48 protein-coding genes are annotated in these 57,142 nt (G+C 75.1%); 22 read left to right on the plus strand and 26 right to left on the minus strand.

Annotated elements, in window-relative coordinates:
• Positions 1 to 184 precede the first annotated feature (184 nt).
• A complete protein-coding gene (locus tag ACIPYS_RS36070; protein WP_400754252.1) occupies positions 185 to 1,693 on the minus strand; it encodes a HEAT repeat domain-containing protein in 1,509 nt (502 codons plus the stop codon).
• A 368-nt stretch (positions 1,694 to 2,061) separates the two neighbouring features.
• Here ACIPYS_RS36070 and ACIPYS_RS36075 point away from each other — a divergent pair, with 368 nt between their 5' ends.
• On the plus strand, positions 2,062 to 2,421 hold the full coding sequence (locus tag ACIPYS_RS36075) for a PAS domain-containing protein (RefSeq protein WP_030396875.1): 360 nt from the start codon (positions 2,062 to 2,064) through the stop codon (positions 2,419 to 2,421).
• 157 nt (positions 2,422 to 2,578) lie between these two features.
• On the opposite strand, the gene ACIPYS_RS36080 is transcribed toward ACIPYS_RS36075, so the two are convergent.
• Positions 2,579 to 4,063 carry a hypothetical protein gene (locus ACIPYS_RS36080; protein WP_093859374.1) on the minus strand — a complete coding sequence of 495 codons (1,485 nt, stop codon included), beginning with the start codon at positions 4,061 to 4,063 and terminating at the stop codon, positions 2,579 to 2,581.
• Between the two features lie 476 nt (positions 4,064 to 4,539).
• On the opposite strand from ACIPYS_RS36080, the gene ACIPYS_RS36085 reads away from it, so the two are divergent.
• Complete coding sequence (locus ACIPYS_RS36085; RefSeq protein WP_231978392.1) at positions 4,540 to 5,760, plus strand: aminoglycoside phosphotransferase family protein; 1,221 nt, start codon at positions 4,540 to 4,542, stop codon at positions 5,758 to 5,760.
• A gap of 72 nt (positions 5,761 to 5,832) precedes the next feature.
• Here the strand turns inward: ACIPYS_RS36085 and ACIPYS_RS36090 are convergent, their stop codons facing one another.
• The 3 genes from ACIPYS_RS36090 to ACIPYS_RS36100 form a co-directional block, all read right to left on the minus strand.
• Positions 5,833 to 7,062 carry an acyl-CoA dehydrogenase family protein gene (locus tag ACIPYS_RS36090; RefSeq protein ID WP_093859375.1) on the minus strand — a complete coding sequence of 410 codons (1,230 nt, stop codon included), beginning with the start codon at positions 7,060 to 7,062 and terminating at the stop codon, positions 5,833 to 5,835.
• 619 nt (positions 7,063 to 7,681) lie between these two features.
• Positions 7,682 to 8,176, minus strand: a complete 495-nt coding sequence (locus ACIPYS_RS36095) for a hypothetical protein (RefSeq protein WP_030396879.1) — start codon at positions 8,174 to 8,176, stop codon at positions 7,682 to 7,684.
• Positions 8,177 to 8,991: 815 nt separating this feature from the next.
• Positions 8,992 to 9,228: a DUF397 domain-containing protein gene (locus ACIPYS_RS36100; protein WP_093864713.1), complete on the minus strand. Its 237-nt coding sequence runs from the start codon at positions 9,226 to 9,228 to the stop codon at positions 8,992 to 8,994.
• A 273-nt stretch (positions 9,229 to 9,501) separates the two neighbouring features.
• Between ACIPYS_RS36100 and ACIPYS_RS36105 the strand changes: the two genes are divergently transcribed.
• A complete protein-coding gene (locus tag ACIPYS_RS36105; protein ID WP_093859376.1) occupies positions 9,502 to 10,041 on the plus strand; it encodes a PTS-dependent dihydroxyacetone kinase phosphotransferase subunit DhaM in 540 nt (179 codons plus the stop codon).
• Positions 10,042 to 10,253: 212 nt separating this feature from the next.
• Positions 10,254 to 11,183 (plus strand): NAD-dependent epimerase/dehydratase family protein, encoded by a 930-nt coding sequence (locus tag ACIPYS_RS36110; RefSeq protein ID WP_093859377.1) that lies wholly within the window; start codon positions 10,254 to 10,256, stop codon positions 11,181 to 11,183.
• A gap of 4 nt (positions 11,184 to 11,187) precedes the next feature.
• Here the strand turns inward: ACIPYS_RS36110 and ACIPYS_RS36115 are convergent, their stop codons facing one another.
• The 6 genes from ACIPYS_RS36115 to ACIPYS_RS36140 form a co-directional block, all read right to left on the minus strand.
• Positions 11,188 to 11,676, minus strand: coding sequence for an NUDIX hydrolase (locus tag ACIPYS_RS36115; protein ID WP_400754261.1), 489 nt, complete (start codon positions 11,674 to 11,676; stop codon positions 11,188 to 11,190).
• Positions 11,677 to 11,794: 118 nt separating this feature from the next.
• Positions 11,795 to 12,421 carry a NeuD/PglB/VioB family sugar acetyltransferase gene (locus ACIPYS_RS36120; RefSeq protein ID WP_231978397.1) on the minus strand — a complete coding sequence of 209 codons (627 nt, stop codon included), beginning with the start codon at positions 12,419 to 12,421 and terminating at the stop codon, positions 11,795 to 11,797.
• Between the two features lie 26 nt (positions 12,422 to 12,447).
• Positions 12,448 to 13,215, minus strand: a complete 768-nt coding sequence (locus ACIPYS_RS36125) for a sugar transferase (RefSeq protein ID WP_400754265.1) — start codon at positions 13,213 to 13,215, stop codon at positions 12,448 to 12,450.
• Between the two features lie 43 nt (positions 13,216 to 13,258).
• Positions 13,259 to 14,443, minus strand: a complete 1,185-nt coding sequence (locus tag ACIPYS_RS36130; protein ID WP_400754268.1) for a glycosyltransferase family 4 protein — start codon at positions 14,441 to 14,443, stop codon at positions 13,259 to 13,261.
• Positions 14,436 to 15,278, minus strand: a complete 843-nt coding sequence (locus tag ACIPYS_RS36135; protein WP_400754271.1) for a polysaccharide deacetylase family protein — start codon at positions 15,276 to 15,278, stop codon at positions 14,436 to 14,438. The genes ACIPYS_RS36130 and ACIPYS_RS36135 overlap by 8 nt, the downstream gene beginning before the upstream one ends.
• Before the next feature lie 322 nt (positions 15,279 to 15,600).
• Entirely contained in the window at positions 15,601 to 15,873 is a 273-nt protein-coding gene (locus tag ACIPYS_RS36140) for a hypothetical protein (protein ID WP_400754274.1), read from the minus strand.
• 432 nt (positions 15,874 to 16,305) lie between these two features.
• Between ACIPYS_RS36140 and ACIPYS_RS36145 the strand changes: the two genes are divergently transcribed.
• Complete coding sequence (locus ACIPYS_RS36145; protein ID WP_400754277.1) at positions 16,306 to 17,604, plus strand: polysaccharide deacetylase family protein; 1,299 nt, start codon at positions 16,306 to 16,308, stop codon at positions 17,602 to 17,604.
• 1,950 nt (positions 17,605 to 19,554) lie between these two features.
• Here the strand turns inward: ACIPYS_RS36145 and ACIPYS_RS36150 are convergent.
• The gene (locus ACIPYS_RS36150) at positions 19,555 to 20,343 is read right to left on the minus strand and encodes a glutamate racemase (RefSeq protein ID WP_400754280.1); all 789 of its coding nucleotides are present in this window, start codon (positions 20,341 to 20,343) and stop codon (positions 19,555 to 19,557) included.
• An 18-nt stretch (positions 20,344 to 20,361) separates the two neighbouring features.
• On the opposite strand from ACIPYS_RS36150, the gene ACIPYS_RS36155 reads away from it, so the two are divergent.
• Entirely contained in the window at positions 20,362 to 21,543 is a 1,182-nt protein-coding gene (locus tag ACIPYS_RS36155) for a glycosyltransferase (RefSeq protein WP_400754283.1), read from the plus strand.
• Positions 21,544 to 21,609: 66 nt separating this feature from the next.
• Positions 21,610 to 22,356 (plus strand): SAM-dependent methyltransferase, encoded by a 747-nt coding sequence (locus ACIPYS_RS36160; RefSeq protein ID WP_400754286.1) that lies wholly within the window; start codon positions 21,610 to 21,612, stop codon positions 22,354 to 22,356.
• A gap of 20 nt (positions 22,357 to 22,376) precedes the next feature.
• On the opposite strand, the gene ACIPYS_RS36165 is transcribed toward ACIPYS_RS36160, so the two are convergent.
• The 6 genes from ACIPYS_RS36165 to ACIPYS_RS36190 form a co-directional block, all read right to left on the minus strand.
• Positions 22,377 to 23,252 (minus strand): alpha/beta fold hydrolase, encoded by an 876-nt coding sequence (locus tag ACIPYS_RS36165; protein ID WP_400754289.1) that lies wholly within the window; start codon positions 23,250 to 23,252, stop codon positions 22,377 to 22,379.
• A 152-nt stretch (positions 23,253 to 23,404) separates the two neighbouring features.
• Complete coding sequence (locus ACIPYS_RS36170) at positions 23,405 to 24,604, minus strand: glycosyltransferase family 4 protein (protein ID WP_093859387.1); 1,200 nt, start codon at positions 24,602 to 24,604, stop codon at positions 23,405 to 23,407.
• Between the two features lie 3 nt (positions 24,605 to 24,607).
• A complete protein-coding gene (locus ACIPYS_RS36175; protein ID WP_093859388.1) occupies positions 24,608 to 25,807 on the minus strand; it encodes a polysaccharide ABC transporter ATP-binding protein in 1,200 nt (399 codons plus the stop codon).
• Complete coding sequence (locus tag ACIPYS_RS36180) at positions 25,797 to 26,705, minus strand: ABC transporter permease (RefSeq protein ID WP_093864716.1); 909 nt, start codon at positions 26,703 to 26,705, stop codon at positions 25,797 to 25,799. Before ACIPYS_RS36180 ends, ACIPYS_RS36175 begins: the two co-directional genes overlap by 11 nt.
• Positions 26,706 to 26,930: 225 nt before the next feature.
• Complete coding sequence (locus ACIPYS_RS36185) at positions 26,931 to 27,617, minus strand: thiol:disulfide interchange protein DsbA/DsbL (RefSeq protein ID WP_400754294.1); 687 nt, start codon at positions 27,615 to 27,617, stop codon at positions 26,931 to 26,933.
• A gap of 104 nt (positions 27,618 to 27,721) precedes the next feature.
• Entirely contained in the window at positions 27,722 to 29,044 is a 1,323-nt protein-coding gene (locus ACIPYS_RS36190; protein WP_400754296.1) for a glycosyltransferase family 4 protein, read from the minus strand.
• A gap of 350 nt (positions 29,045 to 29,394) precedes the next feature.
• Between ACIPYS_RS36190 and ACIPYS_RS36195 the strand changes: the two genes are divergently transcribed.
• From ACIPYS_RS36195 to ACIPYS_RS36240, 10 genes are all read left to right on the plus strand, one after another.
• Complete coding sequence (locus ACIPYS_RS36195; protein WP_231978403.1) at positions 29,395 to 30,525, plus strand: glycosyltransferase family 4 protein; 1,131 nt, start codon at positions 29,395 to 29,397, stop codon at positions 30,523 to 30,525.
• Positions 30,526 to 31,046: 521 nt separating this feature from the next.
• Positions 31,047 to 32,978, plus strand: coding sequence for a hypothetical protein (locus ACIPYS_RS36200; RefSeq protein ID WP_400754300.1), 1,932 nt, complete (start codon positions 31,047 to 31,049; stop codon positions 32,976 to 32,978).
• Positions 32,975 to 34,258 (plus strand): glycosyltransferase, encoded by a 1,284-nt coding sequence (locus ACIPYS_RS36205; protein ID WP_400754303.1) that lies wholly within the window; start codon positions 32,975 to 32,977, stop codon positions 34,256 to 34,258. The genes ACIPYS_RS36200 and ACIPYS_RS36205 overlap by 4 nt, the downstream gene beginning before the upstream one ends.
• 100 nt (positions 34,259 to 34,358) lie before the next feature.
• The gene (locus ACIPYS_RS36210; RefSeq protein ID WP_231978405.1) at positions 34,359 to 35,432 is read left to right on the plus strand and encodes a GNAT family N-acetyltransferase; all 1,074 of its coding nucleotides are present in this window, start codon (positions 34,359 to 34,361) and stop codon (positions 35,430 to 35,432) included.
• Complete coding sequence (locus ACIPYS_RS36215; RefSeq protein WP_400754306.1) at positions 35,432 to 37,120, plus strand: hypothetical protein; 1,689 nt, start codon at positions 35,432 to 35,434, stop codon at positions 37,118 to 37,120. The genes ACIPYS_RS36210 and ACIPYS_RS36215 overlap by 1 nt, the downstream gene beginning before the upstream one ends.
• On the plus strand, positions 37,117 to 38,310 hold the full coding sequence (locus ACIPYS_RS36220) for a DegT/DnrJ/EryC1/StrS aminotransferase family protein (RefSeq protein ID WP_093864719.1): 1,194 nt from the start codon (positions 37,117 to 37,119) through the stop codon (positions 38,308 to 38,310). The genes ACIPYS_RS36215 and ACIPYS_RS36220 overlap by 4 nt, the downstream gene beginning before the upstream one ends.
• A 138-nt stretch (positions 38,311 to 38,448) precedes the next feature.
• Positions 38,449 to 38,910 (plus strand): large conductance mechanosensitive channel protein MscL, encoded by a 462-nt coding sequence (gene mscL, locus ACIPYS_RS36225; RefSeq protein WP_093864720.1) that lies wholly within the window; start codon positions 38,449 to 38,451, stop codon positions 38,908 to 38,910.
• Between the two features lie 559 nt (positions 38,911 to 39,469).
• The gene (locus tag ACIPYS_RS36230) at positions 39,470 to 40,273 is read left to right on the plus strand and encodes a DUF6643 family protein (protein WP_400754311.1); all 804 of its coding nucleotides are present in this window, start codon (positions 39,470 to 39,472) and stop codon (positions 40,271 to 40,273) included.
• A gap of 290 nt (positions 40,274 to 40,563) precedes the next feature.
• A complete protein-coding gene (locus ACIPYS_RS36235; RefSeq protein WP_093859394.1) occupies positions 40,564 to 41,442 on the plus strand; it encodes an MOSC domain-containing protein in 879 nt (292 codons plus the stop codon).
• A 406-nt stretch (positions 41,443 to 41,848) separates the two neighbouring features.
• On the plus strand, positions 41,849 to 44,248 hold the full coding sequence (locus ACIPYS_RS36240; RefSeq protein WP_093859395.1) for a right-handed parallel beta-helix repeat-containing protein: 2,400 nt from the start codon (positions 41,849 to 41,851) through the stop codon (positions 44,246 to 44,248).
• 144 nt (positions 44,249 to 44,392) lie between these two features.
• Here ACIPYS_RS36240 and ACIPYS_RS36245 read toward each other — a convergent pair whose 3' ends face one another.
• Complete coding sequence (locus ACIPYS_RS36245) at positions 44,393 to 45,499, minus strand: PLP-dependent cysteine synthase family protein (protein ID WP_400754316.1); 1,107 nt, start codon at positions 45,497 to 45,499, stop codon at positions 44,393 to 44,395.
• 146 nt (positions 45,500 to 45,645) lie between these two features.
• Complete coding sequence (locus ACIPYS_RS36250; protein WP_231978700.1) at positions 45,646 to 46,824, minus strand: ROK family protein; 1,179 nt, start codon at positions 46,822 to 46,824, stop codon at positions 45,646 to 45,648.
• Positions 46,825 to 46,940: 116 nt separating this feature from the next.
• Between ACIPYS_RS36250 and ACIPYS_RS36255 the strand changes: the two genes are divergently transcribed.
• Positions 46,941 to 48,218 carry an MFS transporter gene (locus tag ACIPYS_RS36255; protein WP_400754319.1) on the plus strand — a complete coding sequence of 426 codons (1,278 nt, stop codon included), beginning with the start codon at positions 46,941 to 46,943 and terminating at the stop codon, positions 48,216 to 48,218.
• A gap of 83 nt (positions 48,219 to 48,301) precedes the next feature.
• Positions 48,302 to 48,883: a HutD family protein gene (locus ACIPYS_RS36260; protein ID WP_093859398.1), complete on the plus strand. Its 582-nt coding sequence runs from the start codon at positions 48,302 to 48,304 to the stop codon at positions 48,881 to 48,883.
• A gap of 19 nt (positions 48,884 to 48,902) precedes the next feature.
• Here ACIPYS_RS36260 and ACIPYS_RS36265 read toward each other — a convergent pair whose 3' ends face one another.
• Together ACIPYS_RS36265 and ACIPYS_RS36270 are read right to left on the minus strand one after the other, a co-directional pair.
• Complete coding sequence (locus tag ACIPYS_RS36265) at positions 48,903 to 50,099, minus strand: hypothetical protein (protein ID WP_400754323.1); 1,197 nt, start codon at positions 50,097 to 50,099, stop codon at positions 48,903 to 48,905.
• A gap of 166 nt (positions 50,100 to 50,265) precedes the next feature.
• Complete coding sequence (locus ACIPYS_RS36270; protein WP_400754362.1) at positions 50,266 to 51,189, minus strand: esterase/lipase family protein; 924 nt, start codon at positions 51,187 to 51,189, stop codon at positions 50,266 to 50,268.
• A gap of 201 nt (positions 51,190 to 51,390) precedes the next feature.
• On the opposite strand from ACIPYS_RS36270, the gene ACIPYS_RS36275 reads away from it, so the two are divergent.
• Entirely contained in the window at positions 51,391 to 52,698 is a 1,308-nt protein-coding gene (locus ACIPYS_RS36275; RefSeq protein WP_400754326.1) for a PucR family transcriptional regulator, read from the plus strand.
• A gap of 32 nt (positions 52,699 to 52,730) precedes the next feature.
• Here ACIPYS_RS36275 and ACIPYS_RS36280 read toward each other — a convergent pair whose 3' ends face one another.
• Both ACIPYS_RS36280 and ACIPYS_RS36285 read right to left on the minus strand, forming a co-directional pair.
• Entirely contained in the window at positions 52,731 to 53,285 is a 555-nt protein-coding gene (locus ACIPYS_RS36280) for a GNAT family N-acetyltransferase (protein WP_400754329.1), read from the minus strand.
• A 54-nt stretch (positions 53,286 to 53,339) separates the two neighbouring features.
• Positions 53,340 to 54,098: a DapH/DapD/GlmU-related protein gene (locus ACIPYS_RS36285; RefSeq protein WP_093859403.1), complete on the minus strand. Its 759-nt coding sequence runs from the start codon at positions 54,096 to 54,098 to the stop codon at positions 53,340 to 53,342.
• Positions 54,099 to 54,324: 226 nt separating this feature from the next.
• Here ACIPYS_RS36285 and ACIPYS_RS36290 point away from each other — a divergent pair, with 226 nt between their 5' ends.
• On the plus strand, positions 54,325 to 55,083 hold the full coding sequence (locus tag ACIPYS_RS36290; RefSeq protein ID WP_400754333.1) for a maleylpyruvate isomerase family mycothiol-dependent enzyme: 759 nt from the start codon (positions 54,325 to 54,327) through the stop codon (positions 55,081 to 55,083).
• Positions 55,084 to 55,106: 23 nt separating this feature from the next.
• On the opposite strand, the gene ACIPYS_RS36295 is transcribed toward ACIPYS_RS36290, so the two are convergent.
• Both ACIPYS_RS36295 and ACIPYS_RS36300 read right to left on the minus strand, forming a co-directional pair.
• Entirely contained in the window at positions 55,107 to 55,880 is a 774-nt protein-coding gene (locus ACIPYS_RS36295; RefSeq protein WP_093859405.1) for an enoyl-CoA hydratase family protein, read from the minus strand.
• A gap of 141 nt (positions 55,881 to 56,021) precedes the next feature.
• A complete protein-coding gene (locus ACIPYS_RS36300; RefSeq protein ID WP_400754337.1) occupies positions 56,022 to 56,618 on the minus strand; it encodes a Uma2 family endonuclease in 597 nt (198 codons plus the stop codon).
• An 80-nt stretch (positions 56,619 to 56,698) separates the two neighbouring features.
• Between ACIPYS_RS36300 and ACIPYS_RS36305 the strand changes: the two genes are divergently transcribed.
• Entirely contained in the window at positions 56,699 to 57,121 is a 423-nt protein-coding gene (locus ACIPYS_RS36305) for a RidA family protein (protein ID WP_400754340.1), read from the plus strand.
• Positions 57,122 to 57,142: the final 21 nt, after the last annotated feature.

Genomic DNA, 57,142 nt, shown 5'->3' on the forward strand with positions numbered 1-57,142 from the left:
GCCCCCCCGGGCCCCGGCCCCCGGGGGTGCCGCCTTATAACAGCCCCCCCCCCCCCCGCGGGCGGGGCCCCCCCCGGGGGGGGGGCCCCCCGGGGGGGGGGCGGCCCCCCCCGGGGGGGGCCCCGCCCCGCTCCGTCGTTCCGCTGCTTGTTCGTCCCGGCTGCTCCGCGCGCGTCCGCGACGGCTACCTGCTGCGCTCGCGGGCGGAGGTGAGCCGGCCACGCACGGCGGCGTGCACCTCGGCCTCCTCGGCCGGATCGGCGGCGAGGCGGCGCAGGCGCTCCAGCACGCGGGCGTCACCGGTGGTGGCGACGTGCCTCGCGGCGAGCTCCCGGGTGGACTCCTCGCAGTCCCAGAGGCACTCGACGGCCGGCCCCTCCGGGAAGTGCACGTCGGTCGCGGCGAGCGCCCGGGCCGCGCGGCCGCGCAGCTCCGAGGAGACGGCCTCGCCGTAGATGTGGCGCAGGACCGGGACGGCCTCGGTGGCGGTCAGCCGCCCCGCGCCGTCGACCAGCGTCCCGAGCCCGGCGTCGGCGCCGGACACCCCGTGCAACAGCACCCAGCGGCGCAGCCCGCCCACCACCAGCGGCGCGTCGGTGGGCTCGCCCGCGTCGGCCAGCAGGCGCACGGCGGCCTCGCCGAGGGCGCTGTCGGCACCCCCGGTGGCCGGATCGGCCCAGCGGCGGGCATGGGCCAGCGCCTCCGGACCGCGCATCCGCCCGAGCAGTTCCAGGGCGAACCGGACCAGCCGGTCGTCGACCTCCGCCGCGGCGGCCTCGATCAGCCCGGCCGCGGCCGGGTCCTGCCGGTCGACGAGGTGGCGCAGGGCCGCCCGGCGGGCACCGGGGAGACCGGTGCGGGCCGCCTCCAGGACGGCGGGCCGGTCCTCCGGCCGCACCACGGCGGCCAGGCAGCGGGCGGCGGCGGCGGCGCGGCGGTCCACCGCGTCCGGACCCGGTCCGTCCTCCTGCGAGGAGCCGGCACGGGCCGGGCCGCCGGCGAAGGCCGCGGCACCGAGGCCGCCGAGCTCCCCCTGGTCGGCCCAGGCCAGGACATCGGCCGTGGACCAGCCCGGGGTCACACCGCTGCGGTTCAGCTGTCGCTGCCACACGTCGAAGGGGGCCTGCTCGGCGGCGGCCGCGACCCTCGGGTGGTAGGCGGCCCAGAGCCGCCAGGGCCTGGGCTCGTAAGCGCTCCGCACCATCTCGCGCAGCTCGGCGTCGCCCTCGGGGCCGGGGGCGAAACGGTCCAGCACGGCCGTCCCGAGCAGCAGCAGGCCCCGGTCGTCGTCGCGCAGCGCGAGCTCGTCCAGCGCCCAGGCCCAGCTGGTGCCGGTGGCGGCGTACTCGCGGAGCATCAGCAGCGCGTCCCGCCGGCCGTACGCGGCGAGGTGGCCCAGGACGGAGAGCGCGAGGCCGGTGCGGGCCTCGTCCTCGTCGAGGAGGTCCTCCGGGGAGTGGAGGTGGTCCTCGATCCCGTCGAGCGGCGCCTCCAGCTCCATGTAGAGGCGCGCGTAGTAGAGGGAACGGTTCTCGACCTGCCAGTCGGCTCGCGGATCCCTGGTGACGCACTCCTCCAGCGCGGCGATGGCCTCGGTGCGGTCGGCGGCCAGCGCATGGAGCTGCCCGTCACCGCGACCTCGCTGCAGGAGGCCGAGGAGGCTGGCACTGGGTGCTATCACTGGCTCGAACATGAGGTCAGCATCCGTTGCGGCGGTCGTAGTGGCAACGGGATTTCCGTCGCCGGGGTCTCTGGTGGGTACTGCGGTGGGCGCCCGGGCGCCGGAATCACCGAAGGTTACCGCCTCGGGCAGCCTGTCGCACACAGGGCGACCGGCCCTTTGTGCGCACTGGCATATGCCGGGGGAACTTTGACGGCGATCTGTCCAAATCGCCCACAAGGGTGAGAACGCTGTGCGACAGTCGATGCCACCACGCACCGGCCGCTCTCCACGAACGGACCACTGGACTCACCATGCCAAAGTCGCCCACGACCGGCCCACCACCCGTCGCGCCCCCGAGCGAGGGCACGACGGACGGCGAGGGGCCGGTGGGCGAGAGAGTGGACAGCGCCATCCGCACCTCGACCGGCGCGGCCGTGATCGGCTCCGCCGAGTGGGACCTCCTCACCGACGACGTCCGCTGGTCCGCCGAGGCCTACCGGCTGCTCGGCTGCGACCCCGGACACGGACCGCTCAGCCTCGACCGGCTGCCCGACCGCCTGAGCGAGGCGGACCGGCCGCAGCTGCGCCGGATGATGACCGACGCGCTGGTGCACGGACGGTACGCCTTCGGCACCCTCCAGGTCCGGCGGCCCGACGGCGGGCACGGCATGATCGAGTGCACCGGCGAACCCGTGCTGGGCACCGACGGCACCGTCACCGCGCTGCGCATGCTGCTGCGCCCCGCGAACCCCTCCTGACCGGCCCCGACCCACCGGCCGTCACGACCCACCAGTCGTCACGACCCCACCGGCCCTCTGAGCCCTTCACGCCACTCGAGCCACTCGGGCCCTTCGCGCCGCTCGAGCCCTCCGAGCCCTTCCGGCCCCGGGACCCGGCCGCCGCAGCCGGCCCCGGTCAGGCGCGCGCGGGCCGCTTCTTCGCGTCCGCCGCCCGCAGCTCCCGCCCCAACTGCTCCCGCAGCTCGTCCACCACCGGCACCCCCCGGTAGCGCGCGGTCAGCCGGTACATCTCCCGCAGCCGGTCCCAGGTGCGGTGCGAGGAGTTCTGGCCGATCAGGTTCAGCACCAGCTTGCACTGGGTGTCCGCCGCGTCGGGCTCCCCGGTGAGCCAGTGCACCGAGGCCAGCGTGATCCGGTCGAACAGCGCCGACCGCAGCTGCCCCGTCCCCTCCCGCAGCCGGATCACCCGCTCGGCGTGCCGACGGGCCTGGTCTGCGGCCGCCCGGTCGTGCTCGGCGAGCGTCCGCAGCACCAGCGCCTGCATGCCGCGCAGCTCCGCCTCGTCGAAGACCTGCATCCACGACGGCGGCGGACCGTCCGGGTCCTCGGCGAAGAGCTCCTCCGCCTCGCCCAGCAGCCGCCAGGTCGCCTGCGACTGCCCGATCGAGGCGTGCGCCCAGGCCTCGACCGTGTTCAGCATGGCGCGCGTCCTCGGCAGCATCCGGCCGCCGCTCGCCTTGGCCGCCGCCATCAGGCCGATCGCCTCGTCCGCCCGCCCCAGGTGCACCATCTGGCGCGCCGCCCGGGAGATCGCCTCACCGGCCCGGGGCCGGTCGCCGGCCTCCCGGGCGGAGTCCGCGGCCAGCATGAAGTACTTCTGCGCGGTCGGCTCCAGGCCCACGTCGTGCGACATCCAGCCCGCCAGCACCGCCAGGTTGGCCGCGACCAGCCACAACCGCTGGGTCACGGCCGGGCTGTGCCGGTGCGTCAGCAGACCGCCCACCTCGTTGAGCTGGCCGACCACCGCCTTGCGCTGCAGTCCGCCGCCGCGGGCCGCGTCCCAGGCCCGGAACACCTGCACCGAGCGCTCCAGCGCCTCCACCTCGTCGAGCCCGACCGGGCCCGGGTCGTACAGGTCCACCACCGGACGGGCACCGCCCTGGGTGAGCACCGGGCGCGGGCCGGGGGCCGACGCCGCGTAGGCGACCTCGGCCCCTCCCAGCCAGCCCTTCAGCGAGTCGGCGACGACCGCCCCCGCCGTGAGCGCGGCACCCGCGCCCACCAATCCACGTCGGTTCAGCATGAGGTCCATTCCCGTGAACTCGGTGAGGACCGCGGCCGTTCGATCCGGCTCCCATGGTGACGAGGTGGCGGACTGCGCCGCTCCGGTCCTGGTGGGCCGGTGTCGTTCCAGACCGAGGTCCTCAGTGGTGACGACACGGCCGAGCCGCTCCGTGAACACGGCTGCCAGTACCCTCGGCACCGGATCGCGCGGGATCTCCCCCTGCTCGATCCACCGCCGCACCCGCGAGGTGTCGGTGGACAGCTGCTGCTGTCCCATCGCGGCACCGCGCCTGTTGACCAGCCGCGCGAGCTCGCCCTTGGACCATCCGGTCAGGACGAACAGATCGGCGAGTCGGGTGTTGGGTCCCCTGCTCACGTGAAGCCCCCAGGTTCCTCGGCTGGTTCGAGGCTAGAGGCTCCGTCATGTGCCGGGCGAGCATTCGCCAGGCTTCGCCAGGGTCCGCCACATTACCAACCACCGGCATCCGGGTGTCATGTAGAGGTGCGCCACCTCGACCCCCGGGTCGGGCGGTGTCCCAGGCCGGTACGGGGTTCCCCCGCACGGGTCGCGGGGCGCCCCCGGTCCTCACCCGAGGGGGTGGCGCGGCCGGGTGGCGCGGGAGCGCCGGGCACGGCCACGGCAGTACCGGCCGACCGCATTCCCCAGGGTGCGGACGGCCGGTCCACCGCCGCAGCACGGGGCTCCGGCCCCGGCGTCCGTGCCCGGCGCCCGCACACCACCCGGCCGGGGCAGGACCGCCGTCGCGCCAGGAAGCACACGGCACCGGCCCACCCCGTGACCCCCCGCGGGGCCGCACCCGCAGACGGACAGGAAGGGACCACCCTCACCCCATGTACTCCTCAGCGACCTCCCCGACGCCGACCACGACCCGCACCGCGCTGCGCCCCCCCACCGCAGCCGTCGGCCGTCCCGGCCCGAAGCAGGTCCCGCCGCCGTCCCGGCCCGCCGCCCCGCGCGCCGCCGACGGCCGGTCCGGGGACGCGCGGGGCCAGGCCGCCCGGACCGCACTCGGACTGCGCCCGGCCGAGACCGCCGGCCCCCGCGTGCCCGGCGCCCGGATCCCCGCCGTCCGCCCCGGCGACGGCCGGCTGCTGCGGCCGCCGGCCCGGCCGGGCCAGCCCATGACGCAGGAGCGGATCGACCCCTCCGCGCTGCAGACCCCGGCCGTCCGGGCCGCCCTCGCCGGGGTCGCGCGGATATGCCCCGCCTTCACCCCGCGCCAGGTGCTGCGCGAGGGGAGCCGCCACATCCTGGTGGCGGGCACCATCGGCCGGGCGCCGGTGGTGGCCAAGTGCCTCGCCCCGCAGGCCGTGCGGAGCGAGTACTTCGAACAGCTGGTCGCCGACTTCCACCACGAGGTCGCGGTCTACCGGGCCTTCGTGCGGCACCGTCCGCCGGTCCGGCTGCCCCGGCTGGTGGCCGCCGACCACGACCGCTGCGTCCTGGTGATGGAGCGGGTCCCCGGCCGGCCGGCGGCCCGGGAGCGCCACCCGGTCAACGCCCCGACGCCCGGCGAGGTGCGCGCGCTGCTCACCGCCGTCCGGACGCTCAACCTGTGGCGCCCGCCGACCGACGTCTTCCAGCCCCGGCTGGACTACCAGCTGGAGATCGCCCGCTACCACTCGGTGGGCCAGCTCACCGACCGGGACGCCGGCGACCTGCGCGGTCTGCTGCACGGGCTCGGCCACGGTCCGCTCCAGCTCTGCCACGGCGACGCGCTGCTCAGCAACATGCTGCTGGCGCCGTCCGGTCCGGTGCTGGTCGACTGGGAGCAGGCCGGCTGGTACCTGCCCGGCTACGACCTGGCGGTGCTCTGGAGCGTCCTCTCCGGTGACACCGCGGCCCGTCGGCAGATCAGCCAGCTCGCGCAGAGCGGCGGCACGATGGCCCGGGACGCGTTCCTGGTGAACCTGGTGCTGGTGCTGATGCGGGAGATCCGGCTGTACGACGTGCCGGGCGCCGGCGAGGAGCAGCGGATCATGATCCGCCGGCTCTACGACGACGCCGCGCTGGCCCGCCGGGCCGTCCGGGCCGCCGTCGGGACCAGGTGAGGCCCGTCCGGGCCGGTACTGCCGGACGACGCTCCTCCGGAGGGGCCGGAGGGCGCCCCGGCCGAGGACCGGTCAGTGCCGCACGCCGCGCTCCAGGGCGGCCCGACCGGCGGCCTCCAGGACGACCTCGTCCGGGGCCAGATGGACCCGGCTGCTGAGCACGTCCCGCAGGTACCGCTCCAACGGGTGACGCCGGCTCAGCCCCGGGTTCCCGGTGAGCGAGACGGCCTGCTGGACGGCGGCCGTCGCCGCCCGGGTGGCCAGCAGGTGCGCCGGCCCCGTCCGGGCCACCGCCTCCGGCTCGGCCCGGTCCACCCGCGCGGCCAGCCCGTGCACGAGTTCCTCGGCGCCGATCAGCTGGGCCTCGATCTCGCCCAGCGCGCTGCGGTAGCGGGGCAGGCTGCCGAGCGGCTCGGTCAGATTGGCCGGAGTTCGCTGGTGCAGGAAGCGCACCAGCCAGTCCTGGGCCGAGCGGGCCACCCCGACGGCCACCGCCGAGAGCGCCAGATCGTGCCAGGCGCGGGCCAGTTCGGCCGCCGGGACGGCAGCGGCGGAAGCGGCGGCTCCCTTTCCGGCGCCGGCGGGCGGGTTCAGACCGAGGGCCAGTTCGGCCGGTACCCGCACCTGCTCGAGGACCACGTCGTGGCTGGCGCTGGCCCGCAGACCGAGCTGGTCCCAGGTCGGATCGACCTCCAGGCCCTCGCTCTCGCCGCGCACCAGGAAGGTGCCGGTCCGGGGTTCCGGTTCGTCGGTCCGGGCGGTCACCGCCATCCAGGCCAGCGCCTCGGCGCCGGTGCAGTACGTCTTCCGGCCCGTCAGCAGCCAGTCCTCGCCGTCCCGTCGCGCCACCGTGGCCGGCGGCTCGCCCTCGCGGCTCCCGGGTTCCGCCCGCAGGGTGTTGACCAGGGCCGGACCGCGCCGGGACTCGGTGAGCAACCGCCGGTAGCCGGCCGTCGGCCAGCCCGCGGTCCGGGCCTGCTCGGCGTGCTGGAGCAGGGTGAAGGCGGTGACCACGGCCACCGAGGCGTCCCCGCGGCCGAGTTGGGCCAGGACCTGGACGGTGTCGGCGAGGGTGCCGCCGGGGCCGCCGTAGCGGGCGCCGACGGTCAGGGTCAGCAGTCCGGCCTCGTGCACCGCCTCGATGCCCTGGTACGGGAAGGTCGCGTCGCGGTCGTGCTCCTCGGCCCGGGCGGCCAGCAGGTCGACGACCCGGGGCAGGCCGGCGAGGGCGGCCTCGACGGGGGAGGGCTCGGGGCCGGTCGACGGGACGGCGGACGGCTGGTCGGCAGCGACGGTACGCATGGGGCTTGGGCCTCCGGGGCGGCAGCGTGGGCTCGGGGTGCGCACCCGACGGCGGGCTTCGGGCCCGGTGCCGACGGCCGGCCCGGCCACGCCTCCGCCGTTGTCGGGGGCTCGGCCGTTCCACTGTCGGCGCCGGCACCCCCGTCGGCTGGTGCGGGGAACGGCGGGCGGCACGCCGGGACGGGCGCGCGGTACCTGGCGGCGGCCCGGGACTCCGGCTCGATGGCCACCCCGGGACCCGGGGTCCGGCACAGGGGCCGCCCCCGGATCGGCGCCGGCCGCTCGGCCGGCCGCCCGCCGCCTCGGGGGACGAATCCCCCTCAGTGACCCGGACACGCCGCGCTGGCGGTGCGCCGCAGGTCGAGGTAGCTGCGACGGGTCAGCAGCGGGAGACGGCACGGCATGTTCGCGACTTTACGAAGCCGTGATCGAAGCCGTCAAGCAGCGCCCGAGGCCCGGACGGGGCGGGGCGGCCCGCACGGGGCGGCCCGGGTCGGGTCGGGCCGGAGAACGCGGCGGGACGCCTCGGCGGATGTCCCGACGGGCAGCCCGGTGGACACCACGGGGGCGGCCGAACGGGAACCGGAACGCTGCCCTCCGGGCCATCGGCCCGCCTCGTTCAGCCCTGCTGGAACATGTCCGCGGGCAGCGGCTTGAGCAACTGGTAGAGATCGTCCGAAATCGGTCGGTCCCAGGAGGCGATGGTGACCTGCACACCGTCACTCCGGCCGAACTGGGCACAGAAGACCCGGCCCTCGCTGACCTTGACCTTCTTCACGATCAGCAGATCGTCCCCGAGCATGACGGGGAAGTCCTCCGCCGAGACGAAGTCGACCGGTTCCTCGTTCTCCAGCGCCGCGAGCAGCTGGCGCACCTCGAAGGGCACGCTGTCGCCGGTCTCGCGGGCCGGCGAGCCCTCGGGGAGGTTGCCGATGAACATCGCCGGGCCTCTGCCGCCGAACAGGTCGTAGCGCAGGAAAATCCCCTGGCAGGCGCCGTCCGGGCCGGTCATCATGGCTGCACCGAAGTCGCCGGGCCAGTCGCCCGGGTCCATGGCGAGCACGTCGAAGTCCGGGCCGGTGGGCTGACCGGAGCGACGGCGGAGAAAAGACATGGGAACATCGTACGTGCCCGCCACACCGCGCTCGCGGGGTGGGTGGGGCGCCGGACGGAGATCCACGCTCAGAGACCAATGTTGACTCTGAGCAACCGTCCGGGCTACGTTCGGTTCAGCACGGCAGCCGTTCTGGGTTTCACCCTCCGGGGGGACGGCCTGTCGCAACGCGGCCCTACACGCGTTTCCCTCACTGTGCACACCGTCGTGCCGAGCACCCAGCTCCGCCGTCGCGCCGCACAGCACACAAGCCAACAGTTCCATGTTTCACAGGCAAGGTCTGCGGGGCCCCGGCCCGTCGCTCCCGCAGACCTGCTCGGGACGCCGCCGCGTGGGGGCGTGCGGGTCCCGAGCACGGTGCCGCCCCTGAGTCGCTCTCGGGGACCGGCGCCATCCTCCCGGCGACTGCCGGCCCCTCGTGGGCCGGGACCGGCCGACGCACCCCCGGTGCGCAGAGGGATGACTGGGAGGAGGCTCGGCAGCGCTGCCGGGTCGCACAGCAGGCGCCGTGTCTGGCCGCGTGGGGGCGGTGGGCACGGCGTCTGCCTGTGCTCATACTCTGAGCTGCGTTTGTCCAGCAGTCAACAGAAATTATGACGGGGCACGTTCAAATGTGATCGGAATGATGACCACCGGAGACCTTCGGGGGCGTACGACCGCCCCTGGACACCCCGGCGGGGTATCCGGCGCCGGGGTATTCGGCGCCGGAATGTCCGGCCTGGGGACGTCCGGCTCCGGGACGTCCGACGCCCGGGCCGGGTACCGACCCGGCGGCCCGGACCGGCACCCGGCCGGGGGCACGGCCCCGGATCCGGTCAGGTGAGGTCGAACTCGCCGTCCCGCGCGCCGAGCACGAAGGCCCGCCACTCCCCCGGCGTGAACACCAGGATCGGGCCGTCCTCCTGACGGCCGTCCCGCATGCCGATGTAGCCGTCCACGAAGGCGATCTGGACGTCCCCGACACCCTGGCTGCTGAAGAGCCAGGTCGCCCCGGTGAAGTCCACCTTCGGCTTCCCGCTCGCGGCGAGCTCCGCCACCTCGGTCGCCTCCACCCCGGTCCCGCTGTTGGCTGCCACTGCTGCTGTCTCCTCCCGACGGCCTGAACGCGCCCAGCCTAGTCACCGCCGCGGTCCCGGTCAGCGGGATCACCAGGTCTCCACCGGTCGGGGGAGGACGGACCGTCGACGACGGGCGGGGGTCGCCGCGCACGCCCCGGCGCACTCCCCGGGGCGCGTGTCCCGCACGGGCGCGCGGCGGGCGAACTGCCAGAGTGTGGGGAGCCCGCACCGCGGGAAGCCCCCACCGAACGCCCCGAGGAGCAGCCGATGAGCCGCCGGGACGGCACCCGCGCCGATGTCATCCCCATCTCCGAGGCCGCCTCGGCGCAGCCGCCGGCGCCCCGCACCCCGTCCGGACCCGCCCCGCTGCCCCGGCCCACCCCCGGCCGGCCGCCCGTGCACGGCCGGGTCGGGGTCGTCCTGGTCTCGCACAGCCAGGAACTCGCCAACGCCGTCCGCACCCTGGCGCTCGCGCTGACCCCCTCCGCCGGACCCGCCCCGGTGGCGAGCACCGGCGGGGACCTCGTCGCCGGACCCGGTATCAGCGCGGTGCTCGTCGCCGCCGCCACCCGCCGGGTCGACCAGGGGCACGGCGTGGTCGTCCTGGCCGACCTCGGCGGTGCGGTGACCACCGTCCGGGCCCTGCTCGCCGAGGCCGACGAGCACGGTCTGCCGTTCCCGGTGCGGTTCGCCAACGCCCCGTTCGTCGAGGGCGCGGTGGCCGCGGTGGCCACCGCCACGGCCGGCGGCGACCTCGCGGCGGTACTGGACGCCGCCGAGGAGGCGTACCGCCAGCCCAAGGGCTGACCGGGACCGGGGGAGCCGACGGGGCGGGGGGGGCGGGGCGCGGACCGGGCGGGGGGCGGACCGGGCGGGGCCTCCCACCGCTCCCCCCGTGACCGCTTCCGGCCGCCTCCGGCCGTTCTCGGCGTTCCGGCACACGGCGGGTGACCGCGCGGCTACCATCGGCGCGGGGCCGGCCGAGCGGGCCGGGTCGTCGTGAGGGGGGAACCTCAGCCATGCGTGTGGTCGTCACCGGCGGAGCCGGATTCATCGGGGCCAACCTGGTCCGGGCCCTGCTGGCCCGCCCCGAGGTGGACGAGGTCCGGGTCGTGGACAACCTCTCCACCGGGCAGAAGGCCAACCTGGCCGGCACCGGGGCCGTGCTCCACGAGGGCACGATTCTCGACCCGGAGCTGCTGGACGAGGCCTTCGCCGGGGCCGACGCGGTGGTCCACCTCGCCGCGCTGCCCTCCGTACCGCGCTCGGTGGCCGATCCGCTGGCCAGTCACCACGCCAACGCCACCGGCACCCTGGAGGTCCTGGAGGCCGCCCGCCGCGCCGGCGGCCTCTACGTGGCCGCCGCGTCCTCCTCCTCGGTCTACGGCGCCAACCGGGAGCTGCCCAAGCGGGAGACCATGCGCACCGCGCCGATGAGCCCGTACGCGGTCAGCAAGCTCGCCACCGAGGCCTATCTGGCGGCCTACCACCACTGCTACGGGCTGGGCGTGCTGCCGCTGCGGTTCTTCAACGTGTTCGGCCCGCTGCAGCCCGCCGGGCACGCCTACGCGGCGGTCGTCCCGGCCTTCCTGGACGCCGCCCTCGCCGGGCGGCCGCTGACGGTGCACGGGGACGGCGGGCAGAGCCGGGACTTCACCTTCGTCGGCACCGTCACCCAGGTGATCACCGACGCGGTGCTGCGGCGGGTCGTGAGCGCGGACCCGGTCAACCTGGCCTTCGGGACCCGCACCTCGCTGCTGGAACTGGTCGGCGAGCTGGAAACGGTGCTCGGCCACCCCGTCGAGGTCGCGCACACCGAGCCCAGGCCGGGCGACGTCCGGGACTCGCAGGCCGACAACACACGGCTGCGCGAGCTGTTCCCCGACGTCCGCCCGGTCCCGCTGCGCGAGGGCCTGGAGCGGACGGCGTCCTGGTTCCGCACCCTCTAGCTCGTCAGGGGCGCAGCGCGCCGTCCCACTGGAAGGCCGTCTCGACCGGGCCGGACACCGCCCGGTCGATCCAGCCGAGTTCGCGCTCCCCCATCGGCGGCAGCGCGTCCAGCGGGTACCAGCCGACCGCGAGCGTCTCGTCCTCGTCCGCCCGGATCTCCTCGCCCAGCGGGCGGCAGCGGAAGACGACCTCCAGGTACTGCGTCACATCGCCGTTGGGGTAGGTGATGTCCGGCGAGACGGTGAGCGCGACCAGCCGTTCGGCCACGGTGGCGATCCCGGTCTCCTCCAGGCACTCCCGGACCGCTCCGTCGGCCGGCTGCTCGCCGGGGTCGAGGATGCCGCCCGGCGGCGCCCAGTTGCCGTCGTCGGCGCGCTGGACGAGCAGTACCCGGCCCTTCTCGTCCAGGACGACGGCGGCGGCGGCGCTGAGCCAGAGCTTGCGGGGGCCGACCACCGCGCGGAGATCGGCCAGGAACTTCGGAATCGCCATGTGCCGAAGCCTATCCGGGCGCCGGACCCGCCCGGAGGGGCGCCCACCGGGCGGGTGCGGCGGTAACGGTGAGCGGGTACGGCGGTGCGGGCGGGCGGCGGTGGGCCGGGCGGAGTGCTCAGGTCCGGCGGAGCGGGCGGGCCGGGGAGCCGACCACCACCTCGCCGGGGGCCACGTCCCTGGTCACCACCGCGGCCGCGCCGACGAAGGCCCCGGCACCGATCTTTCGGCCCTGGAGCACCACGGCGTTGGAGCCCACGGTGGCGCCGTCGGCCAGCAGCACCGCTCCGGAGACGTTGCCGCCCGGGTAGACCGTCACCCGCTCGCCGAACACCGTGTCGTGGCCGACCGTCGCGTTGTAGTGGACCTGGCTGTGCGGGCCCAGCCGCACGCTGCTGGACACGTACGCGCCGCCCATCACCAGGCAGCCCGGGCCGAGCAGGGTGTCCGGGGCGATCAGCGCCCGGGGGTGGACCAGGGTGAACGGTTCCGCCCCCAGGCCGTCCAGCAGGGCGGACAGCCGCTGCCGGACGGCCGGGTCGGCGATGCCGACCAGGTAACGGGCGCCGGGTCCGAGGTCCGCGGGCCTGCGGACGGGCAGGCCGCGGACGGTGGCACCGTGCTGACGGTCGTCGAGGAACCCCGCGACCGGGACGCCGGCCGCGAGCGCGGTGTCCAGCGCCTCGCGGCCGACGCCTCCGGCGCCGGCGATCCAGAGTGCGGGCGGGTCCGCTGCGGTGGGCACGGGAGCCATCCTGCCGGGTCCGGCGGTCAGGACGCCTCCTCGACGGCGGCGCCGACCGGTGCCGGGCGGGACGGCCGGGCGCGGAGCGGCGGGACCGGCCGCGGCCCGGTGGCCTGCCGGGGCAGGCCGATCACGGCGGGAGCCGGCTCGGCCTGCCCCGGCGCCGCGGCGGTGACCGGGGCGACACCGGTGACCGCGACCGCCGTGTCTGCGGGCTCGGTCGGCGCCGGGAAGCCCGGGTTGACCCCGCCGGCGGCGGTGATCCCGGCCGGGTTCAGCAGCACCTTGACGGTCAGCAGCAGGATCCGCAGGTCGAGGCCGAGCGAACGGTTCCGGACGTACCAGAGGTCGAGCTCGATCCGCTCCGGCCAGGTGATGGAGTTGCGGCCCTGGACCTGGGCCCAGCCGGTGAGGCCGGGCCGCACGTCGAGCCGGCCGCGCTGGCGGCGGGAGTAGTGGACGACCTGCTCGGGGAGTGTGGGCCGGGGCCCGATCACGCCCATCTCGCCGCGTGCGACGTTCCACAGCTGCGGCAGCTCGTCCAGGCTGGTCCGGCGGAGCAGGTCCCCGAGCCGGGTGATCCGGGGAGCGTCCGGCTCCTCCGGGAAACGTTTGTCCCGCATGGTGCGGAACTTGAGGATCTCGAACTCCTTGCCCCGCAGCCCCGTCCGGGTCTGCCGGAAGAGCACCGGTCCGCCCATGGTGCAGCGGATCAGCAGAGCGATCACCAGACCCAGCGGAATCGCGACGATCCCGGTCAGGACGGTGATCGCGAGGTCCCCCCCTCGCTTCATGACGGTCCTTCCCCTGATGCGGTGGTGTGGTCAGTGGGCGGGCTCAGCCGACCGTCCAGGGCAGCCCCTTCACCCGGGCGACGGCCGCGTAGGTGGCCAGCGAGACGGCGGCGACCGCCCGTTGGTCGAACTCCGCCTCGGCACGGCGGCGGGCCGCCGTGCCGAGGCGCTCGCGCAGGCCGGGCTCGGTGAGAAGCCGGTCCAGCGCACTGGTGAGGGCCCGGGCGTCCCCGGGCGGGGCGAGGAGCAGGTGCTCGTCGTGGGTGCCGACCTCGCGGCAGCCCCGGATGTCGCTGAGCACCATCGGCAGGCCACCGGCGGCGGCCTCCATGGCGGAACGGGAGAACCCCTCCCGGTAGGAGGGGAGGACGAAGACGTCCAGCGCGGCGTAGACGGCGGGCATGTCGTCGCGCGGACCGAGGAAAGCGACCCCGGACTCGGCGCCGTGGGCGTCCGGCTTGTCCGGGTCGTCGGGGCCGATCCAGACGAACCTGGCCTTGCCGGCCAGGGCGCGGGCGGCCTCGGCGTACTCCCCGATGCCCTTCTCGGCGACCCGTCGGCCGACCCCGCCGACCAGCAGCTCGTCCGGCCCGAGGCCCAGCTCGGCGCGCAGCCGGGCCCGGGCCCGGGCGCGTTCACCGGGATCGGTGGCGAAGCGGGTGAGGTCCACCCCGTTGCCGACCACCCGCGAGCGGCGGGCCGGGACGGCGCGGGCCAGGGTCCGGCGGTCCTCGCCGTTCTGGTACAGCTCGGCGTGCGAGAACCGGGCGGCGAAGGCCTCCGCGCCGAGCACGAAGGCGCGCTTGGCGAACGGGTCGTGCGCCTGCGCCCACAGCCCGTGGCAGGTGTTGACCACCACCGGGACGCGGGCCAGCCGGCCCAGGATCCGGCCGAGCACACCGGTCTTCGGGTTGTGGGTGTGCAGCACGTCCGGGCGGATCCGGCGGAGCACGGCCAGCAGCTCGCGGGCCGCGGCGGCGTCGGCGCGCGGCTCCCAGGCCCGGGTCAGCGCGTGCAGCGGCTCGTGCCGCACGCCGATCGCCGCCAGGTCCGGCAGGTACGGGCCCGGAGCGCTGATCCCGTACGTCTCGAAGCCGGCCTCCAGGTCCACCTTGAGCTCGGTGGCGAGGAGCAGCTGGAGGCTCATGTCGACGGTGGTGAGGTGGGCGACCCGCAACGGGCGGCCGCCGGGGCCGCGCAGGCGCGGGGGTATCCGGTCCTCAGGCACGGGCGCCCACCGCCTTCGCGGTGGCGACGATCCTGGCGTAGGCGCGCTCGGGGATCAGCCGGCCGTGGAGTTTGGCGCGGAAGAAGTCGATCGGGTCGGTGCGGCGGACCGGCACCCGGCGCAGCCGTACCGGGTCGACCCCGGGGGTGTTGCGGCCGACCTCGCCGGTGGCGGCGGTCCGGAACCGGGCGCGCAGCGCGGGCTCCATGTGCGGGACCGGCACGCCCCAGGTGTAGGCGTAGTGGCTGGGGCGGACGCCCAGGTGCTGCTCGACCTCGTCGTTGCAGGCGTCCAGCTCGGCGGTGGTGAGCAGCTCGGGCCGGGCGTGGGTGCGGGTGTGGTTGGCGACCGTGCACAGACCGGAGGCGGTCATCTCGCGCAGTTGCTCCCAGCTGAGCGCGGGGGCACCGGCGGCCTTGGCGGTCGATCCCTCCCAGCGCATCTCGCCGCCGACGTGGCCGCTGGCCAGGTAGACGGTGAACGGCAGCCGGCGCTCGCGCAGCAGCGGCCAGGCGTTGTCGAACACGTCCGCGAATCCGTCGTCGAAGGTCAGGACGACACCCGGGGTGCGGCGGCCCGACTCGATCCGGTCGGTGGCCTCGTCCAGGGAGACCACCCGGCCGGGCGGCAGGGCGGCGAGCAGGTCGGCCTGGGCGGCGAAGTCGGCGGTGGCGACGTCCAGCTCGTCCGGGCTGCCGCCGCCGACCCGGTGGTAGATCAGCACGGTGGCGCCCTCGCCGGGACTGCTCCCGACCCGGCGCGCCAGCTGGCGCTTCACCTGGGCCCGGATCCCCCCGGTGACCGGGGCCGTTCCGGGCGCGGCGCTGCCGCTCATCGTTCCCCCCTCTGCGGCACCCTCCCCGGCGCCGGCAAGTGGCCTCGCATCCGGCGCAGTTGGCGCTCCGGACCGACATCACAGTAGGGGGAACTGTGGGGCTGGTGCCCCGGAATTGTGAAAGAAGCGAGAAGGAGTTGGCAGTTGGGCCGAAAACCGGCCGATCCGACCGGATGGATCCGATCGGGAGTTCGGCGTGCGAGCGGTTACGGCGGAATTCGACAAAACCCCGGGCGGGGGCACCGGCACACCCGCTCCGGGAGGCCGCTTCGGGACATCGGGGCGCCGCTCGGGGACGGCGGGTCTCCCTCGCCCGGTCGGCTCAGGCCGCCGCGCGGCGGTGCCGGCGGAACACCGCGACACCGATCCGGCCGAGCATCAGCACGCCGGCGGCGAGGCAGCCCGCGACCGCCATCGCCCAGGCCGGTCCGTCACTGTCCGGAACCACGACCGCGACCACGATGCCCAGCGCGAGGCAGGCCAGACCGACCAGCGCCAGCGGCACCTGGTGGGTGACCAGGGCACCACCGTGCCAGAACCGGGTCATCCGGGTCGCGCCGTGCGGGTGGTAGTGATCACGTTCCGCGTCTGCCATGAGCCCAAGGTACCTCGGGGCCGCCGCCGGAGCAGCCCGCAGGGCGTGACTCTTCGGCCACGCCGGGTCACCGTCGAGGCGGCCGGCCGGGGCGCGCGCACGCGCTCCGCCGGTGCGCCCCGGCGCGCGCCGGGGTGCTCGTTCCGGCGCCGGTTCCGGCTCCCGGTCCGGCGTCGTCCCGGCTTCGTTCCGGCCCTGTCCCGGGATTGTTCCCGCGCTGCGAAAAAACCTTGCCGGTCCGGTACAACCATCAACGGGGCGTAGCTGTCTCCATTACATTGAGCGATCCAGGAGCCGTCCGCGGTGCGGGTTGGGAGTCCCCGCCGTGGACCGGAGATACCCAGGGGGCGGAGCCGCCGTGCCCTGGAGTCGGAGGCCGGGCTCTGTCCTCCGGCGGTACCGCCACGCCGCATCGGCGACCGAGGGGGAACCGTGCCGCAGTCCCATTCCACGACGACGACCTCCGGCCTCACCGCACTCAACAGGGCCGTGGTGACCGCCCTGTCGGACCTGCGGCCGCCACCGACCGCCGCCCCGCCGCCCGCGCCCGGCCCCGCGCGACCGGCGGCCGCGTCCCCCGCGAGTGCCGTGCCGATCGACGGGCAGCCGATCGACACCCGGCCCGGTGACCGGACGCGGCGGTCCCCCGCGGCCACCCGGTCCGCCACGGCCACCCGCACCTGCTCCCGGCCGGCCCGGGCGCTGGCGCCCGCACCGGCGGCGCCACCCGCTGCCACGCCCACCGCCACGCCCGGGGGGCGGACGCGCGAGGGCGCCGAGGGCCCGGCCGGCGCTCCGGCACACGGCCCGGCCGGCAGCCCGGCCGACGCGCGGGGCGAGTGGCTGCGGTTCGCGCCCGTCCAGCCGCTGTTCCGAGCCAGGGCGGCGCAGCGGCTCGCCGTGCTCGCGTACCACGGGGTCACCGACCCCCGATCGTTCGGCGCACAGCTGGACCGGCTGCGAAGACTCGCGACACCCGTCTCGCTCGCCGCCGTGCAGGAAGCCGTCGCCGAGCGACGTCCGCTGCCCGCCCGCAGTGTGCTGGTGACCTTCGACGACGCCGACCGCAGCGTCCTCACGCACGCGCTGCCCGCGCTGATCGAACGCGGTATCCCGGCCGCGGCCTTCGTCATCTCCGAGCTGATCGGGACGGAGCGGCCGTTCTGGTGGCACGAGGCCGACTTCCTCGCCCGGCACGGCGGTCGGGCCCGTTCGCTCGACTGCGGCCACCCCTCCCAGCTGCTCCGTCGGCTCAAGGCGATGCCCGACCCGGACCGCCGGCGCAGCCTCCAGGAGCTGCGGGTCAGCGCGGACCGGCGCCCGCCCGGCCAGGACCAGCTGACCCCGGCCGACCTGCTGGCGCTCCGCGAGGGCGGCGTCGCCATCGGCAACCACACCCAGGGGCACCCGTGCCTCGGCCGCTGCGACGACGCCACCGTCCGGGCCGAGATCACCGGCGCCCACGAGGCCCTCACCCACTGGCTCGGCGAGCCCCCCATCGCCTTCGCCTACCCGGACGGCGGCCACGACGTGCGGGCCGAGGGAGTCCTCCAGGAACTGGGCTACCGGCTCGGCTTCCTCTCCGACCACCGCCTCGGCCCCCGGTTGCCCTCCCACCCGCTCCAGATCAGCCGGCTCCAGGTCGACTCGACGACCAGCACCCGTCGCTTCGACACCATCCTGTCCGGCCTCGAACCCGCCTATCGCCGCTGGCGCGGCCAGGCCGCCTGACCCCGCGCGCAGGAAGTCGTCCCCACCGACTTCCTGCGCGAGCGGCCCACGGCCGCCCTTGCCCCTGCCCCTGTCGCTGCCCCTGCCCGTGGCGCACCTGCCCGCGCGCGAGAAGTCGAGTGGGCCGACGTCCGGTGCCCAGCCCTGGGGTGGGCGGACTGAGCCGATCCCGTCTTCACGCACGCACCGGCACGCACCGGCACCGGCTCCGGCACCGGCACCGGCAGTCGAACCGGCAGACGCCCGAGGGCGAAGCTCCGTCGACCGGCCCGAGCTCCCGCGCGATTCACCGACCCGCGCGCGGGAAGCGCGAGAAGTCGGACGGGCCGCCTTCTCGCGCGCCGCCTGCGCCCAGCCGGGCGGAGGCTTCGATCAGCACCACCTTCGATCAGCACCACCCTCGACCCCGCCCGGTGGAGGTGGACCGGACGGCCTGGGCCGACCGGGTCCTGCCCCGTTTCCACATCCGGGCCCCAGGTCGGAGCGGGTCGGGCGGATCAGCCGGGCAGTCGCGCGCGCAAAGACCGAGCGGCGGAGTGGCGGAGTTCCGACGCACGGCCCTCGGGTGAGAAGAAGCGGCCGAACCCCGTCCACGGACGGGAGCTCCGAACCGCCTGCCGACCGATCGGCCGTCTGCCACCAGGTGGCGAGCCCGGGCACGGACAGTCGGCGATCGCGCGCGGCCCTCAGTGGGCGCCACCCCATGCCGATGCCCGATCCACAGACAGCCGCCAGCCGACCATCTCTGGAGCTGCTTGTTGGTCAGTTGACCAACAATGGCGACAGGGCGACAGGCGGGGTCGGGGTCGACTTTTCGAGCCGACCCATCGCACATTGCGGGCCCCAGCGGGAGCATGCGCAAACCCGGACTATTGGTCAACCGCCCAACACATGAAAAGTCGGATTCGTCGACTTCTCGCACTCGGCCCGGATCGCGGGACTGTCACAGCCGCCCCCATCCACCAAAGGCACCCCCGAGCGGACAGGCACGCGGGGCGTCTATTGGTCAACCGTCCAACAATCGAGGGCCGGATCGGCCGCCCGCAAGGCCCGCCCTCCCGCAGGATCGAAAGGCGGCCGACCCCGCGGACAACACCTCCGGGCAGCACAGTTCGGGCCAGCATATTGGTCAACCACCCAACACGCGGGAGGTCGGCTGGGCCGATCTTTCGAACCCGCCCCTGGAGCCGAGCCGCAGGGCCCAGCGGCGCACATCTCGGAGCGGCACCTATTGGTCATCAGACCAATAGGTGCAAAGTCGGATCGGCCGACTTCTCGCGCCCGACCGCGGGGCTGCGGCGCGGCTCCCCCGTCGCCGACAGCACCTTTGGCGACGGGCGTGAGAGTTCGCGTGTTGGCCATCTGCCCAACACGCGAGAAGTCGGATCGGCCGACTTCCTGCGCACGGCACCACCGCCCGTGCGGCGGAAGGCTCCGTTGAACGGCACGGGGCTACTCGGTGCGCAGGCGAGTCGGCGCGTCGGAGGGTCGCCCGCACGGTGGGCCGCCTCGCAGCGCTGACGCGGCGGCCGGGCACAGTCGCGAGGCGCAACCCGGGTCACCCTTGGAGGTGGGGGCCGGCGGGGGCCGAGGTCCGGCGTGAGAGCAACGGGCCGCGTCGAAGGATCGGCCGAGCCCGTCGGGACGCCGGGCTCGTGCCGCAGCCTGCGCGATCGACTGCTCGGAGGCAGGCCGTAAGGGGGCCACCGCGGTCCCGCGCCGGGCGACCTGCCGTCCGCTTCCGAAAGGCGAGACGGGCGGCAGACCCCACGCGCCGTCACCGAGCCCCGGCTACCAGGCGGGCCACAGGCCACACCGGGCCAGGCCGGCGGTCGGGCCGCCGGCACAGGAGGTACGGCCGGCACAGGAGCTACGGCCGGCACAGGAAGCACAGCCGACGCCGGAGGTACGGCCGCCACGGAAAGCACGGCCGACCGCGAGCAGAAGAGGTCAGGCCGCCGGGGCCGTGATCGGGGCGGCGGCTGCGAGCAGGGCCGTGCCGGGGTAGGCCAGGGCGACGGCGGGCAGGGTGGTCGGGATGCCGGCGTGGAGGACGGTGAGGGTGCCGTTGCCCCGGCGGGTGGGGTCGGCGACGCGGCGGAGGGCCTGGGCGACGACCGGTTCGGCGGAGCCGTGCAGGGTGAGCGACGGCAGGGCGGTCGGTGCGACGGCGGCACGGATGCGTTCGGCGACCAGTTCGTAGTGCGTGCAGCCGAGGACGAGGGCCGCCGTTCCGGCCGGGGTGCGGGCGGCGGCGTCGGCGACGGCCGCGTCGATGGCCGCCTGGTCGCCGTGGTCCACGGCGTCGGCGAGCCCGGGGCAGGCCACCTCGGTGACGGCGGCCGTGCCGCCGAAGTCGCGGATCAGTCCGCGCTGGTACGCGCTGCCGGTGGTGGCCGGGGTGGCCCAGATGGCGACCGGGCCGCCGAGCGCGGCGGCCGGCTTGATCGCCGGGACGGTGGCGATGACCGGGAGCGCGGGCTCCAGTTCGGCGCGGAGGGCGGCGAGCGCGTGCACGGAGGCGGTGTTGCAGGCGATGATCAGCGCGTCCGGTTCGTGCGCGGCGGCGGCGCGGGCGCAGCCGAGGGCGAGTTCGGTGATCTCCTCGGGCGTCCGGGGGCCCCAGGGCATCGAGGCGGGGTTGGAGGAGAGCACCAGATCGACGTCCGGGCGCTTGGTCCGGAGTACGCCGGCGGCGGCCAGCAGGCCGATTCCCGAGTCCATCAGTGCGATCTTCACGCTTCAAGACTTTAGTCGATGCCCCGCCGCGGGCCCCTGGTGCGGCAGACTGCCCGGGTGACCGTCCTGCTGTGGATCGCCGTGCTCTCCCTGCTGGTCTGGCTCTGGCTGGCGGGCTGCCACGGGTTGTTCTGGCGTACCGATGTCCGTCTGCCGCCGCGCCGTCCGCCCGCGCGGTGGCCGCAGGTGGCGGTGGTGGTCCCGGCCCGGGACGAGGCGGAGGTGCTGCCGCTGTCCCTGCCGAGCCTGCTGGCGCAGAAGTACCCGGGGCGGGCCCGGGTCGTCCTGGTGGACGACCACAGTACGGACGGCACCGGTGCGCTGGCGCGTTCGCTCGCCGCGCCCGGGGGCCTGGAGCTGACGGTGGCCTCCCCTCCCCCGCTGCCGCCGGGCTGGACCGGCAAGCTGTGGGCGGTGCGGCACGGGGTGGAGCTGGTGGGGGCGGACGCCGAGTACCTGCTGCTGACGGACGCGGACATCGCGCACGGGCCGGACTCGCTGGCCGAGCTGGTGGCGGCGGCGGAGGCGAACCGGCTGGACCTGGTGTCGCAGATGGCCCGGCTCCGGGTGGAGACGGGCTGGGAGCGGCTGATCGTGCCGGCCTTCGTCTACTTCTTCGCCCAGCTGTACCCGTTCCGGTGGAGCAACCGGCCCGGTTCCCGGACGGCCGCGGCGGCGGGCGGCTGCTCGCTGGTGCGGCGGGAGGCACTGGAGCGGGCCGGCGGGGTGGCGGCGATCCGGGGCGCGGTCATCGACGACGTGTCCCTCGCCCGGGCGGTGAAGGCCACCGGGGGCCGCACCTGGCTGGGCCTGGCCGAGCAGGTGGACAGCGTGCGCCCGTACCCGCGGCTGGCGCAGCTGTGGCGGATGGTGTCGCGCAGCGCGTACGCCCAGCTGCGGCATTCTCCGGTGCTGCTGCTGGGGACGGTGCTCGGGCTGACGCTGGTGTACCTGGTGCCGCCGGTGGCGGTGCTGGTGGGGGTGGCGGCGGGTGCCTGGCCGGTGGCGGTGGCGGGCTGGGCGGCCTGGGCCCTGATGACGGGCACCTTCGTGCCGATGCTGCGCTACTACCGGCAGCCGGCGCCGGCCGCGCTGCTGCTGCCGTTCACGGCGGCGCTGTACCTGCTGATGACGGTCGACTCGGCGGTGCAGCACTGGCGCGGCCGGGGCGCCGCCTGGAAGGGCCGGACGTACAAGTAGCGGACGGGTGGAGGGCCGACGGCCGAAGGGCGGACGGCCGGGGCCCGGGTGGGCCACACTGTTCGAATGGACCGTCAGACGATCTCCCGGCTCGCCCACGCCCATCACCCGATCGCCGCGCCGCTCTCCGACGAGGCCGTGGCGACGCTGCTGGACCGGGCGCTCGGCGCCGAGGAGGAGGGGCGGGTGCTCGACCTCGGCTGCGGGCAGGGTGCCTGGCTGCTGCGGGCGCTGGCGGCGCGACCGCGGCTCCGGGCGGTCGGGGTGGACCTGGACGCGGGCGCGCTGACCCGGGCCCGGGAGTCGGCGGAGGCGGGCGGGGTGCAGCGGCGGCTGGGGCTGCACCATCTCGATGTCCGGGAGTTCACCGACCGTGAGCCGTTCGAGCTGGTCCTGAACGTCGGCGCAACGCACGCCTTCGGCGGGCTGCTGCCGACACTGGCCGCCGCCCGCGAGCATCTGGCGCCGGGCGGCCGGGTGCTGGTGGGCGAGGGGTTCTGGGAGCGCGAGCCCTCGTCGGCGGCGCTGGGCGGCCTGGGCGCCGCGCGCGAGGAGTACGCGGACCTGGCCACCACCGTGGACCGGGTGGTGGCGGCCGGCTGGACGCCGGTGTTCGGCCATGTCAGCAGCCCGGCGGAGTGGGACGACTACGAGTTCTCCTGGACGGGTTCACTGGCCGCCTGGGCGCTGGACAACCCGGGCCACCCGGACGCGGCGGACGCCCGGGCCGCGGCCGACCTGCACCGCGCCGAGTGGCTGCACGGCTACCGGGGGACGCTCGGCTTCGTCACCCTGCTGCTGCGCCGGGGCTGACACGGCGGCCCGGACGCCGCTCAGGGCTTGAGGCGGGCGAGGAAGTCGTCGATCAGCGGGGCGATCTCGGGCAGCTTCTCCTCCAGCGCGAAGTGCCCGGTGTCGAACACGTGGAGTTCGGCGTCGGGCAGGTCGCGCAGGTAGGCACGGGCGCCGGGCTCGGTGAAGAACGGGTCGTTGCGGCCCCAGACCACCAGGGCCGGCGGCCGGTGGGTGCGCAGCCAGTCCTGCCAGACGGGGTAGAGCTCGACGTTGCTGTGGTAGTCGAGGGCGAGTTCGACCTGGATGTCCTTGCGGCCGGGCCGGTCGAGGTGGTGCTGGTCGAGGGTCCAGCCGTCGGGGGCGACCAGCGAGGGGTCGCCGGTCCCGCCCTCGTACTGGGCCCGGGTGATCTCCTCGACCAGGATGGCGCGGGCGCGTTCGGCGGCGCCCTCGACGCCGGGGCGGTTGGCGATGAACTCCCGTGCCTGGGCGGAGAGTCCCTCCTCGTAGGCGTTGCCGTTCTGGACGATCAGTCCGGTGATCCACTCGGGGTGGCGGGTGGCGATCCGCAGGCCGACGGGGGCGCCGAAGTCGAAGACGTAGAGGGCGAAGCGGTCGAGGCCGAGGGCCCGGCAGAACCCCTCGACGACGTCGGCCAGGGTGTCGAAGCGGTAGCGGAAGGCCTCGGGTGCGGGGCTGTCGCTGTGGCCGAAGCCGGGGTAGTCGGGGGCGATCAGCCGGTAACGGGTGCCGAGCGCGTCGAAGAGCCGCCGGAACTGGTGGGAGGCGGACGGGAATCCGTGCAGCAGCAGGAGTACCGGGGCGTCGGCCGGTCCGGTCTCGCGGTAGAAGACGCGCAGGCCGTCGACGTCGACGTGGCGGTGATGGATGTGCGGGATCGTCAGCTCGCTCATGCTAACCATTAAACATCGCAGTACTGGTTAGGAAAAGGGTTGCCCCGGAACGGGTCGCCCCGGAAGGGGCCGCCCGGGAAAGGTTCGCCCCGGAGGGGGTCGCCCGGGAAAGCAGCGGTCCGGGAGCGGACCGGCCGCGGGAGGAGTCGGTGTCACCGCCCCAGCAGCCGCAGGGCGGTGGGCTTGGTGAACTCGTACCTGGTCATCTGCTCCAGGTCCTTCAGCCAGCCGACCGCGCGGCCCGGCCGGGCGAGCACCCGGGCGTAGAGCTCCTCGAAGGCACCGGTGACGCTCTCCAGCGAGAACCGGCCGACCACCCAATCCCGCCCCCAGGCGCCCAGTTCGGCCCGTCGCGCCGGGTCGTCGAGCAGTCCCCGCAGCTGGGCGGCCAGCGCCTCCGGCGCGCGCGAGCCGTCCCCGAAGCCGTACATGCAGCGCGAGGCGTGCGGTTCGACCAGCGGCCCCGGCTCGTGCACGGCGGCGTACCCGGCCGCGCCGTGCACCACCACCGGCTTGCCGAAGGCGAGTCCGCGCAGGGCGGAGCCGCCCATGCCGAGAACGATGTCGGCGCCCTGGTAGGCGGGGCGCGGATCGGCGAGCTGACCCGGGACCAGGACGGCCCGACGACCGAGCGCCTCGTTGGCGGCGGCCGCACGGGCCCGCAGCGGCTCCAGGCTGGGGCCGGTGCCGACGATCACCAGCCGGACCCGGGGGTCGTCCAGGTGCCGGACGGCGTCCACGGTGAGCTCCGCGCCGGCGTCCTTCTCCAGCGCGGGGACCAGCCGGGTGACGATGGCGAGCAGCAACTCGTCCTCCCCGACACCGTGCTGGCGGCGGAACGCGGCGCCGTCGACCAGGCCGGGGGCGTCCGTGGCGGTGTTCACCGGCGGTTCGATCAGACTGACGTCCCGGTGGCCGAAGGCCCGGCCGTCGCCCAGCAGCGCGCCGAGACCCAGGACCAGCGGCTGGTGCCGGGGCAGGCCGCGCAGCATCCGGATCCCGTAGAAGGTGGTCACCACCGGGATCCGGCCGTAACGGCCGGGCCCGAAGTAGGAGTTGCGGGCCGCCCGGACCTCCCAGGCGTGCAGCAGCTGGCTGCCGTGCTCGGCGGCCAGCCGGCCCAGCCGGCGCCGGACCTCGGAGTGCGGGGTGTCGGGGCCGCCCGCCACCACCACGTCCAGGCCGTGGCCGGCCGCGACCTCGACCAACGGGGCCGGGCCGTCCACCCCCTGGGCGAACAGCACCGGGTCGTGGCCCCGGTCGCGCAGCGTGCGGGCGATGTCGACGGCGTTCAACTGGGCGCCGCCCAGGGCCAGGTTGTTGAGATGGACGAGCACCCGGACCGATCTCACGCCTCACTCCTCCCAGTGGTGCGGGACGAACACCGGCGCGGCCAGCACGACGGCGCGCGGCGGGGAGTCCAGCATCGGCCCGAACACGTCGAACTGGCCCACCGAGTGCCAGCTCATCAGCGTGCCGCCGTCGGTCCGACCGATGCTGTAGACGCCGGCCCAGAGCGTGTACCGGCCGCGCGGCAGCGGCAGCCGGGGGATCACGCAGGAGACCTGGCGGTCCCCGCCGGCGAGCCGGATCTCGTGGCTGATCTGGAAGATCGGGCTGGAGGTGCCCTCGCTGACGCCCAGGTGCAGGGTCGCGTCGCCCCGGTACTCGCCGCCCAGGGTGAGTTCGACGGTCATCGGCTCGTCGGTGGTCAGGCTGTCCCGCTCCTCGCCGCGCACCTCGTGCTTGAGCAGCTGGAGCGGCTCGCCGGTGCGCCCGCCGGCCTCGGACTGCGCCTCGATCGAGTCGCGGTAGCCCGCCATCGCGTCCTTGATCCCGGCGTCCACCCGGATCGAGCCCTGCTCCAGCCAGATGCCGCGCCGGCAGATGGACTCCACCGCGGGCAGGTCGTGCGAGACGAAGACGATGGTGGTGCCCTGCTCGGCGACCTCGCGCATCCGGTCCAGGCAGCGCTGCTGGAACACCGCGTCGCCGACCGCCAGCACCTCGTCCACCAGCAGCACGTGCGGCTCCAGGTAGGCGGCGACGGCGAAGCCGAGACGCATCTGCATGCCCGAGGAGTAGAACTTCACCTGCCGGTCGATGGCGCCGCCGAGCCGGGCGAACTCCACGATGTCGTCGAAGCGGGTCGCCACCTCGCGCCGGCGCAGGCCGAGCAGCGCGCCGAACAGGTAGATGTTCTCCCGGCCGGTCAGGTCCGGGTGGATGCCGGCCCGGATCTCGATCAGCGCGCCGATCCGGCCGCGCACGTCGATCACCCCGCCGTACGGGTACATCACCCGGGTCAGCATCTTCAGCAGGGTGGACTTGCCGGAGCCGTTGGAGCCGATCAGGCCGACCGACTCGCCCGGCTCGATGTGCATCGAGATGTCGCGCAGCGCCCAGCGCCAGTCCTCGCCCTTCTCGCCGCGCAGCCGGCGGGCCAGCGAATCGACCTTGTCGCGCAGCAGCATCCGCTGCTGGTCGGCCTTGAAGCGCTTCCACACCTGGTCGGTGCGGATGGTCCCGAGCGGGAGGGTCTGGCTAGGCGACATCGGCGATCCCCGTCTCCAGCTTCTTGAACAGCAGGTAGCCGCCGACCAGGAACACCACCGAGGAGACCGCGGCGATCGTGGTGAGCGCGGCGTCCGGCGCCTGCCCGTACAGCAGGGCGTTGCGGTAGCCCTCGATCACGGCGCCGAGCGGGTTGATCCCGACGTACAGCTCCTGGAGGCGCTCCGGGATCTGGGCCAGCGGATAGGCGACGGGGGTGGCGAACACTCCCATCTGGGTGATGATCGGCAGCAGGTGGCGGACGTCGCGCAGGTACACCACGGCCACCGAGAGCACGAGGGCGATGCCGTAGGTGAAGGCGAACTGGATGCCCAGCAGCGGCACGACCCAGAGGAAGGTCACCGCGGGGGCGGTCCAGAAGACCAGGAACAGCAGACCGAGCACCGCGGTGCCGATCAGCATGTCGACGGTGGCGACCAGCATCGTGGCGAGCGGGAACACCTCGCGCGGGCAGTACACCTTGTTCAGCAGGCTGAGGTTGTTGGCGAGGCTCAGCGCACCCTGGTTCATCGTGTTGCTGAAGAACTGCCAGACGATCAGGCCGACATAGGCGAACAGCGGGTACGCGGCGCCCTCGGTCTCGACGTGCACGGCGCGGCGGAACACCAGGGTGAAGATGGCGCACAGCGCGAGCGGGGTGAGCACCGCCCAGGCGAAGCCGAGCACCGCCTGCTTGTACCGGGCGCGCAGGTCGCGCTCGGCGAGCGCGCGGACGAGTTCACGGGCGCCCCACAGTTCGCGGGCCACCTGGGCCGGGCGGAGCCCCCGTTTGAAGATCAGCTCGGGCGGCGGCCCGTCGGCGGCCGACGGGCGTCGCCCCGGGGCCTGCGTTGTCTGGCTGTCGCGCTCGTCGACGAGCTGCGCGCGTTGTCCCCCCACGGACACCTGCCCTCTCCGGTACCGGTGGTATCGAGAAGTGGGCCCGTCACAACGGCTGTTGACGCCGTCGCGGTGCGGCCCGGCCCCACTCTGGCACAGAGTGTGGCCGCCGGGGGTCGGTTCGGTGAAGGTGATCCGCCGCACCCCGGCCGACGACCGAAAAGGGGCGGGCCGGCCGCGGTGCGACCGGCCCGCCCGTCGGCGGTCGGGAGGGGTGGGACGACGTCAGTACAGCGTGTGGGCGCGCGGGTGGCGCTGCTGCTCCTGGGAGACCAGGTGGTCCATCACCTCGGGCATCGCCTCGACGCCGCCGGCGTTGGTCGGCGAGGTGCGGTACTCGCCCTGCACCACCACGGTCGGCAGCTCGTTGATGCCGTAGCGGACGAAGAGCGCGGCGGCCTCGTCGACGGCCCGCAGGGTGTCCTCGGAGCGGTAGGCCTCGCGGAAGCTCTGCTGGTCGACGCCCTGGCGCAGGGCCCAGTCGGTGGCGGTGTCCTCGGTGGTGACGTCCTGCTCGTTGCTGTGGACCGCGCGGAAGGCGGCCGCCTGCAGGCGCTCGACCAGGCCCAGCCGCTCCAGCGTGTAGTAGAGGCGGGCGTGGCCGCGCTGGGCGGTCTCCTCGCGGCTGCCCTGCCAGATGGCCGGGACGCGGCGCAGGTCGACGTCGGCGCGGTGCCGCTCGGTCCAGGCCTGGAGCGGCTGTTCGAGCTGCTGGGAGTGACCGCAGTCGTACCAGAAGAACTCGATCGCCTCGGTGCGGGCGCTCTCGCGCACCGGCTGCGGGTGGTCGAGGCGGACGTACTGGGCGCCCTCACGGGGCGGCTGGTGGGTGACGGCGCCGGCCTGGACGGGGGATGCGGCGATCCCGGCGGCGACGGCGAGCAGCAGGGTGGTTCGAAGGATCGACTTCACACGGGGCAGCATGGCGGTGACGGAACGTCATCGGCCAGGTCGTCCCGGTGCGTCGGGCCGGGATTCGCCCGATCGGCGCACCCGGCCCGGCGCACCGGGACGCGTCAGCCGCGTCCGCCGTCCGGACCGCCCTTCGCCGTGCTGTCCGTCGCCACGCCGTCCGTCTCCGCGCCGTTCCTCGCCACGCCGTCCGTCTCCGCGCCGTTCCTCGCCACGCCGTCCGTCGCCACGCTGCGTGTCGCGACGCCGTCCGGGTCCACCCGTAGCACGGGTCCGGCAGGTCCGGCGGGTCCGGCAGGTCCCGCCGAGCCGCCGACGCGGCCGCAGACCTCGCCGAACAGCCGCTGCCAGGCGTCGGCCACCACGTCGAGCTCGCAGTGGGCGAGCGCGTGCGCCCGGGCCGCGGCGCCGAGTCCGGCCCGGTCGCCGGCCAGCACCTTGGCCAGCGCCTCGGCGAGGGCCGGTGGGTCGCCGGGTGCGACCAGCGCGCCGGTGACACCGTCGCGGACCACCGAGCCGACCCAGCCGACGTCCGTGGCCACGGCCGGCAGACCGGCCAGCGCCGCCTCGATCAGCACCCCGGGCACGCCCTCGCTGTCGCTGCTGAGCAGGACGGCGTCGGCGGCCCGGTAGAGCGGCGCCGGGTCGGCGAGGGTGCCCAGGAAGTGGGCCCGGGTGGCGGCCGGATGTCGCTCCAGCGCGGAGCGTTGCGGGCCGTCGCCGGCGACCGCGAGGCGGACGTCCGGGAGCCGGCCGAGGGCGTCGAGGGCGAGGTCCAGCCGCTTCTCGGGCGCGATCGCGCCGAGCCAGGCGACCAGCAGGCCGTCCGAGGGCAGACCGAGCGCGTGCCGGGCGGCGCGGCGGTCGGCCTCGTCGGCGGCCGGCGGGTAGCGGTCGGCGGCACGGGCGTTGGGGATGGTGCGGACCCGGGCGGCGGGCAGCCGGAAGCGTTCGACGAGCAACTCCCCGGCCTCGTCGGCGAGGGCGGTGACGGCGGCGGCGCGGTGCAGCAGGGCACCGGTGCGCAGTCGGCGGACCGGGCCCGCGGTCCAGTGCCGGGGGTCGCCGATGGAGACGTAGACGAACGGGGTGCGGGTCCCGGCCAGGGCGAGCGCGCAGGCCGGGAGGGTGGAGGAACCGTGGGCGACGACGAGGTCGGCGGTGCGGGCGGCGGTGCGCAGGGCGCCGAGGGTGCGCGGGTGGAGCCGACCGGGGCCGAGCACGGCGGTGGCGCGCGTGTCGGGGGCGTCCGGATGGGCGTCGGGGTGCGGGGCGAGAGCCCGCAGTGCCGAGGCCTGGCCCCTGCGGCACAGTTCGCGGTGCAGGTCGCGGGCGAGGTTCTGGGCGCCGCGACGGCGTGGATCGGTGATGAGGTGAAGGATGCGGGGGCGGGTTCCGGCCGTCCTGACCGGTGTCGCTTCGGGCATGGCAACGACCTTGGCACAGCCTCCCGTCAGGAACGACCCCTTCGCGCAACCCGGCGGTGGTCCGCTGGTCGGCGTACGGCCTCCGGAAGGGCGCCGCCCGGGAGCCGTCGTACGCCCTGCCGGGGGTGAACGCGCCCCGTTCCGCGCTGCCGACCGCCCCCTGACCGTTCGCCGGCGTCCGGTCCGCGGCGCCCCGCCGGCGGCGCACCCCGCCCCGGCGCCGGTCTGACCGAACCGCTGGCGGGCGCCGACCGCGACCTGCGATGCTGAGCGGCAGTCAGGGCGCCCTCCCGGCACGGGAGACCGGGGGCGCCCAGGAGGGCGGGGGTTGGCCTGTGCATGTGCTCTATGTGATCGACAGCGTGAGCCGGGTCGGCGGGGCCGAGCAGGGCCTGGTGGCGATGACCCCCCAGCTGGTACGGGCCGGGGTGAAGCTCGACGTCGCGTACCTCAAGGACTCGCCCGGCGGCTTCCAGCCCGAGCTCACCGCGGCCGGGGCGGACGTGTTCGGGGTCGGCCGGGCCACCCGGGGCGGCACCGTCGCGGCGCTGCACCGGCTGGTCCGCGAGCGGCGGCCCGACCTCGTGCACACCACGCTCTACGAGTCGGACGTGCTGGGCCGGGCGGCCGCGCTGGCGGCCCGCACCCCGGTGGTGACCAGCCTGGTCAACGCGGCGTACGGGCCGGAGCACCGCAACGCGCGCGGACTGAACCCGTGGAAGGTGCGGGCCGCGCAGGCGGTGGACGCCACGACCGCGCAGGGCACCCGGCGCTTCCACGCGCTGACCAGGTACGTGGCCGGGGCGATGGCCCGGCGGCTGCGGGTGCCGTCGCAGCGCATCGACGTCGTGCCGCGCGGGCGCGACCCCGAGCTGCTCGGATCGGTGACGCCGGACCGGCGGGCCGCCGTCCGGACGGCGCTGGAGCTGCCGCAGGACGTACCGGTGGTGCTGGCCGCGGCCCGGCAGCAGTACCAGAAGGGCCTGGACGTCCTGCTGGAGGCCTGGCCGCAGGTGCTCCGGGCGGAGCCGGAGGCGGTGCTGCTGCTGGCCGGCAGCGAGGGCGGCGAGAGCGAGCGGCTGCGGGCGCTGGCCGCGGCGACCGGCGGGGTGCGGTTCCTCGGCCCGCGCGACGACGTCTTCGACCTGATGGCGGCCTCGGACGCGTTCGCGGTGCCGTCCCGCTGGGAGGGGCTCGGCAGCGCGGCGATGGAGGCGATGGGCGTCGGGGTGCCGCTGGTGGCCGCCGACGTGCCGGCCCTGCGGGAGACGGTCGGGTCCGAGGACTACGCCCGGCTGGTGACGCCGGAGCACCCGGCCGCGCTGGCGGCGGCGCTCACCGACACCCTGGAGGACCGGGCCGCGGCGCGGGTGCGGGCGAAGGCGGCGCGGGCCCGGTTCCTGACCTCGTTCACGCTGCACCAGGTGTCGGCGCAGATGGTGGGGTTCTACGAGCGCTCGCTGCGGCTGCGGACGGTCTGAGCGCGCCCCGGGCCCGGACGGTCCGGCCTCCGCCCCGAGCCGGGACACGCCGACGGGTCCCGGCCCCCGCCCCGGAGCCGGGACCCGTCGGCGTGTGCGCCCCCGCCCGGTACGAGGGGCGTACACCGCCGACGGCCCGTTCTGTCCGGATCCGGGCGGGTCGGCGGCCGGTGGACACGATCTCCCGGACCAGTATCGCCAAAGCGGTTGCGCCGCACGTCGGGGCTCGGGAAGCATCGCAAGGGGATCCGGCGGGGGCGGCGGTCGGCGTGCGGCGCACGCGGTGCACCACCGGGCCGGACCACACCGTGGGGAGTACGTCGTTCAGGACGTTGTCCGCGAGTCGTCAGGGGGGCGGGTTGCGACATCAGCCGAGGGATTCCACCGTGCCCGCGAGGGTCTGCCGGTCGCGCCCCGGCGCGTGACCCGACCAGCGGTACCCGGACCCACCGCGCTCCCGGACAGGGGGGCGGCGGGCGCTGACAGCACCACCGCACCACGAACGCGAGGGGATCCAACCGGTGGAACCGGCAAACCACTTCACCGTCCTGCGGCGCTACTGGCGACTGCTCGTCGGCTGCACGCTCGCCGCGCTGGTCGTCGGCTGGCTGCTGACCCCGGCCGGTGACACGGTGGACAACGCCAAATGGAAGTGCAAGGTCGCGATCACCCCGGTCGCCGGCGCCGGCGACACCGTCCGGGCCGACCAGGTGCTCTCCTACGCCCAGGGCGCGGACGTCGCGGCGGCCGCCGCGAAACAGCTCGGCATCGCCGACGCGTCCGAGCTGATCGCCCGCCGGACCGTCACCGCCGACAGCCCCCAGATGCTGACCATCGCCACCACCGGCCCCACCGGGCAGTCCTGCTCCGACCTGGCCACCGCGTACTCGGCCGCGATCATCAAGGGCTACAGCGACGAGTCGGCCCGCAGCGCCGCGGAGACGATCAAGAAGCTGCAGGCCCAGGCGGACGCCCAACAGCAGCAGCTGAACGAGATCCAGGCCCAGTACAACCGCTCCGCCCCCGCCGACCAGCCCAAGCTCCAGCCCAAGCTGACCGCCGCCAACACCTCGCTGACCACCACCCTCACCACGATCAGCAAGCTGGCCAACAGCGCCCAGACCGACGCCATCCAGCAGTGGGGCAGCATCGACGCCCGCCAGGGCACCAGCAACCTGCTCTCCTCCCCCAGCCGCAGCGTCCGGCTCGGCCTGGCGGTGTTCCTCGGCCTGGCGCTCGGCGTGGTCGCGGCGCTCATGCTCAGCCGGATGGACACCCGGCTGCGCAGCCGGAACGCGGTCGAGGAGGCGTTCAGTCTGCCGGTGATCGGCGAGGTGCCGCACCTGTCCCGCCGGCAGCGCCGGGTGCGCGAACCGCTGGTGCGCGCCCGGCCGTCCGACCCGGCCGCCGAGGCCTACCGCTCGCTGCGCTCCACCCTGCTGCTGACCGGCCCGGACACGCTGGCCCGGCCGGCCGGCGGCGACGACGCGAAGCGGACCGTGCCGCGCCCGCTCACCGAACCGGCGCCGGTGGTCCTGGTCGCCTCCGGCGGCAGCCGCGACGGCCGGACCATCACCATCGCCAACCTGGCCGCCGCACTCGCCGAGACCGGCCGCGGCGTCCTGGTCCTGGACTGCGACTTCCGCCACCCGCAGCTGCACACCCACCTCGGCGTGGGCGACGGGCCCGGGATGGCCGAACTGCTCAGCGGTGAGCGGCTCGACGAACTGGACGAGCTGATCCGGCCGACCAACGTCGCCGGGGTCTCGCTGATCACCGGCGGCAACACCACCGCTTACCCGGCGGCCCTGGTACTGCGGGCCGGCGATGTGCTGCGGCGGGTCCGGCCGCACGCGGACATCGTCCTGATCGACACCTCCCCGCTGCTGCACGCCAACGACGCCTACGACCTGGTGCAGCACGCGGACGCCGTGCTGGTCACCGTTCGCAGCGGCAATGTCACCCCCGAACAGGCGGACCGGGTGGCCGAGTTGCTCTCCCGGACCGGGGTCCCGGTGGCGGGCGTGGCACTGCTCGGCACCGACGGCCGCTCCGGTGGGCGGCGGCGCGGGCCCGCGGGCGTCGCCGGGGCGACCGGACCGGCCGGGCGGGGCGGACAGCACCAGCAGCAGCCGACGGCGCTGCCGCGCCGGTCCGGACCGGCGGCGGAGCGGACCTCCGCCCCCGCGCCGGACCGGGCCGCCGAACCGCCCGAGGAGCGCGGCGGCGGACGGACCACCCCCAGCTGGGCCCGGCGCGCGCCGTCCGGGGAGAACGGCACCGGACCGGACAACACCGGCCCGTACCACGCCGGTCCGAACGGCGACGGCCCGACCGGCCCCGACCCGAAGAACGCCGACCCGAAGAACGCCGCCCCGGGTGGCGCCAACGGCCGCGGGTACGGCGGCGACCAGGGCGAACCGGCCCTGCTGCGCGAGGCGGAGGAGCGATGAGCGGACCACTGGACGACCCGCCCCCGGGCGACGCGCCGCCGAACGACCCGCCCCCGGGCGACGCGCCGCCGAACGACCCGCCCCCGGGCGACGCGCCGCGGGCAGCGGAGCCGGGGCCGGAACGGACGCCGGAGCCCGGCCCGGCGGACGCACCCGTGCGGGTGCTGTGGCTGGCCAAGGGCCTCGGCCGCGGCGGCGCCGAACAGCTGCTGCTCAACTGCGCCCGCCACGCGGACCGTTCGCGCTACCGGATCGAGGTCGCCTACGTCCTGCCGTGGAAGGACGCGCTCGCCCCGGCACTCACCGAGGCCGGGGTGACCGTGCACTGCCTGGGCGGCGTCCCCGGCACCCCGGGCCGGGCCGATCCGCGCTGGCCGCTGCGGCTGCGCCGGCTGCTCGTCGAACGCCGGTACCACCTGGTGCACACCCACATGCCGGTACCGGCCGCCGCCGCCCGACTGCTCACCCCCACCCTGACCGGCCCCGGACCGCGGCTGGTGCACACCGAGCACAACGTCTGGGAGCGCTACCGCCCGGCCACCCGCTGGGCCAACGCGCTCACCTACCGGCGCAACGACGCGGTGATCGCCGTCTCGCACGCCGTCGCCCGGACCGTCCCGCCGGGACGGCGCCGCCCCGGCGAGTGGGTCACCGTGGTGCACCACGGCCCCGACCTGGCCGGAGCCCCCGGCGGGCCGGCCGCCCGGGCCGCCGCCCGGGCCGAACTCGGCCTGCCCGACGAGGCGTTCGTCGTCGGCACGGTCGGCAACCTGACCCCCAAGAAGGACCAGGCCACCCTGCTCGCCGCCCACGCCGACCTGCTGCGCCGCCACCCCCGGGCCCGGCTGGTCCTGATCGGCGCGGGGCCCCTCGAGGGGCAACTGCGCGCCCGGGCCGCCGAACTGGGCATCGCGGACGCCGTCCTGATGACCGGGTCGCGCCCCGACGTGCCGCACCTGCTGCCCGCGCTGGACGTGTTCACCCTGAGCTCGCGCCAGGAGGGCCTGCCGGTGGCGCTGATGGAGGCGATGACCAGCGGACTGCCCTCGGTGGTCACCCGGGTCGGCGGCATGCCCGAGGTACTGGACGACGGCGAGCAGGGCTACCTCGTCCCGCCCGGCGACCCGTCCGCGCTGGCCGACGCGTTCGCCCGACTGGCCGAGGAACCTGACCTGCGCGCCCGGCTCGCGACCGCCGCCCGGGAGCGCTCCGAGCGCTTCGACGTGGCGGGCGCCCAGCGCGCCGTCGAGGCCGTGTACACGCGGGTCCTGCGGCACTGAGCGGAGAACCCGCAGCCGGAGCACCCGCAGCCGGAGCACCCCGGAGCACCGACGTTTCCCCGTTGACCCCCCGACCTCCGATGGGAGAGCGAGTCCGGACGTGAGCGCCCTGCCCGCCCCCGCCGAGCTGACCTTCCGCCCGCCGGCCGAGCCCGACCTTCCCGCCGTGCTCGACCTGCTCACCGCCTCGCTGGCGGGCGGACCCACCGGCACCCGCACCGCCGAGTTCTTCGCCTGGAAGCACCTCCGCAATCCCTTCGGCGCCAGCCCCGGGCTGGTCGCCGAGACCGCCGACGGGCGACTTGCCGGGGTCCGCCTCTTCCTGCGCTGGCGGTGGCAGGCGGGCGGAGCGGACGGCCGCCCGGTCAACGCCGTCCGCCCCGTGGACACCGCCACCCACCCGGACTTCCAGGGCCGCGGCATCTTCCGCCGGCTCACCCTGGACCTGCTCGACCAGGTCGCCGGGGACACCGAGCTGGTGTTCAACACACCCAACGGCAACAGCCTGCCCGGCTACCGGAAGATGGGCTGGCAGGAGCTGGGCCGGGTACCGATCGCGGTCCGCGCCGTACGCCCGACCGCCTTCGCCCGGGGGGCGCGCGCCGCCCTCGCCCGCCGTCCGGCCGCCGCGCCGGCCGGCCCCCCGGACTGCCGACTGCCCACCGCCCGGGCCTGGTTGGCCGACCCGGCGGTGACCGGCGTGCACGGCCCGCTGGCCGAACTGCTGCGCGAACGCGCCGCCGCCGACGCCACCGACCCCCGGCTCGCCGTCCACCGCACCCCGGAGTTCCTGCGCTGGCGGTACGGCGAGGCACCCGGCCTGGACTACCGGGTGCTCACCGTGCACCGCGGCGGGGAACTGACCGGCCTGGCCGTCGGCCGGCCCCGACGACGCGGCCCGCTGGCCGAGTTCACCCTCGCCGACCTGGTGGTCCGCCCCGGCGACCGGGACAGCGCCGTCCGGCTGCTGCGCGCCGCCGCCCGCGAGTCCGGCTGCGACCACGTCGCCACCCACCTCTCCCCCGGCACCGAGGCCGCCGACGCGGCGCTGCGGGCCGGCTACCTGCGGGCCCCGCGCACCGGGATGACCCTCGCCGCCCGCGGCCCGGGCGGCGCCACCCCGCTCACCCTGGCGGACTGGCGCTTCAGCCTCGGCGACCTGGAGGTGTTCTGATGGCGGCGCCCGGGGGACCGGGCCCGGCGGCCACCGCCCCGGCGGTGCTCCGGCGCGTCCCCCGGCCCGCCCCGGCGGTGCTCCGCCGTGTCCCCTGGCCGTCCGCCCTCGCCGCCGCGCTGGTCACCGGCTACGTCACGCTCTTCGTGCTCGCCTCGGTGCACACCTCGTACGACACCTGGGGCGCGCTGCTGATCCTCCCGGCGCTGATGGCCATCGGCACCCCGCTGCTGGCGCGGATCGCGGCCGCCAACCCCGAGCGGGACGTCTTCCGGCTGCTGCTGCTGGCGATGACCGCCAAACTGCTCTGCGCCTTCCCCCGCTACCTGATGGCCTTCGTGCTGTACGGGGGCGCGGCCGACGCCAAGATGTACCACCAGAAGGGCACCGAGCTCGCCGCCTACCTGGACCAGGCCGACCTGCTCGGCGGCGTCCACTACGACCTCGGCATGAAGGTCGCCGGCACCGGCTTCGTCATCATCGTCACCGGCATCGTGTACGCGATCACCGGCCCCTCGCTGATCGGCGGCTTCCTGGTCTTCTCCTGGCTGGGCTTCTGGGGCCTGCTGCTGTTCTGGCGGGCGCTGCAGATCGCCTTCCCCGAGGCGGACACCCGCAAGTACGCCAAGCTGGTCTTCTTCCTGCCCTCGCTGCTGTTCTGGCCCTCCAGCATCGGCAAGGACGCCTGGATGATGTTCTGTCTGGGCCTCACCACCTACGGCACGGCACGGCTGCTGGACCGGCGGTTCGGCGCCTTCTTCTGCATCGCGCTGGGCTCGGTGGGCACCGCGATGGTGCGCCCGCACGTCACCGCGCTGGCCGGGGCCGGGCTGATGGTCGCGTACGTGCTGCGCCGCCGTCCGCAGCAGGCCAGCGCGCTGGGGCCGCTGCGCACCATCCTGACCGCGGTGGTGCTGGGCGCGATGGCGGTGCTGATGCTCCAGCAGGTCTCGACCTTCTTCGGCACCGACGGGACCGGCGGAGACGCCGTGAACCAGGTGCTCTCGGAGACCTCCAGACGCACCAGCCAGGGCAATTCGATGATCAACGCGACCGCGCCCGAGGACGCCGCGCCGCAGTTCAGCCTCAATCCGGCGGGGCTGCCGGTCGCGGTGATCAGCGTGCTGTTCCGGCCGTTCCCGTTCGAGGCCTCCAACATCCAGAACCTGATCCAGTCGGTGGAGTGCTTCGCGCTGCTGGTGATGTTCATCAGGGCCTGGCCCCGGCTGTCCCGGCTGCCCCGGCTGTTCGTGCAGCGCTCCTACGTGGCCTTCGCCGCCGTCTACACGCTGCTGTTCTGCTGGGCCTTCTCGACCATCAACAACATGGGCATCCTGTCCCGCGAACGGGTCCAGGTGCTGCCGCTCGCCCTGGTGCTGCTGGTCGTCCCGGCCACCACCGCGAGCCGGGGCCGCACCGCGGTCCGCCGGCCGCCACCGGTCTGGCGGGTCTCGCCCGGGCAGTGGGGCGCCCGGCGGACGCCCGAGCCGCCGGGGCCACCGGCGGCACCGTCCGTGCCCGCGGCGGCGGCACCGCCCGTCCGGCTCACCGTCCCGCCGTCGTCCACCGCCTCACCCTCGTCCATCGTGTCACCGTCGTCCACCGCTCCACCGTCGTCCACCGCTCCACCGTCGTCCATCGTGTCACCGTCACCGTCAACGTCCCAGGGGGGATCGACCGCGCCATGACCACCGACACCCTTGCCCTGCCCGCCGCCCTCGGCGGCACTCCCGCCTTCCCCGACGGGCTGCCGCTCACCCGGGTCCAGGTGCCCGACCGCGCCGCGCTGCTGGAGCGGCTCGGCACCGTGCTCGACAGCGGACAGCTCACCAACGGGCGCACCGTCGCCGAACTCGAGGAGGCCGCGGCCGCGCTGCTGGAGGTGCCGCACGTGGTGGCGGTCTCCAACTGCACGACCGGACTGATGCTGGTGCTCCAGGCCGCCGAGGTGGACGGCGGGCGCGCGGTGGTGATGCCCGGCTTCACCTTCTCCGCCACCGCGCACGCCGCGCACTGGGCCGGTGGCACCCCGGTGTTCGCCGAGGCCCGCGAGCGGGACATCACCCTCGACCCGGAGGACGCCGCCGCCCGGCTGGCAGCCGCCGACCGCCCGGCCGCGCTCATGGCCACCCACGTCTACGGCACGCCCTGCCAGGTCGAGCGCCTGCAGGAGGTCGCCGACGCCGCCGGGGTGCCGCTGGTCTACGACTCGGCGCACGGCTTCGGCAGCCGTCGCAAGGGCGTGCCGGTCGGCAACTTCGGCTACGCCGAGGTGTTCTCGATGAGCCCCACCAAGGTCGCGGTGGCCGGCGAGGGCGGCCTGGTCGCCACCCGGGACGCCGCGCTCGCCCGGCGGCTGCGCACCGCCCGCGACTACGGCAACCCCGGCGACTACGACACGCTGTTCCCCGGCCTGAACGCCCGGATGAGCGAGCTGCACGCCGCCGTCGGCCTCAACTGGCTGGCCGGACTGCCCGAGCGGGTGGCCCACCGGGGCGCGCTGGTGGCCGAGTTCGCCGCCGTCACGGCCGGGCTCCCGGGGCTGCGGCTGGCCCTGCCGGAGGAGGGCGACACCTCCACCTTCAAGGACCTCACGCTCGTCCTGGACGCCGCCGCGTTCGGCCTCGACCCGCGCGGGCTCGCCGACGCCCTGCGGGCGGAGGGGATCGACTCGCGCCGCTACTTCCACCCGCCGGTGCAGCGCCAGCGGGCCTACGCCCACCTCGGCCAGGCCGAGGCGCTGCCGCTCACCGACCGGCTCGCCGACTCGGTGCTGACCGTGCCGCTGTGGTCCCAGATGGACGCGCCGACGGTCCGCCGGATCGCCGAGGCGGTGGCCCGGATCCAGCCGTACGCGGAGCGTCTGCGCTCCGCCTGATCCGACCGCGCCGGGCCGCGTCCCCGTTACGCGGATCGGGTGAACGCGGCTGGACCGCGGGGACCCCCGGTCGGCAGGATGTCCGGCCGGGGCCCGTGGTCCCGTCCCACCTCTCCCCGTACGGATTTGGAGTTCCCGGTGCTCAAGGGATTCCGCAGCTTCCTGCTGCGTGGAAACGTCGTCGACCTCGCGGTCGGCATCGTGATCGGCGCGGCCTTCACGGCCGTGGTCACCGGGTTCGTGACCGCCTTCCTCACCCCGCTGATCGGGGTCGCGACCGGCGCGGTCGGCGACTTCACCCTGAAGACCTTCGACGTGGCCGGCACCCGGTTCCCGTACGGCGTCTTCGTCAACGCGCTGATCAGCTTCCTGCTGGTCGCCGCGGTGATCTACTTCATCGTGGTGGTGCCGGTCGGCAAGCTGCAGGCGCGGCTCGACGGCGACAAGCCGGCGCCGGTCGCCAAGGCGGACTGCCCGGAGTGCCTGAGCAGGATCCCGGTCGCGGCGGTGCGCTGCTCGTTCTGCACCTCCGAGGTGGCCGGACTGCCGGGCTTCCCCGCCCAGAACGGCGGCACGCCCCGCCCGGCCGAGGTGCGCTGAGCGGACGCGGCGCCGCTGCACCGGGACGCGGTGCACGGCCCGGTGGCCGCTCGGTGGCCACCGGGCGGCGGTCCGGCGTCGGGCGGGCGGCAGGCCGGGGGCGGACCGGCGGCAAGTCGGGGGCGTTCCAGCGGGGTTCGGCCTCCCCGGCCGGCCGGGAGCGACCCGGGTCCGGCCCGTCCGGGGCCCGGACGGGCCCCGCGAACTGCCCGGACGGACCCCGCGAATGCTCTGACGGGGACTTTATCCCCGAAACATTCACGAGCCCCCGCCACACCGTCGGCGGGGGCTCGAATGCGCCGGTACACGCCCTGCCCGCAGAAGTTTCTTCGACAGTCCCCGAACCGTCCACCGCCCCGTCACCGCACGGGGCTTCGACGGGCGCGTGCGGGCCCCGTTCGAGCCCCCGGAGCGGGCACGGAGTGGCCTGAAGTCATCGCCAATTTGTCCGTTCTTACTACTTTCGAAACCTTTGTTCGAGCGAAGCTTGTGTAAACACTCGAACTGCTCCGCCTCCCAGTCTCCTCAGTAGGCTCGTTGTGGGCTTACCGTATGCCCCATGACCTCGCCCCGCTCCTACGACGGAGTCGGCTACCCCTCTCCGTCCTTCTCCTCCGGCACGCCCATCTACGACAGCCTCGTCGCAGAGCGCGGTGTCCCGCAGATCGCGCCCATCAACGTGCCGGCCGCCCTGCCGCCGGCCCTGTCGACCGGTTACGGATCCGGCCTCCCCGGCCAGTCCTACGAGAACCGGTACGGCTCCGGGTACGACAGTCCCGGTGGCAACCTCCCCGCCCTGCCGCCGGCCCGCCTCGCCCTGGGCCCCGGCCCGAGCAGCGCCCCCTCCGGTCCGGCCACCACGTACATCCCGGCGCAGCCCGCCCCCGCGTACGCCGCCGCGCCCCAGCCGGCGGTCCCCGGGTACGGCGCTCCGCAGCCCTACCTGCCCGGCCAGCGCCCGCAGGTTCCGACGCCGGGCTTCACCCAGGCCTCCACCGGCGGGTACCAGCCCTCCGGCGGCCAGAGCTTCGGTGGCCAGAACACCTTCGTCGGCGGCAACGGCGGACAGCAGACCTTCGGCGCCCAGCCGGCCGGTCCGCACGGCACGGCCGGCCAGCCCCAGGGCGGCCCGCAGTCCTTCGGCGGCCAGCAGTCGTTCGGCGGCCCGCAGGGCTTCGGCGGCCAGGGCGGCCACCAGGGCGGCTTCGGCGGCTCGGCCGACCAGTCCTTCGGCGGCGCCCAGCTGCGTCCGGCCGTCACCCCGGTCGCCCCGGTCCGCCCGATGCAGCCGCAGCGGCCCGGCCCGTACGGCGAGCACGGCCAGTACCAGCAGGGCTACCAGCCGCAGGCACAGGGCTACTGACACCACCCGGTCCGGACCCCCACCCGGCCCGGACCCGCACCACCTGAGCACCACCCGGCGCGCACCGAACGACGCCGGGCGTACGGAGAAACGGGTCATCCACGGACCGCCCGGAACGCCGCCCCACACCGGCGTTCCGGGCGGTCCGTGCGCGTTCGGGCAACGTGTCGGGGCAGCGTGTCGGACAACCTCCCGGGGCAACGTCCCGGGGCAACGAGCCGGGGCACGTGCCGCCGCAGCACCGGGGACTCACCCGCGGCCGGTCCCGGCGGTGCTGGCAGGATGGAGACATGCAGCTCACCGGACTCCACGTCTACCCCGTCAAGTCCATGTACCGCCTGAGCCCCGAGAGCGCTCCCGTCGAACCGTGGGGTCTGGCCGGCGACCGCCGCTGGATGCTCGCCGACGCCACCGGCCGTTTCGTCAGCCAGCGCGAGAACCCGGCCCTCGGCCAGGTCCGCACCGGGCTCACCCCCGCCGGCGCCCTCGTCCTCACCACTCCCGGCGGCTCCCGCGCCGAGATCCCCGCCCCCTCGGTCGCGCTCGGTGACCAGCTCGCCGACGTCGAGGTCTGGGGCACCCGCTTCCACGCCGCCGAGGCCGAGAAGGAGGCCCAGCTGTGGATCGCCGAGCAGCTCGGCGACTACCGGCTGGTGCACCTGGACGACCCGCGCGCCCGGCCCGTCGATCCGGGCTTCTCCTCCCCGGGCGACACGGTCTCGATGGCCGACGGCTTCCCGCTGCTGCTCGCCACCACCGCCTCGCTGGCCGAGCTCAACCGGCTGATCGCCGAGGCGCACCCGGACGGCCACGAGACCCTGCCGATGGAGCGGTTCCGCCCCAATGCGGTGGTCTCCGGCAGCGACGCCTGGGCCGAGGACGGCTGGCGCCGGATCCGGATCGGCGAGCTGACCTTCCGGGTGGTCAAGCCCTGCGGGCGCTGCGTGGTGACCACCACCGACCAGGAGAGCGGCGAGCGGCGCGGCCCGGAGCCGCTGCGCACCCTGGCCAAGCACCACCGGCTGCTGAAGAAGGCCGCCTTCGGGCAGAACCTGATCCCGGAGCGCCCGGCGGGCGTCGAGGGCGATGTGCTGGGCACGCTGCGGCTCGGCGACGAGGTCGAGGTCCTGGAGGACGGCATGGTCTGGCCGTCCGACCGGCTGGTCTGAGCGGCCGGTCCGCCGCGGGCGCCCTCACCGGAAGGTGCCGGGGCGCTCCCGGCGCACGGTGCGGGCGCCCACGCGCCGGTGGCCGCGCGCGTTCTCCGCGCCCGGGGCTCCCGGCCGGCCCCGCAACCGCCGCCCGCCCACCGCGGCCCCCGTCGCCGCCGCGGCCGGTTCCGCACCCGCGTCCCGGAACCGGAACTGTGCGCACTCGTTGAAGCATGTGGTGAACCCGCGACCGCGCCCGGCCCCGCCCGTCACCGAGCGGTACCGAACGGCGGGAGCATCCGCGCGGGCGCGCTACGGTGGGCGGACGACCCGCGCACCCCGTGCGCCGCGTCCGGGCGAACGGGCCCGCGTGCGTCCGGTCCGCAGATCGCCGGCTCGATGAAGGTGGGGACAACAAACCGTCATGGCTGAGCACAGGGTCCGGGTCACCCAGGACAGCGCATCCCGCTGGCGGCGGCGCGCCGGCGAGTACGACACGCTCACCGAGGCCCTGGCGGCCGCCGAACCCGGCGACACGGTGACGGTGCGGCCGGGGACCTTCCGGGAGAACGTGGTCGTGGACAAGGTGGTCACGATCGTCCCCGCCCAGGGCCCCGGCACCGTCCGGATCGACCCTCCCGGAGGCGTCCCGCTCACCGTGACGGCCTCGGCCGCCGTCCTGGACCTGGTGATCGAGGGCAGCGACCGGTCCTCCCCCGCCGTGCTGGTGTCCGGTGCGGACGCGGCCCCCTCCTTCACCGGCTGCCGGGTCGAGACCCGCTCCGCCGCCGGGTTCGAGGTCACCGACGGCGCGCGGCCGACCCTCAAGGGCTGTGCGGTCTCCAACCCGGACGGGCTCGGACTCCGGCTCCGCGGCCCGGGCACCGCGGCGGCGTTCGAGGACTGCGAGGTCTCCGCCGCCGGTCAGGCCGGACTCGCCGTGCTCGGCGGCGCGACCGCCGCGCTGGAGCGCTGCCGGGTGCACCACGCGAGCGGCGCCGGTGTCCTGCTCTCCGACCCGGGCAGCGCCGCCGAGTTGACCGGCTGCGAGATCTACGAGATCCGCGGCAGCGGGGTGCAGGCCGAGGACCGGGCCCGCGGGCGGCTGGTCGACTGCGACATCCACCGGGTCACCGGCAACGGCCTCACGCTCGACGGCGAGGCCGAACTCGTGCTGACCGGCTGCCGGGTGCACGACCTGCCGGAGAACGCGGCCGACCTTCGCGGCCGGGCCCGGCTCAGCCTCGCCCACTCCACGGTGCGGGACTTCGGGCGCGGCGCGCTCTCGGTCTGGGACCAGGGCACCGAGGCGAGCGCCGAGTCCTGCGAGATCCACGGCTCCAACGGCGAGTACCCGGCGCTGTGGGTCAGCGACGGCGCCCGGCTCACCCTCACCGACTGCGCCCTGCACGACCTGCCGGACGCCCTGTTCGTACTGGACCGCGACTCCGCCGCCGTCGCCGAGGGCTGCTCGTTCAGCCGGATCCGCAGCTCGGCGGTGTCGGTCAGCGGCGGCGCCACGGTGACGCTCAGCGGCTGCCGGGTGCAGGAGGCGGGCACCGGGCTGTGGTTCCGCGACCACGGCAGCGGCGGCGTGCTGACCAAGTGCGAGATCTCCGACGTGGCGACCGGGGTGATCGTCACCAAGGGCGCCGACCCGGTGTTCCGGGACTGCACCGTCAGGGCCGGCTCCGACGCCGGGGTCTACGTCTCCGCCCAGGGCCGGGGCACCTTCGAGGACTGCCGGGTCTCGCACGGCAAGGGCTTCGGCTTCCACATCATCGACGGCTGCCGCACGGTGCTGACGCGGTGCCGGGCCGAGCAGAACGAGCGGGCCGGTTTCGAGTTCTCCGAGCCCGGCCCGGTGGTGGAGGGCTGCACCTCGGACGATGTCGCGGCGCTGCCGTCGACGGCCGCCGAGATCCCCGGACCGCGCGCCCAACTCGCCGCCTCCACAGGCTCCCTGGCCTCTGCCGCACCCGCGGTGATCGGGCCGATCCCGGACTGCCGGCCCGCCGACGAGGCCCTGGCCGAACTCGACGGACTGGTCGGCCTGGCCACCGTCAAGCAGGAGGTCCGGACCCTGATCGACCTCATCTCGGTCGGTCGGCGGCGTCGGCAGGCCGGGCTCAAGGCCCCCTCGCTCCGCCGCCACCTGGTCTTCACCGGCGCCCCCGGCACCGGCAAGACCACGGTGGCCCGGCTCTACGGCGAGATCCTCGCCTCGCTCGGGGTGCTCCAGCGCGGGCACCTGGTCGAGGTGGCCCGGGTGGACCTGGTCGGCGAGCACATCGGCTCCACCGCGATCCGCACCGCCGCCGCCTTCGACCGGGCCCGCGGCGGCGTGCTCTTCATCGACGAGGCGTACGCGCTCGCCCCCGAGGACGGCGCCCGCGACTTCGGCCGGGAGGCGATCGACACCCTGGTGAAGCTGATGGAGGACCACCGGGACGAGGTGGTGGTCATCGTGGCCGGCTACACCGCCGAGATGGAGCGGTTCCTGTCCGCCAACCCCGGCGTCTCCTCCCGGTTCTCCCGGACCGTCACCTTCCCCGACTACACCGCCGAGGAGCTGCTGGAGATCGCCCGCGCCCAGTGCGCGGAGCACGAGTACGCGCTGGCCGACGCCACCGAGCTGGCGCTGCTGGAGCACTTCGCCGGCATCGAGCGCGGTCCCGCCTTCGGCAACGGCCGGACCGCCCGCCAGGTCTTCGAGACCATGGTGGAGCGGCACGCGATGCGGGTGGCGCAGCTCGACGACCCGTCCACGGAGGACCTCCAGCTGCTCGTCCCCACCGACCTTCCGGCGCCCCGACTGCCGTAGCCCGGGCCGACCGGGGGCGGCCCCGCCACGGCGCCGGGGCGCCGACCCCGGAGCGGGCGGCCCGTCGGCCCGTCGGCTCGGCGCCCCGCCAGTCCGTCAGTCCGTCAGTCCGTCAGTCCGTCAGTCCGTCAGTCCGTCAGTCCGTCAGTCCGTCCAGGCTCCGCCGGCCAGGAAGGACTCCAGCCCGGACAGGTAGGGCGCGATGTCGATCCGCTCCCCCGCCAGCCACTCGTCCGCGTAGTACTTGTCGAGGTAGCGGTCGCCCGGGTCGCAGAGCAGGGTGACCACGCTCCCGCGTTCCCCGGCCGCCCGCATCTCGGCGACGATCCGCAGCGCGCTCCACAGCCCGGTCCCGGTGGACGCGCCCGCCTTCCGGCCGAGCACCCCGTCCAGCACCCGGACGGCGGCGATCGAGGCGGCGTCCGGGACCTTCATCATCCGGTCGATCGCCCCGGGGACGAAGCTCGGCTCCATCCGGGGGCGGCCGATCCCCTCGATCCGCGAACCCCGGTCGCACACGGCGTCCGGGTCCTCCCGCACCCAGCCGTCGAAGAAACAGGAGTTCTCCGGGTCCGCGACACAGATCCGGGTGTCGTACTGCATGTAGTGGACGTAGCGGGCGATGGTCGCCGAGGTGCCGCCGGTGCCGGCGGTGGCCACGATCCAGGTGGGCTCGGGGTGCGGCTCCAGGCGCAGCTGGGCGAAGACCGACTCGGCGATGTTGTTGTTGCCGCGCCAGTCGGTGGCGCGCTCGGCGTAGGTGAACTGGTCCATGTAGTGACCGCCGGTCTTCTCGGCGAGCTCGGCCGAGGCCGCGTACACCTCGTCGGGCCGGTCCACCAGGTGGCACTCGCCGCCGTGGAACTCGATCAGGTCGATCTTGGCCTGGCTGGTGGACTTGGCCATCACCGCGATGAACGGCACCCCGATCAGCTGGGCGAAGTAGGCCTCGGAGACGGCGGTGGAGCCGCTGGACGCCTCGATGACCGGCTTGCCGGGGCGGATCCAGCCGTTGCAGAGGCCGTAGAGGAAGAGCGAGCGCGCCAGCCGGTGCTTGAGCGAGCCGGTGGGGTGGGTGGACTCGTCCTTGAGGTAGAGGTCGATGCCCCACTCGGCGGGCAGCGGGAAGCGCAGCAGGTGGGTGTCGGCCGAGCGGTTGGCGTCCGCGTGGACCTTGCGGACCGCCTCCTTGAGCCAACTCCGGTACTCCGGGTCGGTGCGGTCGACGTCGACGGTCGGTTCGGTCCCCATGGCCTGCCACTCTCCTCGTGCGAGTTCTTCGAAGCCCCCCTCCGATGCGCTCACTACGAGTGTACGAGTGTCACGATAAGTGACATTATGTGAAGCTCCAGGCTCCGCTTATCGACCGCCGGGACCCACGGCTCCCCGCTGCGCGGCTACCCCACCTGCACCGACTGCGGATCGGCCAGGTACGGGCGCCAGCCGAGTTCCGCCGCCCCGGCCAGCGCGCTGTGCGCCAGCTCGGCACCGACGATCGGCACCCGGCCGCTGCGCCCCCAGAGGCTGCGGTCGGCCACCACCGCCCGCAGCCGGTCCGGCGCGGCCTCCAGGAGGTCGCGGTGCAGCCCGCTGAGCACCACCCGGTCCGGGTTGAGGATGTTGACGACCCCGGCCAGCCCGAGGCCCAGCCGGTCGATGACGTGCTCCACGGCCGCCCGGGCCCGCTCGTCGACGGCGGCGGCCCGGCAGAGCTCACCGGCCTGGTCGAGCAGCCGTCGTGCCGGGTCCGGCGTCAGACCGGCGGCGGCGAACAGCGCGTCCGGGTCGGTCTCGGAGTTGAGGCAGCCCCGGTTGCCGCACTGGCAGGGCCGGCCCTGCGGATCGACGGTCAGATGGCCGACCTCCAGGGCGAGCCCGGCACTGCCGGTGTGCAGCCGCCCGTCGATGACCAGCGCGCCACCGACCCCGCGGTGGCCGGAGGTGACCAGCAGCAGGTGCCGGGCGCCCCGTCCGGCACCGTGCCGGTACTCGGCGAGGGCGGCCAGGTTGGCGTCGTTGGCGATGGAGGTGGGCAGCGGGTCGAACGCCTTCGGACCGTGCTCGGCGCGCCCCACCTCGACGTCGTACAGGTCGGCCACGGGAGTGCCGCTGGGCCAGGCGAAGTGCAGTGCGGCCAGTGCCGTGCCGTCCGGTTCGGTGACCGGGTTCGGCAGGGCGAGCGCCGCGCCGAGGCAGCGGCGGTCGGTGGCGCGGGCGAGTTCGGCGCCCGCCTGGGCCACCGCGCGCAGCATCCGCACCGGGTCGGTGGCGGCGGGCAGCGGCAGGTGGACCGGCGGGTCGAGCAGCCCGCCGAGGCCGGCCAGGGTGACGCTCAGACCGTCGGCGTGGATCTGCCCGGCGACGACCACCGGGCCCGCGGGGTCGATGGCGAGCCGGTGCGAGGGGCGGCCGCGGCCGCCGCCGGCCGGGCGGGAGTCGACCGTGATCAGCCCGAGTGCCTCCAGTTCGGCGGTGACGGCGCCGGCGGTGGCCCGGGTGACGTCGAGCGCGCGGGTGAGGGCCGAGCGGGTCGGGGTCTGGCCGGTGTGGATCAGCTGGAGCGCCGGACCGAGCAGCGTCCGGCCGCGGTCGGGGGCCGCGCGGCGGTGGGCGTCGCGCTGCGCGTCGAGTTCGGCCCCGGTCCCGGGCTTCGGACTTGAAGGTGAGAGCTGCACGTCCCTATTCTTACTTTGTGCCGCTCCGAAACAAAATTCGTTCCCATGCCCCCGCCGACCGGCCGTCCCCCCAGTCTCGCAGCATCGCCGCCCGATCCCGCACCCTCCCTGCGTCCCTCCTCCCCTCCTGGGGCGGCGCCCGGCTCGCCCTGACCGCCTTCTTCGCCGTCGACGGCCTGCTCTTCGCCGCCTGGGTCGTCCGGATCCCCGACATCCGCAACCAGGTCGGCGCCTCGCACGGGGCGCTCGGCCTCGCCCTGCTCTGCGTTTCGGCGGGCGCCGTGGCCACCATGCCGATCGTCGGCCGGCTCTGCCTGCGGTACGGCTCCCGGCCGGTCACCGTCGCCTCGCTCGCCCTGCTCGCGGTCGCCGTCCCGCTGCCCGCGCACGCCCACTCGGTGCCCGCGCTCGGCGGCGTCCTGCTGCTCTTCGGCGCCGGCTACGGCGGGGCGAACGTCGCCATGAACAGCGCCGCCGTCGAGATCGTGAGCGAGCTCGGCCGCCCCGTCATGCCCAGCTTCCACGCCGGGTACAGCCTCGGCGGCCTGCTCGGCGCCGGGGCGGGCGGCCTGCTCGCCGGCACCCTGACGGCCGCCCAGTGGCTGGCGATCGCCGGACTGCTCGGCCTCGCGGTCACCGCGTTCGCGGGCGCCGCCCTGCTCCGCAGCCCCGCGGCGCGACCGGTCGGCGCCCCGTCCTCCTCCACGTCCGCCGCCCCGTCCTCCTCCACGTCCCCCTCCGGCGGCACCGCCGCCGGCGCCGGCCGCCTGCTGGTCCTGCTGCTCGGCCTCACCGCGCTCTGCACCGCGTACGGCGAGGGCGCCGTGGCCGACTGGACCACCGTGCACCTGACGGACGACGTCCACGCCGGCGCCCAGGTGGCCGCCGCCGGTTACGTCGCCTACGCGCTCGCCATGACCACCGGGCGGATCGGCGGCACCTGGCTGTCCGTGCGGCTCGGCCAGCACCGGGTGATGCTGCTCGGCGGGTTCACCGCGGCCGCCGGCATGCTGCTGGCCGCGCTCGCCCCGCTGGTCCCGCTCGCCCTCGCCGGGTTCGTCCTGGTCGGGCTCGGGCTGGCCAACCTCTTCCCGCTCGCCATCGCCCGGGCCGGTGCCGCCGGCGGCCCCCGGGGCGTCGCCCTCGCCTCCACCCTCGGCTACGGCGGCATGCTGATCGGCCCGCCGGTGATCGGCTTCCTGGCCGACGCGACCAGCCTGCCGCTCGCCCTCACCACCGTGGCGGGCGCGGCCACCGTCGCCGCCCTCCTCCCACTGGCCGTCCGGCGGCACTGACCCGTCCGGCGGCACTGACCCGCCCGGCCGGCGCCGGACGCTCCCCCTCCCCCGCGGCTGCGGCCCCGTGCGAGGATCGCGCCATGACGAACAGCACCGGACCGGTCCAGCTCCTCCGCGCCGCCGATCGCCCGGCCACCGCCTGGCGCAACGGCGGCGGGGTGACCAGGGAGGTCGCCGGGTACCCGGCGGGTTCGGGGCTGGACGACTTCCGGTGGCGGGTCAGCCTCGCCGACGTCGGGTCGGCCGGACCGTTCTCCGCCTTCCCCGGCGTGGACCGGGTGATCACCCTGGTCGAGGGCCCGGGGATGGCCCTGACCGTGGACGGCACCGAGCACGTCGTCGACGCGCCGTTCCGCCCGTTCGCCTTCTCCGGCGACGCGGCCACCGACTGCCGGCTGCTCGGCGGCCCGCTGGTCGACTTCAACGTGATGACCCGGCGCGGCCGGGCCACCGCCGAGGTGACCCTCGCGGACGAGGCCCGGACGGTGGAGGTCCCGACCGGGGCCACCGTCCTGCTGGTCTGTCTCTCCGGCACCGCGACCCTCGACGCCGGCACCACCCTCGCCCGCTACGACGCCGCGCACCTCACCGCCCCCGCGACCCACACCCTCCGCCCCACCGGGACCACCGCCGTGCTCGTCCTGCGCACGGCCGTCGACTGACCGGGCCCGGCACGCCGCCTCACTCCTCGTCCTCGCCCTCGTCCTCGCCCTCGCTCTCGCTCTCCTCCGCCCCGAGGCCGAGAAGCGCGAGCACCCGCTCCACCGCCTGCTCGTCGGCCCCCTCGATCTCCGTGTCGCCCTCCACCCGCAGATCGAGATGGGCGAACCGGGGGGCCAGCCCGGCCAGGACCTCCAGCGGCTCCCGCTCCGCGTCGGTGTCCTCGATCACCAGCTCCCGCACGGTCAGGCTCGCCAACTGCGGCAGCAGCGGGCTCTCGGCGAGGACGAGGAAGTCGCCGGCCTCCTCGGGCTCGAAGACCGCCGCGCCCAGGTCGAGGTGCCTCAACCGGGGGTACCCGGCCGGGTCGAGCTCCGCCAGCTGCGCATTGCCGGAGACCGTGCCGTGCACGTCGTGGTCGATCTCCACCTCCAGCGTGACCAGACCCGGCGTGGACGTCCCGAACAGGGAGCCGTCCGAGAAGACCGCGCCCCTGGTCCGGAGGTGCGTCAGCCCGTCGTGCACCACGTTGTCGAGCAGGAAGGCCCCTTCGAGCTCCAGAGCGCGCAGGGCGGGAAGCGCGGGCCACAGCGCCCGGCCCACCTCGGGCGGGACCACCGGGTGGTGCAGGTACCGCTCGACCTCCAGCGGGTTGCCCGTCGAGGTCCGGTGCAGCTCGAAGAGCGTGTCGAAGTCGTGCCCGAGATACAGCTCCGCGAGCCGGGGACGCTGCCGCGCGGCGAGCGCGGCGGCCGCCGTCCCGGCGGAATGGTGATGGTCCGTCAGGTGGAGCTCCAGTGTGCGCAGCCGCCCGGAGGCGGGGTGGCACAGCAATGCGTCGACCAGCACGGCCTCCCACTGCTCCGGATCGTCCGGGTCGTGGGCGCCGGTGTGCGGCAGCTCCGCCAGGAGCCGTGCCACCAGCGCCCGGCGCCCCGCCGCGGTCTCCGGCGCCGGCCGGAACACGGCCGTGTCGAGGAAACCGCGGAACCAGCCGAGGCGCCACGATCCGTCGGCCCGCAGCCCGTCCAGCCCGCAGTCGCGCTCCACCCGCCGGTACAGCGCGGCGAGCTCCGCGTCGTCGCCCGCCGCCCCGGAGTGCTCCAGCCGGATCGCCTCCCCGCGCGGATCACCCGCCGCGTCGAGCGCCTCCGCGTGGGCGAGCCAGTCCGCCCACGCGTCCGTCACCGGCACCGGTACCTCGTCGACCCAGCCCATGCCACTCTCCTGTCCTCGGGTGAGCGGCAGTATCCCGGCCACCACCGACACCCGGCGCACCGGGCGGGCGGACGGGCGGACGGACGGGCGGACGGGCGGACGGGCGGGCGGACCGGCCTCCCGCGCGACGGCGGGAGGCCGGTCCGGACGCACCCCGGTGACGGCCTCAGCCGCAGAGCACCGGGGTGGCGTGGGCCGGGTCGAGCGCGTTGGTGACCAGGTGCAGCGCGGTCGGCGCGAAGGCGACGGCCACGTGCTCGGCGAGCGACAGCGGGCAGTGCGCCTGGACCACCTCGTTGTCCACGGCCGCCGCACCGGCGCCGCCCGCCCCGTCCAGGAACTGGCTCCGGTAGGGCGTGACGACCTCGTCGTAGACCGTGGAGATCACGGTGTAGCGCACGCCCGGGACGGTGTCCGGCCTGGTGGCCATCCGCCGGTTGAAGTCGGAGCCGACCGCCTGGTCCCGGCAGGCCGCGCAGGCCGTGTAGATCAGTTCGGCGACGCGCGGGAAGTACGGGGCGAGGTTGGTGATGCCGTCCAGCGTGGTGCCGTGGTTGGACGGCGCGAGGGCGACCAGCTTGCCGACCTTGGCCGCGCCGCCGAGGAACTTCAGGTAGTAGTTCGGCAGCATGCCGCCCTGCGAGTGGCCGACGAGGTCGACCTCCGCCGCGCCGGTCGCGCCGCGCACCAGGTCGACGAATCGCCCGAGCTGGGCCGCCGAGTCGGTGACCGGGGCGAGTCCGCCGATCGGCAGCAGCAGCCCGCTGCCGGAGGAGGTGATGCCGGGGACCGTGCCGTAGTCCAGGGCGAAGACGCAGTAGCCCAGGCTCTTCAGCAGCGGCGAGAGCACCAGCCAGTTCTCGTACCGGTTGGCGAAGGTCCCGTGCACCAGGACCACCGGGTTCGGATGGGCGGCACTCGGCCGGCAGTTCCAGTCGTTGGCGCCGGGCGGCGAGGCCACCGTGTCGCCGTCGGGCGGGAGTTCGCCCGCGGCGGCCGGGACGGAGGCAGCGGCGGCGGACGCGGTGGGGATCGCGGTGGGGGTCGCGTCCGCCGCCCGGGCCACGCCGGCGGGACCGCCGGCGAGCAGTGCGCCGGCCAGCAGCGCCGCACCGGCAGACCCAAGAAGCCTGCGGCGCAACGGCCTTGCGGCGGAGCGGAGAAGTGGGGTTCTCAACGGTTGCCTCCGGAGCGGAAGTTTGTTACCAACAGGTAACCCGAGTGCCTCCATCCTGCGGTCGCCCCTCCGACCTGGGTCTCGGGCGGCTTCCAGACCTCGACGGAGTTCTCTGTGACCGGTCACAATTCACCCCCCACCGAAACCGGTTGGCGGATCCCGGTGATCGGCGGCACCGCCGCCGACCAGCGTCTGCTGAGCGCCGTGCCCGAGTTGGCCGAGGCCCTGGTCGCCGCGCTGCTGGACCGGGTACCCGCCTACCGCCGCTTCCCCCGCGAACTGGCCACCGGCGAACTGGTCCCGGTCGCCGCGCGCCGGATCCGCGCCCTCGCCCATGCCGTCCGCACCGGACTCCCGGCCCCCGAGGGCGAGTTCGCCGCCGTCCGGGAGGCCGCCGCCCGGCGCGCCGAGGAGGGTGTGCCACTGGACGCCGTCCTGTTCGCCCACCATCTCGGCATGGAGGTCTGCTGGGAGCTGATCACCCGGCACGCCGACGACGGCGACGCGGCCGACCTGCTGCTGCTCAACCGGCTGATGCTCAACCACCTGCGCCGGGCCGCCGCCGCGACCTGCGCCGGATACCTGGCGGAGGGCCGCGGCGACGCCGACGAACGGCGGGCCGCCCGAGGAGCCCTGGTCACCGCACTGCTGGACGGCGCGCCCGCCGAGGCCGAGGCGGCGGCCGGCCGGGCCGGGACCGTCCTGCCGCCCGCGTACGCGGTGCTGCGCCTCGCCGTCGCCGAACACCCCGACGAGCGCTCGCCCGACGTCGACCGGGCCGTGGCGGGGCACCGCAAGCTGCGCCGGCTGCGCACCGAACTCGACCACGCCACCCGGCAGTCGGCGCTGTCGGCGCTCACCGCCGGCGGCGGTGTGGTGCTGGTCCCGCTGGAGCACGACCCCGAGGCCGTGCCCGAACAGGCCTGGGAGCGGCTGGCCGAGACCCTGCGGCGGCTCGCCCGCGCGGCCGGCGTCACCGTCCGGGCGGGCGGGGCGGCCTCGGCGCCCGCCGAGGTCCCGGCGGCGGCCGCGCTCGCGGCGGAGGTCCTCGAGGTGGCCCTGGCCGTCGGCCGGGCACCCGGCCTGCACCGGCTGGACGACCTGCTGGTCGAGTACCAGCTCAGCCGGCCCAGCCGGGCCCGCTCGCGACTCGCCGCACTGCTCGCCCCGCTGGACGGCGCGGGCGAGCTGCTCACCACGCTGCGGGTCCACCTCGCCGGGGGTCTCAGCAGACGCCACACGGCCCAGGTGCTCCATCTGCACCCCAACACCGTGGACTACCGGCTCCGCCGGATCGCCGCCCGCACCGGCCTGGACCCCACCCGGCCGGCCGACCTGCCCCGGATCACGGCCGCCCTCGCCGCCCGCGACGCCGAACGGGCCGCCGCGGGGCACACCCCGGGCGCCCGGACCGTCCACTGACCCCGGACCGTTGCTCAGCCCCGGACCGTTGCTCAGCCCCGAACCGTTTCCCGACCCCGGCCCTTCCAGTCCTCGACCAGCAGGCCGAGCAGCACCTCGTCCAGGAACTCGCCCATCACCCACGCGGAGGAGCGCAGCACGCCCTCCCGGACGAAGCCGTTGCCCTCGGCGGCGCGGAGCATCGCGGCGTTGTCCGCGAGGGTCTCGACCTGCAGCCGCCGCAGACCGCGCACGACGAAGCCGTAGTGGCACAGCAGCGCGACCACCTCGCTGCCGTGACCCCGGCCGCGGGCGGAGGGCCTCAGCCCGAGCCCGAGGTGCGCGAGGCGGTTGTGGTTGTCGATGCCCCACAGGCTCGCGCTGCCGAGGAGCGCGCCGCTGCCCAGCTCCACCACGGAGAACGGCACGACCGCGTCGTCCACGCGGTCCAGTGCGAGCCGGGACTCCTTCGCTCCGGGCGGGATCGGCCGCCACGGCGCGCTCTCGGCCCGCGAGGAGTTGGCCACGTCGTCGTGGAGCTCGGTCAGCAGGACCGGGATGTCGTCCTCGTGCCGGGCCCGCAGCCCGATCTTCTCGCCTCGAAGCATGCGAGTTTCCTATCCGACCCCGCGCAACGGCGGCAACCGAATTGTCCGGCGCGGTCAGACCTCGGACTCGCCCGGCAGCCGCAGGTCCCAGCCGGCCAGCGCCCGCAGCTGTGCGGCGGTCATGTCGTCCGGGAGCGGCCGCGGCGGTTCGTTGCGGAACGGCGGCTGCCAGCCCTCCTCCCGCGTCCAGCGGCGGACGGCCTTGGCGGGCGCACCCGCCACCACCGTGTGGTCGGGCACCTCGCCGCGCACCACCGAACCGGCCGCGACGACCACGTTGCGGCCCAGCCGGGCGCCGGGGAGGATCACCGCTCCGGTGCCGATCCAGCTCCCGGAGCCGATCTCCACCGGCTCGTTGCGCGGCCACTGCTTGCCGATCGGCAGGTCCGTCGCCCGGTACTCGTGCGCCTGGTCGGATATGTAGACGCCGGGGCCGGTCCACACGTCGTCGCCCAGCACGATCGACTGGTGGCCGACGATGTGGCTGTCCCGGCCGATCACGCAGCCGCCGCCGATCCGCACGATCGGCTCGGGCCCGAGATCCAGGCCGGGGAGGAAGCCCGCGCAGATGGTCACCCGTTCGCCGATGATCGAGAACGGGCCGATGGTGATCCACTGCTCGTTGAAGACCGCGCCGAGCGGGAAGCTCAGTTTCGTCCCCGCGCCGAGCTCGCCGAAGCGGTACGGTCCGGGGTTCTCGCTGGAGACCGAACCGGCCCGCTGCACCCACTGCCAGCCCCGGTGGACGAGCCGACCCGCAACGCGCCGGCCGCCGGCCCGGGTGGCGCTGAACAGGGAACGCGTGATCGACATGCGCTCACGTTACCGGTCCGTACGGTCCGCCCGGCGCCGAGGCGGCCAAGGTCACACGAGCCCGTCGCCCGCCCGGCCCCGCTCCACCCCGTCACCGCCGGTGGCCCGCCGCACAGCGCCCCCCGTCACCGCCGGCCGCCCGCCGCGCACCGCCCCCACAACATTTCCGCCGCCCGTCCATGGGAACACGCGTCCGAATGCCGCCGGTGCTGCCAGAATCCCGATCATGGAGATCACCGCACACATCGACGCCCTGCGCCGCGAAGGCGGCCTGCTCGCGGACGCCGCCGCCCGCACCGACCTCGACGCCGCCGTCCCGACCTGCCCGGAGTGGCGGTTGCGGGACCTCGTCCTGCACACCGGCCATGTGCACCGCTGGGCCACCACCCACCTCCGGGACGGCCGGCCGACGCCGATGGACGAGGCGAGCCAGCAGGCGATCTGGGCGGAGGAGCCGGACGACGCCGTCCTGATCGACTGGTTCCGCGCGGGCCACGGCGCACTGGTCGACACGCTCCTCGCCGCCCCCGCCGACCTGGACTGCTGGACCTTCCTGCCGACGGCCCCGAGCCCGCTCGCGTTCTGGGCCCGCCGGCAGGCGCACGAGACGGCCGTGCACCGGATCGACGCCGACGCGGCCGCCGGCACCGAGGGACCGGAGACCGCACCCGGGCTCGCGCTCGACGGCATCGACGAACTGCTGCGCGGCTTCCTCGCCCGCGACCGCTCCCGGCTGCGCACCGAGCGGCCGCGCACCGTCCAGATCAGCACCACCGACGGGCCCGGCCGCTGGCTGGCGACCGTCAGCACGGACCCGCTGTCCGTCGAGCTCACCGAGGCCCCGGCCGACCTGACCCTCACCGGCCCAGCCCGGGACCTCTACCTGCTGCTCTGGAACCGGCTGCCCGCCGGGACCGGGCGGGTCGAGCACGCGGGCGACGAGGCGCTGCTCGAGCTCTGGCGCGAGACCGCCACCATCGGCTGAGCCGACCACACGGGTCGGAACACCTAACGCACCCAGCGGGCGGGCCGCTTCTCCAGGAACGACCGCATGCCCTCCTGGGCCTCCTCGGAGCCGAACAGCCGCGCCGACAGCTCGACCAGCTCGTCCGCGTCCCGCTCGAAGGAACGCACCACCTCGGCGTTGGCGAGTCGCTTGGAGTGCGCGAGGCCCTGCGGCGAACCCAGCCGCAGGGCGTCCAGCAGTTCCTTGAGCGCGACCTCGGCCGCCTCCGGCGCGTCGGCCGCCCGGGTGATCAGACCGATCCGGGCGGCCTCGGCCGCGTCGAACACCTCACCGGTCAGGTAGTACCGGGAGGCCGCGCGCGGGTCCAGCTTGGGGCGCAGCGGCAGCGAGATCACGGCCGGCGCGAGTCCGAGCCTGACCTCGGTGAACGCGAAGGTGGCGGCCGGTCCGGCGATCGCCAGATCGGCCGCGCCCACCAGCCCCAGCCCGCCGGCCCGGACGTGCCCGTCGATGACGGCGATCACCGGCTTGGCGCAGTCGACGATCGCCCGCTGGAGGTCGACCAGCCCGCGCGGCCCGACCGTCGGGTCCGCCCCGGTCGCCTCGGAGAGGTCCGCCCCGGCGCAGAACACCTTGCCCGCGTGCGTCAGCACCACCGCGCGCACCTCCGGGTCGGCGGCCGCCCCGGCCAGTCCGGCGGTCAGCTCGGCCATCAGCCGGCGGGAGAGCGCGTTGCGGTTGTGCGGCGAGTCGAGGGTCAGCGTGGTGACGGCGTCCTCGGTGGCGATCCGGACGAAGGGCGCTTCACTGGTCATCGGTTCGGTCCTGCTTTCCGGCTGAGGGTGGGTCGGAACGGGGCCGCGGCCACGGGTGGGCGGCGGCGACCGGACGACTCTGACATGCCCACCCTCCGCTCGGCCAGGCCCTCCGCCCCCGCCGGCCACCACGGTCACCGCTCAGAGCCCGGAAGTGTCCAGGTCGAGGTCGAACGGCTCCGGCAGCCGGACCGGCGTCCCGAAGGGGTGCGGCCCGTCCTCGACCGCGTAGCCGAGCCGCGTCGGCCCGCTGAAGAGCGTGCAGGCACGGTGCTGCCGGTCGACCAGGAGGTAGAGCGGGGCGCCGTACTGCCCGTACCGGCGGCGCTTCACCGTCCGGTCCGTTTCTCCGTTCGAGGGCAAGGTGACCTCCACCACCAGCAGGGTCTGGTCGGGGAGCAGCGCGCCCTCGGTCTTCGCCGCGAGGTCCTCCGGTACGACCGCGAGGTCGGGGATGAACCAGTTCTCCGATCCGGGCAGGTCGAGATTTCCTGCTCCGGACACCAGCCCCAGCGCTTCCAAGCGCGCCGTCAACTGCCGACGGACGACCTCCGCAGCACTCTCATGGGCCCAAGTCGGCGACATAGGAGTGATGACTCCCTCGATGATCTCGGCGCGGTCACCCGCGACATGCTGAATCGCGTACTTGAGCGCCCGTTCGGGATCCGTCACCGTGCTGTAGTCGCTGGGGAGTCGGGGAGCTGTACTCACGAAGCGATCTCCTTCCCTGACGTCCATCTCGTCACGTCGAGTGCGTGAAGAGAATACCCTCCGTGAAAGTCGTGGTGCGACGATCAACTGTCGGCCACGATGAGCCCATGACCACGGAATCACAGCCCGCCGACACCGGCCTCACCCACATCACCGAGCCGCCCGGGGTCGCCCCCGGCACCGGGTACACCCAGGTGGTGACGGCCACCGGGCGGCTGGTGGCCGTGTCGGGCCAGGTCGCCTTCGACGAGCAGCGGCAGCTGGTCGGGGAGGGCGACCCCAAGGCGCAGGCGCGGCAGATCTTCGAGAACCTGCGGCGCTGCCTGGCGGCGGCGGGCGCGGACTTCTCGCACGTCGTGAAGCTGACGTACTTCCTGACCGACATCGCGGACATGCCGGCCGTCCGCGAGGCGCGGAGCGAGGCGTTCGGCGACCTGCCGCTGCCGGCCAGCTCGGCGATGCAGGTGGCAGCGCTGTTCCTGCCGGAGGTGCTGATCGAGATCGAGGCCTTCGCGGTGCTCCCCGAGTAGCCCGGGCCGTCCGCGTCCATC

Source organism: Kitasatospora sp. NPDC089913 (genome assembly GCF_044748625.1).
Lineage (GTDB): Bacteria > Actinomycetota > Actinomycetes > Streptomycetales > Streptomycetaceae > Kitasatospora.

Excerpts from the sequence above, each read along its gene's own strand:
- ACIPYS_RS36265 (WP_400754323.1), bottom strand. The coding sequence starts at position 50,099 with ATGGGCTGGGTCGACGAGGTACCGGTGCCGGTGACGGACGCGTGGGCG.
- ACIPYS_RS36160 (WP_400754286.1), top strand. The coding sequence starts at position 21,610 with ATGGACCGTCAGACGATCTCCCGGCTCGCCCACGCCCATCACCCGATC.
- ACIPYS_RS36175 (WP_093859388.1), bottom strand. The coding sequence starts at position 25,807 with ATGTCGCCTAGCCAGACCCTCCCGCTCGGGACCATCCGCACCGACCAG.
- ACIPYS_RS36285 (WP_093859403.1), bottom strand. The coding sequence starts at position 54,098 with ATGTCGATCACGCGTTCCCTGTTCAGCGCCACCCGGGCCGGCGGCCGG.
- ACIPYS_RS36165 (WP_400754289.1), bottom strand. The coding sequence starts at position 23,252 with ATGAGCGAGCTGACGATCCCGCACATCCATCACCGCCACGTCGACGTC.
- ACIPYS_RS36245 (WP_400754316.1), bottom strand. The coding sequence starts at position 45,499 with ATGGGGACCGAACCGACCGTCGACGTCGACCGCACCGACCCGGAGTAC.
- ACIPYS_RS36090 (WP_093859375.1), bottom strand. The coding sequence starts at position 7,062 with ATGCGTACCGTCGCTGCCGACCAGCCGTCCGCCGTCCCGTCGACCGGC.
- ACIPYS_RS36105 (WP_093859376.1), top strand. The coding sequence starts at position 9,502 with ATGAGCCGCCGGGACGGCACCCGCGCCGATGTCATCCCCATCTCCGAG.
- ACIPYS_RS36220 (WP_093864719.1), top strand. The coding sequence starts at position 37,117 with ATGACCACCGACACCCTTGCCCTGCCCGCCGCCCTCGGCGGCACTCCC.
- ACIPYS_RS36290 (WP_400754333.1), top strand. The coding sequence starts at position 54,325 with ATGGAGATCACCGCACACATCGACGCCCTGCGCCGCGAAGGCGGCCTG.
- ACIPYS_RS36240 (WP_093859395.1), top strand. The coding sequence starts at position 41,849 with ATGGCTGAGCACAGGGTCCGGGTCACCCAGGACAGCGCATCCCGCTGG.
- ACIPYS_RS36070 (WP_400754252.1), bottom strand. The coding sequence starts at position 1,693 with ATGTTCGAGCCAGTGATAGCACCCAGTGCCAGCCTCCTCGGCCTCCTG.
- ACIPYS_RS36235 (WP_093859394.1), top strand. The coding sequence starts at position 40,564 with ATGCAGCTCACCGGACTCCACGTCTACCCCGTCAAGTCCATGTACCGC.
- ACIPYS_RS36155 (WP_400754283.1), top strand. The coding sequence starts at position 20,362 with ATGCCCCGCCGCGGGCCCCTGGTGCGGCAGACTGCCCGGGTGACCGTC.
- ACIPYS_RS36095 (WP_030396879.1), bottom strand. The coding sequence starts at position 8,176 with ATGTCTTTTCTCCGCCGTCGCTCCGGTCAGCCCACCGGCCCGGACTTC.
- ACIPYS_RS36135 (WP_400754271.1), bottom strand. The coding sequence starts at position 15,278 with ATGAGCGGCAGCGCCGCGCCCGGAACGGCCCCGGTCACCGGGGGGATC.
- ACIPYS_RS36300 (WP_400754337.1), bottom strand. The coding sequence starts at position 56,618 with ATGGACGTCAGGGAAGGAGATCGCTTCGTGAGTACAGCTCCCCGACTC.
- ACIPYS_RS36115 (WP_400754261.1), bottom strand. The coding sequence starts at position 11,676 with ATGGCGATTCCGAAGTTCCTGGCCGATCTCCGCGCGGTGGTCGGCCCC.
- ACIPYS_RS36280 (WP_400754329.1), bottom strand. The coding sequence starts at position 53,285 with ATGCTTCGAGGCGAGAAGATCGGGCTGCGGGCCCGGCACGAGGACGAC.
- ACIPYS_RS36230 (WP_400754311.1), top strand. The coding sequence starts at position 39,470 with ATGACCTCGCCCCGCTCCTACGACGGAGTCGGCTACCCCTCTCCGTCC.
- ACIPYS_RS36215 (WP_400754306.1), top strand. The coding sequence starts at position 35,432 with ATGGCGGCGCCCGGGGGACCGGGCCCGGCGGCCACCGCCCCGGCGGTG.
- ACIPYS_RS36140 (WP_400754274.1), bottom strand. The coding sequence starts at position 15,873 with ATGGCAGACGCGGAACGTGATCACTACCACCCGCACGGCGCGACCCGG.
- ACIPYS_RS36125 (WP_400754265.1), bottom strand. The coding sequence starts at position 13,215 with ATGAAGCGAGGGGGGGACCTCGCGATCACCGTCCTGACCGGGATCGTC.
- ACIPYS_RS36305 (WP_400754340.1), top strand. The coding sequence starts at position 56,699 with ATGACCACGGAATCACAGCCCGCCGACACCGGCCTCACCCACATCACC.
- ACIPYS_RS36190 (WP_400754296.1), bottom strand. The coding sequence starts at position 29,044 with ATGCCCGAAGCGACACCGGTCAGGACGGCCGGAACCCGCCCCCGCATC.
- ACIPYS_RS36110 (WP_093859377.1), top strand. The coding sequence starts at position 10,254 with ATGCGTGTGGTCGTCACCGGCGGAGCCGGATTCATCGGGGCCAACCTG.
- ACIPYS_RS36260 (WP_093859398.1), top strand. The coding sequence starts at position 48,302 with ATGACGAACAGCACCGGACCGGTCCAGCTCCTCCGCGCCGCCGATCGC.
- ACIPYS_RS36205 (WP_400754303.1), top strand. The coding sequence starts at position 32,975 with ATGAGCGGACCACTGGACGACCCGCCCCCGGGCGACGCGCCGCCGAAC.
- ACIPYS_RS36295 (WP_093859405.1), bottom strand. The coding sequence starts at position 55,880 with ATGACCAGTGAAGCGCCCTTCGTCCGGATCGCCACCGAGGACGCCGTC.
- ACIPYS_RS36085 (WP_231978392.1), top strand. The coding sequence starts at position 4,540 with ATGTACTCCTCAGCGACCTCCCCGACGCCGACCACGACCCGCACCGCG.